The organism is Microbacterium testaceum (assembly GCF_001476285.1).
In the GTDB taxonomy this organism is placed as follows: domain Bacteria; phylum Actinomycetota; class Actinomycetes; order Actinomycetales; family Microbacteriaceae; genus Microbacterium; species Microbacterium testaceum_B.
This window is the reverse complement of sequence record NZ_LDRU01000002.1, coordinates 1-42,366: the sequence shown is the minus strand read 5'-3', so window position 1 is coordinate 42,366 and position 42,366 is coordinate 1. Positions and strand designations below refer to the sequence as shown.

Annotated in this window: 47 protein-coding genes; 20 read left to right on the top strand and 27 right to left on the bottom strand. The window is 71.0% G+C overall.

Annotated elements, in window-relative coordinates:
- Positions 1 to 362 (top strand): hypothetical protein (locus NS283_RS18795; RefSeq protein ID WP_058594995.1); only part of this gene is annotated, 362 nt, incomplete at its 5' end.
- 41 nt (positions 363 to 403) lie between these two features.
- Positions 404 to 817: a GNAT family N-acetyltransferase gene (locus NS283_RS00875; RefSeq protein ID WP_058594994.1), complete on the top strand. Its 414-nt coding sequence runs from the start codon at positions 404 to 406 to the stop codon at positions 815 to 817.
- On the opposite strand, the gene NS283_RS00870 is transcribed toward NS283_RS00875, so the two are convergent.
- The 3 genes from NS283_RS00870 to NS283_RS00860 all read right to left on the bottom strand — a co-directional run bounded on the left by NS283_RS00870 (position 768) and on the right by NS283_RS00860 (position 4,133).
- Complete coding sequence (locus tag NS283_RS00870) at positions 768 to 2,213, bottom strand: PepSY-associated TM helix domain-containing protein (RefSeq protein WP_440589439.1); 1,446 nt, start codon at positions 2,211 to 2,213, stop codon at positions 768 to 770. The two genes, NS283_RS00875 and NS283_RS00870, sit on opposite strands and share 50 nt — an antisense overlap.
- A 474-nt stretch (positions 2,214 to 2,687) precedes the next feature.
- Complete coding sequence (locus NS283_RS00865) at positions 2,688 to 3,299, bottom strand: hypothetical protein (RefSeq protein WP_058595000.1); 612 nt, start codon at positions 3,297 to 3,299, stop codon at positions 2,688 to 2,690.
- Positions 3,300 to 3,341: 42 nt separating this feature from the next.
- On the bottom strand, positions 3,342 to 4,133 hold the full coding sequence (locus NS283_RS00860) for a hypothetical protein (RefSeq protein WP_058594992.1): 792 nt from the start codon (positions 4,131 to 4,133) through the stop codon (positions 3,342 to 3,344).
- A gap of 69 nt (positions 4,134 to 4,202) precedes the next feature.
- Here NS283_RS00860 and NS283_RS00855 point away from each other — a divergent pair, with 69 nt between their 5' ends.
- Positions 4,203 to 5,207: an epimerase gene (locus tag NS283_RS00855; RefSeq protein WP_058594991.1), complete on the top strand. Its 1,005-nt coding sequence runs from the start codon at positions 4,203 to 4,205 to the stop codon at positions 5,205 to 5,207.
- Positions 5,208 to 5,249: 42 nt separating this feature from the next.
- On the opposite strand, the gene NS283_RS18790 is transcribed toward NS283_RS00855, so the two are convergent.
- Positions 5,250 to 5,408 carry a hypothetical protein gene (locus tag NS283_RS18790; RefSeq protein ID WP_193751287.1) on the bottom strand — a complete coding sequence of 53 codons (159 nt, stop codon included), beginning with the start codon at positions 5,406 to 5,408 and terminating at the stop codon, positions 5,250 to 5,252.
- A 135-nt stretch (positions 5,409 to 5,543) separates the two neighbouring features.
- Between NS283_RS18790 and NS283_RS00850 the strand changes: the two genes are divergently transcribed.
- Complete coding sequence (locus NS283_RS00850; protein ID WP_058594990.1) at positions 5,544 to 5,804, top strand: hypothetical protein; 261 nt, start codon at positions 5,544 to 5,546, stop codon at positions 5,802 to 5,804.
- Between the two features lie 5 nt (positions 5,805 to 5,809).
- Here NS283_RS00850 and NS283_RS00845 read toward each other — a convergent pair whose 3' ends face one another.
- Positions 5,810 to 6,739 (bottom strand): helix-turn-helix domain-containing protein, encoded by a 930-nt coding sequence (locus NS283_RS00845; protein ID WP_058594989.1) that lies wholly within the window; start codon positions 6,737 to 6,739, stop codon positions 5,810 to 5,812.
- Positions 6,740 to 6,827: 88 nt separating this feature from the next.
- Between NS283_RS00845 and NS283_RS00840 the strand changes: the two genes are divergently transcribed.
- The gene (locus NS283_RS00840; RefSeq protein ID WP_058594988.1) at positions 6,828 to 7,289 is read left to right on the top strand and encodes a GNAT family N-acetyltransferase; all 462 of its coding nucleotides are present in this window, start codon (positions 6,828 to 6,830) and stop codon (positions 7,287 to 7,289) included.
- A gap of 122 nt (positions 7,290 to 7,411) precedes the next feature.
- Here the strand turns inward: NS283_RS00840 and NS283_RS00835 are convergent, their stop codons facing one another.
- Positions 7,412 to 8,305, bottom strand: a complete 894-nt coding sequence (locus tag NS283_RS00835) for an SDR family oxidoreductase (RefSeq protein WP_058594987.1) — start codon at positions 8,303 to 8,305, stop codon at positions 7,412 to 7,414.
- A gap of 52 nt (positions 8,306 to 8,357) precedes the next feature.
- Entirely contained in the window at positions 8,358 to 10,166 is a 1,809-nt protein-coding gene (locus NS283_RS00830) for a glycoside hydrolase family 15 protein (RefSeq protein ID WP_058594986.1), read from the bottom strand.
- 250 nt (positions 10,167 to 10,416) lie between these two features.
- On the opposite strand from NS283_RS00830, the gene NS283_RS00825 reads away from it, so the two are divergent.
- Positions 10,417 to 10,977, top strand: coding sequence for a Dps family protein (locus tag NS283_RS00825; protein ID WP_058594985.1), 561 nt, complete (start codon positions 10,417 to 10,419; stop codon positions 10,975 to 10,977).
- Positions 10,978 to 11,091: 114 nt separating this feature from the next.
- Here the strand turns inward: NS283_RS00825 and NS283_RS00820 are convergent, their stop codons facing one another.
- From NS283_RS00820 to NS283_RS00810, 3 genes are all read right to left on the bottom strand, one after another.
- On the bottom strand, positions 11,092 to 11,460 hold the full coding sequence (locus NS283_RS00820; protein ID WP_153001362.1) for a response regulator: 369 nt from the start codon (positions 11,458 to 11,460) through the stop codon (positions 11,092 to 11,094).
- A gap of 115 nt (positions 11,461 to 11,575) precedes the next feature.
- The gene (locus NS283_RS00815; protein WP_058594983.1) at positions 11,576 to 14,107 is read right to left on the bottom strand and encodes a DEAD/DEAH box helicase; all 2,532 of its coding nucleotides are present in this window, start codon (positions 14,105 to 14,107) and stop codon (positions 11,576 to 11,578) included.
- A 147-nt stretch (positions 14,108 to 14,254) separates the two neighbouring features.
- Positions 14,255 to 15,004: a hypothetical protein gene (locus tag NS283_RS00810; RefSeq protein WP_058594982.1), complete on the bottom strand. Its 750-nt coding sequence runs from the start codon at positions 15,002 to 15,004 to the stop codon at positions 14,255 to 14,257.
- A 67-nt stretch (positions 15,005 to 15,071) separates the two neighbouring features.
- On the opposite strand from NS283_RS00810, the gene NS283_RS00805 reads away from it, so the two are divergent.
- Positions 15,072 to 16,112, top strand: a complete 1,041-nt coding sequence (locus tag NS283_RS00805; protein WP_058594981.1) for an LLM class flavin-dependent oxidoreductase — start codon at positions 15,072 to 15,074, stop codon at positions 16,110 to 16,112.
- An 83-nt stretch (positions 16,113 to 16,195) separates the two neighbouring features.
- Entirely contained in the window at positions 16,196 to 17,095 is a 900-nt protein-coding gene (locus NS283_RS19385) for a GNAT family N-acetyltransferase (protein WP_081317180.1), read from the top strand.
- 9 nt (positions 17,096 to 17,104) lie between these two features.
- Here the strand turns inward: NS283_RS19385 and NS283_RS00795 are convergent, their stop codons facing one another.
- Positions 17,105 to 17,386 (bottom strand): hypothetical protein, encoded by a 282-nt coding sequence (locus NS283_RS00795; RefSeq protein WP_058594980.1) that lies wholly within the window; start codon positions 17,384 to 17,386, stop codon positions 17,105 to 17,107.
- A gap of 196 nt (positions 17,387 to 17,582) precedes the next feature.
- Here NS283_RS00795 and NS283_RS00790 point away from each other — a divergent pair, with 196 nt between their 5' ends.
- Both NS283_RS00790 and NS283_RS00785 read left to right on the top strand, forming a co-directional pair.
- Positions 17,583 to 18,617, top strand: coding sequence for an ECF transporter S component (locus NS283_RS00790; RefSeq protein WP_058594979.1), 1,035 nt, complete (start codon positions 17,583 to 17,585; stop codon positions 18,615 to 18,617).
- 143 nt (positions 18,618 to 18,760) lie between these two features.
- The gene (locus NS283_RS00785; protein ID WP_058594978.1) at positions 18,761 to 20,179 is read left to right on the top strand and encodes a hypothetical protein; all 1,419 of its coding nucleotides are present in this window, start codon (positions 18,761 to 18,763) and stop codon (positions 20,177 to 20,179) included.
- Between the two features lie 227 nt (positions 20,180 to 20,406).
- Here NS283_RS00785 and NS283_RS00780 read toward each other — a convergent pair whose 3' ends face one another.
- From NS283_RS00780 to NS283_RS00765, 4 genes are all read right to left on the bottom strand, one after another.
- Complete coding sequence (locus NS283_RS00780; RefSeq protein ID WP_058594977.1) at positions 20,407 to 20,970, bottom strand: ribonuclease H family protein; 564 nt, start codon at positions 20,968 to 20,970, stop codon at positions 20,407 to 20,409.
- A 64-nt stretch (positions 20,971 to 21,034) separates the two neighbouring features.
- A complete protein-coding gene (gnd, locus tag NS283_RS00775; protein ID WP_058594976.1) occupies positions 21,035 to 22,096 on the bottom strand; it encodes a phosphogluconate dehydrogenase (NAD(+)-dependent, decarboxylating) in 1,062 nt (353 codons plus the stop codon).
- Positions 22,097 to 22,216: 120 nt separating this feature from the next.
- Positions 22,217 to 22,837, bottom strand: a complete 621-nt coding sequence (locus NS283_RS00770) for a response regulator (protein WP_058594975.1) — start codon at positions 22,835 to 22,837, stop codon at positions 22,217 to 22,219.
- The gene (locus NS283_RS00765; RefSeq protein ID WP_058594974.1) at positions 22,834 to 24,000 is read right to left on the bottom strand and encodes a sensor histidine kinase; all 1,167 of its coding nucleotides are present in this window, start codon (positions 23,998 to 24,000) and stop codon (positions 22,834 to 22,836) included. Before NS283_RS00765 ends, NS283_RS00770 begins: the two co-directional genes overlap by 4 nt.
- Positions 24,001 to 24,147: 147 nt before the next feature.
- Here NS283_RS00765 and NS283_RS00760 point away from each other — a divergent pair, with 147 nt between their 5' ends.
- Together NS283_RS00760 and NS283_RS00755 are read left to right on the top strand one after the other, a co-directional pair.
- Positions 24,148 to 25,209, top strand: coding sequence for an ABC transporter permease (locus NS283_RS00760; protein WP_058594973.1), 1,062 nt, complete (start codon positions 24,148 to 24,150; stop codon positions 25,207 to 25,209).
- Positions 25,206 to 25,901 (top strand): ABC transporter ATP-binding protein, encoded by a 696-nt coding sequence (locus NS283_RS00755; RefSeq protein WP_058594972.1) that lies wholly within the window; start codon positions 25,206 to 25,208, stop codon positions 25,899 to 25,901. Before NS283_RS00760 ends, NS283_RS00755 begins: the two co-directional genes overlap by 4 nt.
- On the opposite strand, the gene NS283_RS00750 is transcribed toward NS283_RS00755, so the two are convergent.
- Positions 25,882 to 26,244, bottom strand: coding sequence for a hypothetical protein (locus tag NS283_RS00750; RefSeq protein ID WP_241490555.1), 363 nt, complete (start codon positions 26,242 to 26,244; stop codon positions 25,882 to 25,884). The genes NS283_RS00755 and NS283_RS00750 overlap by 20 nt on opposite strands.
- A 239-nt stretch (positions 26,245 to 26,483) precedes the next feature.
- Between NS283_RS00750 and NS283_RS00745 the strand changes: the two genes are divergently transcribed.
- Positions 26,484 to 26,765, top strand: coding sequence for a metal-sensitive transcriptional regulator (locus NS283_RS00745; protein ID WP_058594971.1), 282 nt, complete (start codon positions 26,484 to 26,486; stop codon positions 26,763 to 26,765).
- A gap of 11 nt (positions 26,766 to 26,776) precedes the next feature.
- Positions 26,777 to 27,118, top strand: coding sequence for a heavy-metal-associated domain-containing protein (locus tag NS283_RS00740; RefSeq protein WP_081317179.1), 342 nt, complete (start codon positions 26,777 to 26,779; stop codon positions 27,116 to 27,118).
- Positions 27,119 to 27,122: 4 nt separating this feature from the next.
- On the opposite strand, the gene NS283_RS00735 is transcribed toward NS283_RS00740, so the two are convergent.
- Together NS283_RS00735 and NS283_RS00730 are read right to left on the bottom strand one after the other, a co-directional pair.
- A complete protein-coding gene (locus NS283_RS00735; protein ID WP_058594970.1) occupies positions 27,123 to 27,398 on the bottom strand; it encodes a hypothetical protein in 276 nt (91 codons plus the stop codon).
- A gap of 99 nt (positions 27,399 to 27,497) precedes the next feature.
- The gene (locus tag NS283_RS00730) at positions 27,498 to 28,049 is read right to left on the bottom strand and encodes a PadR family transcriptional regulator (protein WP_058594969.1); all 552 of its coding nucleotides are present in this window, start codon (positions 28,047 to 28,049) and stop codon (positions 27,498 to 27,500) included.
- Between the two features lie 133 nt (positions 28,050 to 28,182).
- Between NS283_RS00730 and NS283_RS00725 the strand changes: the two genes are divergently transcribed.
- The 4 genes from NS283_RS00725 to cydC all read left to right on the top strand — a co-directional run bounded on the left by NS283_RS00725 (position 28,183) and on the right by cydC (position 34,132).
- A complete protein-coding gene (locus NS283_RS00725) occupies positions 28,183 to 29,625 on the top strand; it encodes a cytochrome ubiquinol oxidase subunit I (RefSeq protein ID WP_058594968.1) in 1,443 nt (480 codons plus the stop codon).
- A gap of 10 nt (positions 29,626 to 29,635) precedes the next feature.
- A complete protein-coding gene (cydB, locus tag NS283_RS00720; RefSeq protein ID WP_058594967.1) occupies positions 29,636 to 30,667 on the top strand; it encodes a cytochrome d ubiquinol oxidase subunit II in 1,032 nt (343 codons plus the stop codon).
- A 70-nt stretch (positions 30,668 to 30,737) separates the two neighbouring features.
- Positions 30,738 to 32,450, top strand: coding sequence for a thiol reductant ABC exporter subunit CydD (cydD, locus tag NS283_RS00715; RefSeq protein WP_241492163.1), 1,713 nt, complete (start codon positions 30,738 to 30,740; stop codon positions 32,448 to 32,450).
- Complete coding sequence (cydC, locus tag NS283_RS00710; RefSeq protein WP_275934950.1) at positions 32,447 to 34,132, top strand: thiol reductant ABC exporter subunit CydC; 1,686 nt, start codon at positions 32,447 to 32,449, stop codon at positions 34,130 to 34,132. Before cydD ends, cydC begins: the two co-directional genes overlap by 4 nt.
- 194 nt (positions 34,133 to 34,326) lie before the next feature.
- On the opposite strand, the gene NS283_RS00705 is transcribed toward cydC, so the two are convergent.
- The 9 genes from NS283_RS00705 to NS283_RS00670 form a co-directional block, all read right to left on the bottom strand.
- Positions 34,327 to 34,680, bottom strand: coding sequence for a VOC family protein (locus NS283_RS00705; protein WP_058594966.1), 354 nt, complete (start codon positions 34,678 to 34,680; stop codon positions 34,327 to 34,329).
- Between the two features lie 76 nt (positions 34,681 to 34,756).
- The gene (locus tag NS283_RS00700) at positions 34,757 to 35,602 is read right to left on the bottom strand and encodes a MerR family transcriptional regulator (protein WP_058594965.1); all 846 of its coding nucleotides are present in this window, start codon (positions 35,600 to 35,602) and stop codon (positions 34,757 to 34,759) included.
- 106 nt (positions 35,603 to 35,708) lie between these two features.
- A complete protein-coding gene (locus NS283_RS18510) occupies positions 35,709 to 35,864 on the bottom strand; it encodes a hypothetical protein (protein WP_193752605.1) in 156 nt (51 codons plus the stop codon).
- A 318-nt stretch (positions 35,865 to 36,182) separates the two neighbouring features.
- Complete coding sequence (locus tag NS283_RS18505) at positions 36,183 to 36,380, bottom strand: hypothetical protein (protein WP_153003237.1); 198 nt, start codon at positions 36,378 to 36,380, stop codon at positions 36,183 to 36,185.
- Positions 36,367 to 36,735, bottom strand: coding sequence for a hypothetical protein (locus tag NS283_RS00690; protein WP_058594963.1), 369 nt, complete (start codon positions 36,733 to 36,735; stop codon positions 36,367 to 36,369). Before NS283_RS00690 ends, NS283_RS18505 begins: the two co-directional genes overlap by 14 nt.
- A 228-nt stretch (positions 36,736 to 36,963) precedes the next feature.
- The gene (locus NS283_RS00685) at positions 36,964 to 38,040 is read right to left on the bottom strand and encodes a sulfate/molybdate ABC transporter ATP-binding protein (RefSeq protein ID WP_058594996.1); all 1,077 of its coding nucleotides are present in this window, start codon (positions 38,038 to 38,040) and stop codon (positions 36,964 to 36,966) included.
- Positions 38,037 to 38,816, bottom strand: coding sequence for a molybdate ABC transporter permease subunit (modB, locus tag NS283_RS00680; RefSeq protein WP_058594962.1), 780 nt, complete (start codon positions 38,814 to 38,816; stop codon positions 38,037 to 38,039). Before modB ends, NS283_RS00685 begins: the two co-directional genes overlap by 4 nt.
- A complete protein-coding gene (modA, locus tag NS283_RS00675) occupies positions 38,813 to 39,571 on the bottom strand; it encodes a molybdate ABC transporter substrate-binding protein (protein WP_058594961.1) in 759 nt (252 codons plus the stop codon). The genes modB and modA overlap by 4 nt, the downstream gene beginning before the upstream one ends.
- 237 nt (positions 39,572 to 39,808) lie before the next feature.
- A complete protein-coding gene (locus tag NS283_RS00670; RefSeq protein WP_058594960.1) occupies positions 39,809 to 40,204 on the bottom strand; it encodes a TOBE domain-containing protein in 396 nt (131 codons plus the stop codon).
- 68 nt (positions 40,205 to 40,272) lie between these two features.
- Here NS283_RS00670 and moaA point away from each other — a divergent pair, with 68 nt between their 5' ends.
- Both moaA and NS283_RS00660 read left to right on the top strand, forming a co-directional pair.
- Positions 40,273 to 41,472 (top strand): GTP 3',8-cyclase MoaA, encoded by a 1,200-nt coding sequence (gene moaA / locus NS283_RS00665; RefSeq protein WP_058594959.1) that lies wholly within the window; start codon positions 40,273 to 40,275, stop codon positions 41,470 to 41,472.
- Positions 41,469 to 42,239: a HesA/MoeB/ThiF family protein gene (locus tag NS283_RS00660; RefSeq protein ID WP_058594958.1), complete on the top strand. Its 771-nt coding sequence runs from the start codon at positions 41,469 to 41,471 to the stop codon at positions 42,237 to 42,239. The genes moaA and NS283_RS00660 overlap by 4 nt, the downstream gene beginning before the upstream one ends.
- Positions 42,240 to 42,366 lie beyond the last annotated feature (127 nt).

Genomic DNA, 42,366 nt, shown 5'->3' with positions numbered 1-42,366 from the left:
TCGCCGCCGACGTCCCCGCGGGCGGCGCGGGAGCCGACAGCGGCGCTGTCGCCGCGACCGAGATCGATACCGACGACGATGCGCGCGTGCAGAACGTGTCGAGCCAGAACGACCTGCCCGGGGTCGGAACGCGCGCGGCCGACGGCGGCATGGAGCGCGGCACCGATGATGCCCGGGGCGGCAGCGACTCGACCTCGCGCCACCACGAGGACACGACGGCCGAGGAGCCCGTGAACGGCACGGAGCCGGAGCCGCACGTCGACGGCGACGACCCGATCGCCAAGTATCAGCCCGGCGTGGGTCGCGACTCCGCCGCCTCGAGCCGCGTCGCCCAGAACCTCCCCGACCCCGACGACGCCTGAGCCGCGCCAGCCCCGCATCCGACGCGTGCCAGGCTGGTCCGATGGACGACCTCCGCCTCGAACCCCTCGCCCCGACGCTCGACGACTATCTCGAGCTGCGCCGCGCCTCCGGGCTGACTCCGAAGCGCCCCGATCAGGGCGCACCGGCCCTGGCGAACAGCTGGGCGTGGCGACGGATCGTGGATGCCGACGGCCGGTCGGTCGCGATGGGCCGGGTCGTCGGTGACGGCGGGTGGTACTTCCTCGTCGCCGACGTGGCGACGCTCCCCGCCTACCAGCGCCGCGGACTCGGACGCCGCATCCTCGAGGACCTTCTCGCGGAGATCCGTGAGAAGGTCCCCGAGGGTGCTTATGTGACACTCCTCGCCGACCCGCCGGGCCAGGCGCTCTACCGCAGCCTCGGCTTCACCGAGCCGACGAGCGGCTCCGTGACGATGCACCAGGTCCTGAGCTGAGCCCAGCGCCCGTTACCCGTCGGACCGCCGCGCGTCGCCCCCACCACCCGAGCAGAACGTCGAGCACCACGAAGGCGGCGAGCGGATAGCCGACCATCGGCAGAACCGATCCGATGAGCACCGCCACCACGAGCACGGTCCCGACGCCCCACCACGGAGCCCCACGAAGGGCTCCGCGGGCAGGGGCGGCCGCGAATCCCCGCGTCGGGCGCCGCTTCCACCACATCGCGTAGCCGAGCACCACGAGAGCGGCGATCCCGACCGCCAGAGCGAACAGAGCGACCTGGTTCGGCAGACCGAACATCGAGCCCATGTGCAGGTCGATGCCCCAGCGCGAGAGCTTCGCGAGGAGCGGGAAGGTCGCGAAGTCCACGCGGTCGACGACCTCCATCGTCGCACCGTCGATCGCGACGGCGTCCACCTCCGTCGGGAAGCTCCGGTGGATCTCCTGCACGACCCAGGCGGTGCCGGGAGCGGCCGGCGGGCGGATCTCGACGTCGCCGCTGTCGACGTTGATGCGCTTCGCGATCGCGAGCACCGCGTCGAAGGTCGGCGGATTCGCCGCCCCCGCGGGCGCGGAGGGCGAACCGCCCAGATGCTCGGCATGGTCTCCCCCGTGGGCGGCGGCGCCCTCGAGCGAGGTGTCGAGCGAGGGCGTGCCCCCGCCGATCGCCGCGCGCAGGTCCGTCACGTTCGCGCCCGCGAACGTCGACCACGTGATCCCGGTGGCCGAGAGGAAGAGCGCCCCCAGGACGACCCAGATCCCGACCGCCGAGTGCCAGCCCGACAGGCGACGGTAACCGCGGTGCGACCGGTTGGGGCGGAGCAGATCGCGGCGCCCGCGGCGGCTGCGCACGAAGCGCCCGATCCAGAGTCCGAGTCCCGCGAGCGCGACGATTCCGAGCCAGGATGCCGCGAGCTCGCTGTACCACCGGCCCAGGGCGCCGAGGTGGAGCGAACGGTGCAGATCGCTGATCCAGTGCCGGACCGGCAGTGCTCCGCTCGTGCCGTAGACGGGGAGATCTCCGCGGACCTCGGTCGTGGCGGGGTCGACGAAGATCGCTCGCGTGGTGCTCTCGGGCAGCGTGTCGTCGGCGAACATCACGCGTGTGGTCGCGCCGGGTTCGGGCGCGGGCCGCACGGCGACGGGCGTGGCACCGGAATCGACGTAGGCCTCGGCGGCTTCGATCTGGTCGGCCAACGGCATCCCGGGCAGGCTCGAGGTCGCCGTCAGCTCGTGCGAGTAGACGACTCTCTCGATGACCGGGGTGAGGGCGTAAAGTCCGCCGCTCACCGCCGCGACGAGGATGAACGGTCCCACGAGGAGCCCCGCGAGGAAGTGCACCCGCCGCAGGAACGCGGTGAACCACCCTCTGCGGCCGGCACCGGATGCCACGCCTTCGGCACCGCGACCGGGTCGAGTGTCCAGAACACCCGGACTCCCGGCCCCGGCGTTCCGGGTTTCTTGGACACTCGACGGGGATGTGGAGGCATCTGACACGGATGCGCCGCCCGAGGCGGAGAGACCACCGAGTCGGTCAGTCGTCATGACCGGACCCCCTCTCCGGGTGAACGGGACGACAACTGGTCGTGAGCGGGTGGCGGGACGAAGCGACGGCGCGGAGGCGGATCATGGGGTTCTCTCTTTCGGCGATGCCGAGCGCGCCGCAACGGCGCGGATTCAGCGCACAGCGCTGCCCACGCACGCAGGCGACGGCACGGCACGACGGACACGGGCGTCTCGGAGGACGCGAATCCCCGCCGTGCGTGTGCACGACGGGCCGGTCGCGGCGGGTGCCGAGCACTGAGGAGCGTCAGGCACCGGATGCCGACGACCGAACGCCCCGCGACGGATCACGCGGGGCGGGCGTCAGTGTGCGCCGAGAGGTGGGCCGCGCCGTCGAGCGGTCGCCGCCAGCAGGACCGAGACGGCTCGCACCTCGGCGACGATCTCGGCGAGGACGCGACGCGCGGGGGTCGGCCCGGGCGCGTCGGTGAGGATACGGACCCGCGCGCGCAGCCAGGCGCCGAGCCGGACGGCGAGTTCGCGCAGGTGCGCGACGGTCCGCTCACCGCGGTGCAGGGCGGCGGTGGTGAGCGCGGCGGCGATGACGTGCCAGCCCCACATCGTGGCATCCGGGAGCATCGTCATCGTCACGGAGTCCGCGTCGAGTGCGGGCACCGCCCCCGCGCCGCCATGGACGTGACCGGCGGCGACACCCGGCCGGTAGCTGCCCAAGACGAAGAGGGTGTGGAACAGCAGCTGGCTGAGGCCGACCGCGAGCCCCAGGCGCAGAGCCGACAGGCGGCGACCGGCGAGCGCGGTGCACGCGACGAACGACAGCGCGAGCGGGACGAGGATGCCCACCGCGCCCGGCATCGCTCCCCCGGCGGTCACGTGCGAGAGCAGAGCGACGAATGTCGCCACGGCGGCGGCCACGGCTCCGCGCGCGACGCGCGTTCCCCGTTCGTACCGTCGCATGAGACCCATTGTGTCAGGCGTGTGCGGCGGGGACCGCCGCCGTCACCGCGCGAACAGCGCGATCCCGACGCCGAGGATCGCCACGACGGCGGCCACGGAGCCGTAGAGCACGAGAGCCCTCCGGCCCCCGCCCTTCCACGGCCGGTCCTTCATCGGGAGCACCTGAGGAGCCCCGGATGCCATGGCATCGGTGCCGTCGGTCTCTTCGATGGCCTCGCGGACGGCTGCCACGACGCCGAGCGCCCGCCGCCACACGCGCGGGTCTCCCACGGCGAGCTGCCGCGGGCTGTAGAGGAAGAGCCACCCCTCGACGATCTCGAGATCGAACGGCAGCTCGGCGTCGTCGAGGAGGTCGAGGACGTCGGAACGCAGGATGCCACGAGCCCAGTCCGCCGCCCGAGCATCGACGTGAACCTCGGTACCGTTCCCGAGCGTGAGCGTCTCCGCGGCGGTCGGTGTCGACGGCAGGAGCCGGATCGCTCGCGCGCTCGCGGTCTCGACGAGAAGGGCAGGCGCGGGGCGCGACAGGCGGACAGCCGCGTACCCCCACGCCGAGCTCATGACGTTGAGCTCGATCGCGTACTGGAAGGCGGAGTTGGCGATCTCGATCTCGGGGTCCCCGGGGAACCGCACGATCCGGCCCGCGCCCTGCATCTGGCGCGGGCGGCCGGCGGGGTCGCGGAAGACCACACCCGGCAGGGGCTGGTCGAGGACGAGGGGCCAGAACTGCGCGCCGTTCGCCTCGGCGAACAGGCGTACGGCCTCCGTCTCCTCGCTGTCGTCGTATCCGTCACGCAATTGCAGGAGCGGGGCCACGTCGAGCGGTTTCGCCATGCCTCTCATTCTGTCGACAGCGGGCGCGGGCGGCGCGCCCCTAGGCTGAGTCCGACCCAGGAGGATGCCGTGCCCCGACCCCGTGTCGTCATCGCCGGAGCGAGTGGTTTCGTCGGCCAAGCTCTGGCATCCGCGTTCCGCGACGAGGGATACGACCTCGACACGATCGGCCGGAGGGGCACCGCGACCTGGGAAGACCAACCGGCCATCGAGCGTCTCGTCGAGGGCGCGGACGTGCTCGTCAACCTCGCGGGCAAGATCGTGTCGTGCCGGTACACCGACGCGGCACGAGACGAGATCCTGCGTTCACGGGTCGAGACGACGAGGGCGTTGCACCGCGCGGTGCGCACGGCAGTCCGTCCGCCCCGCGTGTGGTTCAACGCGTCCACCGCCACGATCTACCGCCACGAGACGGAGCGGGGGAACGACGAACGCGACGGGGTCATCGGCGACGGATTCTCGGTCGACGTGGCGACCTCGTGGGAGCGGGCGTTCTTCGACGGCGACCTCCCCGAGACCCGCCGCATCGCGCTGCGCATGGCGATCGTCATCGGCGACGGACCGGCGACACGCATGCTCCTCGCGCTCGGGCGTCTCGGACTCGGTGGAGCGCAGATCGACAGCTGGTGGTTCCCGCACCGCCGCTACCGCGGGATCGGCGCGCATCCGACCGGGCCGGTCTGGTCGAGCTGGCACCGGACGTCGGGCCGCCAGCGCTTCAGCTGGATCCACATCGACGACGTGGTGGCATCCGTCCTGTTCCTCCGCGATCGCGCCGATCTCGAGGGACCGGTCAACCTCGCGGCGCCCGGCGTCAGCGACAACCGCACGCTCATGCGCGAGGTCCGGCGCGTCGCGGGGAGGAGGCTCGGCCTTCCCGCCTACCGGTGGATGCTCGACCCCGCGATGGCGGTGCTGCGCAACGAACCCGAGCTGGTGTTGAAGAGCCGGTGGGCCGTGCCGCGCGTACTCTCCGAGGCCGGCTTCCGCTTCCGGCATGCGGAGCTGGGTCCGGCTCTGGATGCCGTGGCCTCGGTGCGTCGCCCGCGCGCACGCGACCTCTTCTCGGCATGACGAACCGCCCGCCCGAGCAGATCGGGCGGGCGGGAGAGTCGGTCAGGCGTTTCGACGGATGAACCGCATGAGGGCCGCGATCACACCCACGATGAGGATGATGATCCCGATCCACAGGAGGAACTTCACGGCCTCGACGAAGACGCCGAGGAACAGCAGGACGAGTCCGACGATGATGAGGATGATGGCGAGAGCTGGCATGTGTTCACTCTGTCCCGCCGACCTCCTCGGGCGACCACCCTTGACACGAGCCCGATAGGCCGTCGTGTCAAGGCCGGGCGGCCTCGCGGAGTCGGGTCTACGGTCGAGGACATCACGAGGGCGGGAGACCCAACGATGAGCGAACGCGACACCACAGGCCGCGGAACCGGACCCGACGAAGGCGAGTACACCGACGTGCAACTCCCCGACGGCGAGCGGGACCACGGCAGTTCCGATCTGCCCGGCGAATACGTCGATCGGGAGAACTCGGACGGCACCGAATCGCGGCCCCGTTCCGATGAAGCCGGCGCCTATACCGATGTCGAACTGCCGTCGGGGCAAGAGGACCGCGAGGACCTCGAGCACCCCGGCGAGTACACCGACCGCGACCGCTGAACGATTCAGCGATCGAGGACCACCTGTGGATCCACGCGGTAGGCAACGCGGTACGCCTGGGCGAAGCGTCCTGGAGCGGTGAAGCCCCAACGGGCCGCGACCTGGGCGACCGTGGTGACCGCGGCGTCGGCCGCGACGAGATCGGCATGGGCGGCGCTGATTCGCGCCGCGGCGAGGTACGCCTCGGGGGTCAGCGCCAGCTGGCCATTCGCCGCGAAGGCGCGCCGCAGCCCCTCGGTCGAAGCGCCCACCGCGGCGGCGGCGTCATCGATCGTGATGGGCAGCGAAGCGTGATCGTCCAGCCACGCGGTCGCCGAGGCGTAGATCGCCGCCTGCTCAATCGCCGACGCGCGGCGCTCACGCGGATCGCCCACGAGAGCGAACGTCTCAAGCGTGGCGGCGGCGAGCGAGCGGTAGACCTGGGCCCGCACGAGCGGTTCCGACATGACCGGCTCCTGGGTCAGCGACCAGCGCAGTGTGGCGAGCCAGTACTCGCGCATCCGGCGCGAGACGGGTGCCGTCCCCTCGAACCGGACGGTGAGCGTCTCATCGCCGTAGATCATGCGCGCCGTCTCGGTGAGCCGGGCAGCATCGAAGGCGGCGAGCTGCAGCCTCGTCGATTGCGGGCGGCCGATCAACTCCTGGCCCGGTTGCACGATTCCCGGCTCGACGCTGTACTCCCCGGCATCCGATCCGATGCTCCATGCGTATCCGGGCGTGGAGGTAGCCACGAAGAAGCGATCGGCCTCGTAGATGACTTCAGCACGGCAGTCCCAGTCGAGGTGGCGCAACGAGAACGCCCCATCCCCGATCGCGTGCTCGGCGAACGACGCGTCATCGGCCTGGACGTCGACGTGCCCGTACTGAGCCTGCAGCCACGCCAGCGTGTCGGTGACGTCGTCGGTGCGGACGCGGGTATCGAAGAATTCGTTCATGGCTGTCCACGATCATCGTAGTTAACCTCGCGGTCTCGGACCGCCGTCATCTCGGCCCTTTTTGTTCACCTCTTCCTGGAAAGCGATCATGACCGGCAGCCCCCGTGTACGCCCCATCACCCCCGACGACGCCGGAGAGGTGCTCACGATCCAGCGCGCGGCCTTCGCGAGCGAGGCGCTCATCTACGGCGACCCCGACATGCCGCCGCTGACCCAGACCCTGGAGGAGCTGCGCGCGGAACTCGTCGAGAACCTCGGTTGCGTCGCCGTGTCGGATCACCGCATCGTCGGTGCCGTACGCGCGCGGCGGGACGGCGACCTGCTCCTGATCGGGCGTCTCGCGATCGCGCCCGACCAGCAGGGCGAGGGACTCGGGACGCTCCTGCTCGGTGCCGTCGAGGAACGCGGGCGTGAGGCCGGCGCGAGTGAGGCCGAGCTCTTCACGGGCGGCCTCAGCGAGGCGAACCAGCGCCTGTACGAGCGCGAGGGGTACCACCGCACCGAGGAGACGGCCGACGGCGAGATCTTCTACCGGAAGCGGCTCATCTGACCGGAGGCTTCGACGAGCTCCGGCCCCTCCGCGCTGCCAGGTCCCCGAGCTCGTCGAAGGGACCGGCACACGCAGAAGGGCCGCCGCCCGCACCCGGACGACGGCCCCTCCCGGCGCAGCGCTTACGGCGTCGGCATGCCGCCGTTGACGTTGAGCGTCTCACCGATCACGTAGCTCGACTCCGCCGAGGCGAGGTAGACGTACGCGGGCGCGAGCTCGGCCGGCTGGCCCATGCGTCCGAGCGGGGTCTCCTCGCCGAACTCGTCGACCTTCTCGTTCGGCTGGCCGTCGGTGACCTGCAGCGGCGTCCAGATCGGTCCCGGGGCCACTGCGTTCACGCGAATGCCCTTCGGGGCGAGCTGCTGGCCGAGCGCCTTGGTGAAGGTGTTGATGGTCGCCTTCGTCGACGCGTAGTCGACGAGGATCGGCGCCGGCGAGTACGCCTGGATCGACGTGGTGTTGATGATCGTCGAACCGGGCTTCAGGTGAGGCACCGCCTCTTTGCAGATCCAGAACATCGCGTACACGTTGGTCTTGAACGTGTCGTCGAACTGCTCATCGGAGAGGGTCGTGACGTCTTCGTTGAAGATCTGCTTGCCGCCGTTGTTGACGACGATGTCGAGGCCGCCGAGGCCCTCGACCGCCTCCTTCACGAGGCTCGTGGCGTACTCGCGCTCGCGCAGGTCGCCGGGGATCTGCACGACGGTCGCGCCGGCCTCGCGCAGGATGCCGGCGATGCGGTCGGCATCCACCTGTTCCTCGGGCAGGTACGACATCGCCACCGAGGCGCCCTCGCGGGCGAAAGCGATCGCGGTGGCCGCGCCGATACCCGAGTCGGCGCCGGTGATGAGGGCCTTGCGTCCCGCAAGTCGCTCGCTGCCGACGTAGGTGTCCGCGCCGAGAGCGGCCTTCGGGGTCAGCTTCGCGTCGAGCCCGGGTTCGGGCTGGTCCTGCGCCTGCGGTTCGATGTCGGCGTAGAGCTTCGTGGGGTCGGTGAAGGTGTACTGCGTGCTCATGACACGTCCTTTCAATGGGGGATGGATGCCGGGTGTCACATACCCGGCCGGTTCAACGGCCGCCGAGCTCGTCGGCATCCACGACATCGCGGATGACGAGAGCGGCGTTGATGAGGGCGAGGTGGCTCAATGCCTGCGGGAGATTGCCCCAAAACGCCCCGTCGGACTCGGCGATCATCTCGGAGTAGACGCCCACGTCGTTCGCTTGAGCGACGAGGGCGTCCATCGCCTCGATGGCCTCGGCGTGCCGACCGACACAGGCCAGCGCGGTGGCCCGCCAGAACGCACACGCGACGAAGGTCTGCTCCTCCTGGTCCATGCCGGTGTAGCGGTAGACCAGGTGGTTCTCGGTGCCGAGGCGTTCGGTGAGGGCGTCGAGGGTCTTCGACATCCGCTCACCGCGGTCGAAACCCGTGGGAGCGTGCAGAAGCACCGAGGCGTCGAGATCCTCGGTGCCGGGTGCCATCGTGTACGCCTCGAGCTTCTCTGACCAGCAGTGCTCCTCGACCCACGCGTGGATGCGGTCGCGCTCGGCGCGCCAGCGGTCTCCGTTGTCGGGGATGTGGCCGCCGTCGGCGAGCCACTGCGCGTCGTCGAGGGCTTTCCAGCACCCCATCTTCGACGAGGTGTAGTGGCGGAGCTCCGGGAGCTCCCACATGCCCGAGTCCTCGCGACGCCACAGGTCGCAGGTCCGGTCGGCGACGTCGGCGAGGAGACGGCCGGTCTGGATGTCGAGGCGGTTGCCGGCCTCGACATAGGTGCGGCACAGGGCGATGAGGTCGCCGTAGACACCGAGCTGCAGTTGGCCCTGCGCGGGATTGCCGGTGACCACCGGCTGATTGCCGTTCCAGCCGGGGACCTCGTGCTTCTCGAGCCCGATCTCGGCGTCACCGTCGAGGGTGTACATGACCTGCACCTCGGGACCGTTCTTGCGGATCGTGCGCAGCAGCCACGAGATCGCCGCGTGCGTCTCCTCGCGCAGCCCGAATCCCACCCACGCGTGCGCCGTGTAGGCGAGGTCGCGCACCCACGCGTAGCGGTAGTCCCAGTTCTTCCCGCCGCGCGGGTTCTCCGGGAGCGATGTCGTCGCCGCGGCGGCGATCGCGCCGGTGGGGCTGAAGAGCAGCAGTTTCAGAGCGAGTGCGCTTCGCTGCACGTCATCGGCCCACGGCCCGTCGTAGGAGAACTCGTCCGACCAGGTCGACCAGCCGTCCACGGTGCGATCGATACCCCGATCGACGTTCTGCGCGTCCGGGATCCGCAGCGGCTCGCCCTCGGTCGCCGCGATCACGAGGAGATGACGCGATCCCTTCGCGGTGGTGAAGCCGCCCTCGATGCTCTCGTTCCCGGCATCCGGTTCTCCCCGGATGCCGTGCTCGTGACCGACCACGGCGAGCGAGACGTGGCCGATGCGCATGACCGAGAAGCCGTCGATGCGCTCCGTCCAGGGCGCGGCCGAGCGCAGCATGGTGCCGGGCTGGACGCACCAGGCGAACTCCACCTCGCCCTTCACCCCGTCGACGCGGCGCGCGAGCTCGGCCCACGGCAGGCGGCCGGCGATGCCGGTGACCATGGCGTCGGTGAGCGTCGCCACGCCGGTCGCGGTCGTGAACGTGGTCTCGAGCACGTTGGTGCGCGGGATGTAGCGACGGGTCACCTCGTACTCCCCCACCGGAGCGAGTTCGATGCACCCGCCGGCGGACTCGTCCACGAGCCGGGCGAAGACCGGACGCGAGTGGATGTTCGGCAGCGGCAGCCAATCGATCGATCCGTCGCGGCCGATCAGCGCGACCGTTCGCCCGTCGCCGATCGCGGCGTAGTCGCGGAGCGGCCGGGAGGGCGGAGGCGGGGTCGAGAGCACGTCCCCACGCTAAGAACGCTCCCGTCTCGGTACGCCGGGGTTGTCCATCTGGCGGGGAGCGGCTACGGGAGTGTCGTGTCGACGGCACCGGCGGGATCCGCGACAACGGCACGTTCGCGGCCACGGTGCGCTCGACGACGATCCGCGCCGTCCGCTTCCGGTTACCGCGACACCCGAGGACGCACAACCCCCGCCCTCCGGTCGGCCGGCACCTCTAATGTCGCTGACACCGCGAGTGAAAGGAACGTGCATGTCCACGACCACCAAGGACACCCCGACCAAGAACCGTCGCCGCCCCGCGCGCGGCGGCAGCGGCCCCGAGACGACCGACGAGCAGAACGCCGAGAAGGGCTTCCAGGCGTCGGAGAAACTCACCGACAGCCTCCAGGCCGTGCTGGTCGACCTCATCGAGCTCTCGATCCAGGGCAAGCAGGCGCACTGGAACGTCGTCGGGAAGAACTTCCGCGACACCCACCTGCAGCTCGACGAGATCATCGACGCCGCGCGCGAGTTCAGCGACGAGGTCGCCGAACGCATGCGCGCCCTGCACGCGCTGCCCGACGGGCGCAGCGACACGATCGCCGAGACGACCACCCTGCCCGAGTTCCCGCAGGGAGAGGTCGACACGTCCGAGGTCATCGACCTCATCACCGAGCGCCTCGACGCGACCGTCGGCACGGTCCGCGAGGTGCACGACGACGTCGATGACGAAGACCCCACGAGCGCCGACATCCTGCACGGCGTGCTCGAGCGCCTCGAGCAGCTCTCGTGGATGGTCAGCGCCGAGAACCGCGTCGCCCGCAAGTCGTGAGCACGGACGAAGACACCGGATGCCGGGGCCTCAGGGCCTCGGCATCCGTCGTTCGTGCGGCGGGTCGGCCCCTCGACCGGTTGTGCCGTGTCGGCAGACCACAGCGTGAGAGGGTCAGCCTCGGGCGATGAGAAACGGAGGGTGCGGACCCTCGAGTCGGGCGACGCCGAGTTTCAGGTCCACGAGAGACGCTCCCACCTCTGCCAAGCGGCGATCCACTTCCGCGAAGCGGCCGTCCACTTCGGCGAAGCGGCGGTCCACCTCCGCGAAGCGGCGGTCCACTTCGGCGAAGCGCGCGTCGGTGCGGGCTTCCAGGCGGTCGAAGCGCGCGTCTACACGGTCGAAGCGGGCATCCATCCCCGCGAACCGGGCGTCGGAACGGTGCTCGACGCGACCGAGCATCCATTTCGTCCCGCCGAGGATCGCGACAGACAAGGTCACGACCGAACCGACTGCCGTCGAGAGCAAAGGGAGAGTTTCCATCGGGCGGTCCTTTCGCGATCGGATGCCCCGACTGTAGACCACCGTCGTCTTGCGGAGCGCGGGTCATCGTCGTGCCGTGCAGAACTTCACCCGCCTGCCTGATGTGGACGATATGTCAGAGCCGCAGCACCTCGGTGACGCGGACGACGGCCGTCCCCTCCTCCTCGGAGGCGGCGAGATCCACCTCGGCGCGGATGCGCCAGTCGTGGTCGCCCGCGGGATCGTCGATCGTCTGCTCGACCCGCCACAGGCCCTCGGTAGCGGCCGACTCGTCGATGTCGACGTACGCCGACGACCGCGCGGCACCGCCCGTGCCGATCGTGTCGTGCTCGTCGAAGTAGGCGTCGAGTGCCGCCGACCAGTCGACGTCCGGGTCGAGCTCGGCGAGTTCGTCGTCTCGCTGGAGCGCGGCGAGCTGCACGCGGCGGAACATCTCGTTGCGCACGAGCACGACGAACGCGCGGCGGTTGGTGAGGATCGACGGCGGCGCGGGCGGCACCACCGGGGCGGTGGGGTCGTCGGCCGGGTTGATGAGCTGCTCCCACTCGTCGACCAGGCTCGAGTCGACCTGCCGCACGAGTTCGCCGAGCCACGCGATGAGGTCGAGCAGATCGGGCGTCTGCGCGTCGACCGGCACGGTCTGGCGGATCGCGCGGTACGCATCGCTGAGGTACCGCAGCACCAGCCCCTCGCTCCGGGCCAGCTGGTACAGCGAGACGTACTCGCCGAACGAGCACGCCCGCTCGAACATGTCGCGCACGACCGACTTGGGCGACAGCTCGAAGTCGCGGATCCACGGCTGGCTCGACGCGAACACCTCGTACGCCTGCGCGAGCAGCTCGTCGAGGGGCTTGGGCCACGTGATCTCCTCGAGCAGCTCCATGCGCTCGTCGTACTCGATGCCCTCGCGCTTCATCGCCGCGACCGCCTCGCCGCGCGCCCGGAACTGCTGCTGCGACAGGATCGGACGCGGGTCGTCGAGCGTCGCCTCGATGACGCTGACGACGTCGAGCGCGTAGTGCCCGGTGCCGACCGACGACGTCGGGGGCGTGGCATCCGGTCCCCGCCCGAGCTCGACCTCGGGGTCGAGCATCTCGATCGCGGCGAGCGCGAACGGCGACAGCGGCTGATTGAGCGCGAAGTTCGGCTGCAGGTCGACGGTGAGCCGGATGCCGTCGGCCCCCGCCTCGACCACGCCGGCCTGCACGAGCGTGCGGAAGATGGCGATCGCTCGGCGGGCGAGCTCGTACTGCCGTGCGCGCGGCTCGTGGTTGTCGAAGACGAGCGACCGGACGTTGGCGAAGACGTCGCCGCCGCGGGCGATGACGTTGATGAGCATCGCCGCGGTGAGCTTCATCTGCGGCACGAGCGGTTCGGGCTCGGCCGCGACGAGACGGTCGTAGCTCTGCTCGGTCCAGTTGACGAAGCCCTGCGGCGCCTTCTTCCGGACGATCTTCTTCTGCTTCTTGAGGTCGTCGCCGGCCTTGAGGATTTGAGCGGCGTTCTCGATCTCGTGATCGGGCGCCATGACGACGACAGTGCCGGCGGTGTCGTACCCGGCACGACCCGCGCGACCGGCGATCTGGTGGAACTCTCGCGCCGAGAGCTGACGCATGCGCGTGCCGTCGTACTTCGTCAGCGCCGTCAGGAGCACCGTGCGGATGGGCACGTTGATACCCACCCCGAGCGTGTCGGTGCCGCAGATGACGCGCAGGAGCCCCCGCTGCGCGAGCGTCTCCACCAGCCGCCGGTAGCGCGGCAGCATGCCGGCGTGGTGCACGCCGATGCCCGCGCGGACGTATCGCGAGAGCGTCTTGCCGAAACCGGTGGTGAAGCGGAAGCCGCCGATCGCTTCGGCGATCTCGTCGCGCTGCTCGCGCCCGATGATGCGGATCGACGACAGCGCCTGCGCCCGCTCCATCGCCGCGGCCTGCGAGAAGTGCACGACGTAGATGGGCGCCTGCTTCGTGTCGAGCAGCTCCTGCACCGTCTCGTGGACCGGGGTGCGCGCGTACTCGAAGTGCAGCGGCACGGGGCGATCGACGCCGGTGACCCGCGCGGTGGGGCGCCCCGTGCGGCGCGAGAGGTCGTCGGCGATGTCCTCGACGTCGCCGAGGGTGGCCGACATGAGGATGAACTGCGCGCGGTTCAGCAGCAGCAGCGGTACCTGCCACGCCCAGCCGCGGTCGGCCTCGCCGTAGTAGTGGAACTCGTCCATCACGACCTGGTCGACGTCGGCGTCGGCGCCCTGGCGCAGGGCGAGGTTCGCGAGGATCTCCGCGGTGCAGCACACGATCGGGGCATCGGCGTTCACCGACGAGTCGCCCGTGACCATCCCGACGTTCTCCGCCCCGAAGATGTCGACGAGCGCGAAGAACTTCTCGCTCACGAGCGCCTTGATCGGTGCGGTGTAGTAGCTGCGGCCGCCCCGGGACAGGGATGCCGCGTGCGCCGCGACCGCGACCAGCGATTTGCCCGTACCGGTCGGGGTCGACAGGATCACGTTCGCTCCCGAGACGATCTCGATGATCGCCTCGTCCTGCGCGGGATAGAGCGAGAGGCCGCGCGACGCCGCCCACTCGACGAAGCCGAGGTACACGGCATCCGGATCGCTGCCGGCGGGCACGTGCTCGAGGAGGGGGGTCACGGTTCCACCCTCTCATCCGCCGGGGTCTCGCCCGATGGGGGCGTGGCTCATCTGCATGATCCGAGGGGCGGGAGTGCTCTCGCGGAGGTCCGGGCGCCCCACCCGCCCCACCGGTCATGCAGACGAGCCACGCCCCCGCTCGTCGACTCAACCGTCGGCGCTGAAGACCCCGACGTTGCCGTCGTCGAGCACGAACTGCATCGCCGTTCCCACGGGATAGCGGGCGCGGAACGGCTCGGGGAACGACGACGTCACGATGAACTCGACGCTGGCCGGGAAAGGACCGGCGCCGCAGCCCCCGACCCGGATCCCCCGGGGCGCGGAGCGCGGGGAGTCCGCTTCGCGCACCTCGCTGGTGTCGAGCGCGATGAGGCATTCCGCCTGATTGCCCTCGGAGTCGATCTGCGAGACGCCCGAGAACACCGTCAGCCCGTAGTAGTCGGCGAATCCCCGGGTCTGTTCGGGATCGAATCCCAGGTAGCCGGCCGAGCCGAGCTGCGCGTCGGGATCGGCCGTGAGGGTGTCCGTCTGCGCGATCCCCGCGGTGCGGTCCACCGCGGTGACACTGACTCCGGCCGCAGTCGCCGCGCTCGTGAGTGCCACGACTCCCGCCACCGCCACTGCCGCGACCCACACGCGCCGACGTGAGCGGAGGAGGGGGCGCCGCGGGGCGGGCTCCGCCTCCTCCGGTTCCGGGTCCGGCTGGGGCACGTCGGCGTCGTCGCCCGGATCCGCCTCGGTCTCGGCCTCGGCCTCGAGCGGGGCGGCGCGCATCCGCTCGAGGTCTTCGAGTTCACGCAGACGCGCGACGGCAGCGGGGTCGCCCTCGATGTCGGCGTTCGGACCGTACGCCCGCGCGCGAAGACGCTCGAGCTCGCTGCCGTGATCCGCGTCCATCCTGTGCATCGTGTCACGGCAAGTTCATGCGTGGGAATAGATTGACGGATGCCGCGTTGCACCGTACATGCGCTCCTTCGGCACACTCTCCTTCGGCCACTACGGCCCCCTCGGCGGCGGTCGCCAGCTCACCGCCGGCGACTCGATGCTCCAGGCCATTGACCTGGCCCAGGGTATGGACGACCTCGGGGTCAACGGCGTTTCGTTCCGCGTGCACCACTTCGCGCGCCAGCAGGCGGCGCCCATGCCCCTCCTCGCGGCGATCGCGGCCCGCACCTCGCGCATCGAGGTCGGCACCGGCGTCATCGACATGCGCTACGAGAACCCGCTCATGCTCGCCGAGGAGGCGGCATCCGTCGACCTGATCAGCGGCAACCGCCTCGCGCTCGGTGTGAGCCGTGGGTCACCCGAGACGGTCGTGCGCGGCTATGAGGCTTTCGGCTACACGGGTTCGCAGGACCCGCGCGGCGGCGACATCGCCCGCGAGCACTTCGACCTGTTCCTGCGCGCGATCGACGGCGAGGGTCTCGCGGAGCGCGACCCGATGAGCCCGTTCGGCGGCGGCACCGGTCTGCAGCGCATCGAGCCGCACTCCCCCGGGCTCCGGAAGCGCATCTGGTGGGGCGCCGGCACGACGGCGACCGCCGAGTGGGCGGGCCGCGTCGGCGTCAACCTCATGTCGTCGACGCTCCTCACCGAGGCGGACGGCACGCCGTTCGACCTCCTGCAGGCGCAGCAGCTCGACGCGTTCCGCGCCGCCTGGCGCGAGGCAGGGCACGAGGGCGAGCCGCGCACCTCGGTCAGCCGTAGCATCTTCCCGATCGTCACCGCCGAAGACGAGATGTACTTCGGCGGCTCGGCCGGCAGCGACCAGATCGGCGTGATCGACGGCATGCGCTCGACCTTCGGCAAGACCTACGCCGCGACCCCCGACGTGCTCGTCGAGCAGCTGCAGAACGACGCCGCCGTGATGAGCGCCGACACCCTGATGCTCACGATCCCGTCGCAGATGGGCGTCGAGTTCAACCTCCGACTCGTCGAGAACTTCGCGCGCCACGTCGCCCCGGCCCTCGGCTGGGTCCCGACCACCACGTCGGTCACGGCCTGACCGATCTCCCGCAGGGCCCGGATGCCACCCGCTCGGCGTCCGGGCCCTCGGCGTCGGTGCGTGCGGGTGTTTACGGTGGGGGAATGTCCCTGTCGCTCACCCCCATGGATCCGTCGAGGCGGGACCGCGCGGAGCTCATCGCTTTCCTCACGACGAACGTCTTCCCCTTCCACGTGCGAGCGCGCCTGACGGCTCCAGACGTGGAGCGGGCGATCGATGACGGCGTGTGGCACGGCGACGACATCGAGGCCCACTGGCTCAACGGCGACCGCGGCCGGGTCGGGCTCGTCCGGCTCGACGACCTCGGGGACGCCACGGCCATGATCGACCTCCGCCTCGCCGAGGTCTGGCGCGGGCACGGCTTCGGGACGACGGCCCTCGCGCTGGCGCGTGATCGCGTGTTCTCGACCCGGGCGAATGTCCTCCGGCTCGAGGGACAGACACGTGAGGACAACCTCGCGATGCGCCGCGCGTTCGAGCGCGGAGGGTGGGTGTGCGAGGCGTACTACCGCGACGGGTGGCCGGTCGAGGGCGCTGAGCCCGTGGCATCCGTCGCCTACAGCGTGCTGCGCCGCGACCACCTCTCCGGGCGCACGACCCCTGTGCCGAGCACCCTTACACGGTTCCGCGTCGGGGACACCGATGCGCTGGTCGCGACAGCCTGGGCCGCGGAGGAACGTCTGCTCGACCCGGCCGTCCGCCGCGTCCCTGCCGATGTCGACCGACTGCTCGACGACGCCTTCGTCGAGATCGGCCAGTCCGGACGCCGCTGGACCAAGAGAGCGATCATCGAAGCACTGAGCGACGAGCCGGGCGAGGCGCCGGGGACGATCACGGAACGTGCGGCCCGGACGATCGCGTCCGACATCGTGCTGCTCGAGTACGTGCTGTGTTTCGACGGTCGCGTGAGCCGCCGGTCGTCACTGTGGACCGTCTCGCCCGACCCGCGGTGCCTCTTCCATCAGGGCACGACCGTCGCGTAGCGGGAAGGCTCAGCGGGCCGTCGTTCCCCGCGACCGCGCGATCGTCTGCGACACGAGGTACTCGCCCCACGCCACGATGTACGCGCCGAGCGCAGCCCAGACCCACCCGTTCGGCAGGACGCCCAGCGCCCCGAGGACACCGGCGACCGTCAGCGCCACCACGACGATGAGCACCGGCACCAGAGCACGGGATGCCACGGCCCCGGCCGGTGTGCGCAAGACCACCAGCAGCGCGCCGGCGGTGGCGATCAGGAGGATGAGCGGTGTCCACCACGAACCGAGGGTGCTCATGGTGGCGGAGGCACCGAGGCCCGCGATGACGAGGGACGCGGTGCGAAGGGCACGGATACGGGACTCGGGAATGAGGTGCTCCTTTTTCGAGCGCGACGCGGAGCGTCGACATCACAGGGGTGACTCCAGCGTAACGAGGAGGGATCGCGCGGATAGGGTGAGCAGCGCACCATCGTGATCGACAGAAGGGGCTTCCGTGGTCCTCTCCGCCTCACCGCAGGATCAACCCGATTCCCTGGACTGCATCGCGCGCGACCTCGTGGCCTTCAAAGACGCCCGCGGCCCCCTCTCGTACGGCGAACTGGCGCGTCGCGTCGGTGAGCTCCGGATCGAGCGCGGAATTCCCGCCGCATCGGCGTATCCGGCACGCACGACCGTCTACGATGTCTTCCGCCCGGGACGATCGCGCATGGATCCGGTTCTCGTGCACGACATCGTCCGTGCCCTGGGAGCGAATGACACGGAAGCCGACACCTGGGTCGAGCGCTACCACCGCGTGCGACGCCTCACCGAGCCCTCCGCTCGTCAACGGCCCACCCCGGCCGTCGACGCTCCGGCACCGATCGACCGACCCAGCCTGCTGCCCGCAGCACCCACCCGTCGCCGCTTCGCGCCGCTGACGCTCGTCGGGTGCCTCCTGCTGAACGTCGTGGGACTCGTCGTGGTGCAGCATCTCCATCTGCCCCTCTACCTCGACATGGTCGGCACCGCCGTCGCGGCGATCGTGTTCGGGCCCTGGTACGGCGTGGCCATGGGTCTGCTGACGAACCTGTGCGGCGTCGTCGTCGGGATCCCCGGGGCCGCGCCCTTCGCGCTCGTGAACGCGGTCGGCGCGCTCGTCTGGGGCTACGGGGTCCGCCGCTTCGGGATGGGCGGCGACATCGTGCGGTACTTCCAGCTGAACCTGCTGGTGGCCCTCGCGTGCTCGCTGGTCGGAGCACCCCTCAACGTGCTGCTCTTCGCCGGCTTCTCCGGGCACGGATCGGACACCGTCACGCTGTCGCTCGAGACCATGGGGCTGCCGATGGTCGCCGCGGCCTTCTCGACAAACCTGTTCACCTCGGTGATCGACAAACTCCTCACCGGCTTCATCGCGCTCATCGTGCTCGTCTGGCTGCGCGGCGCGACCGGGGTGCCCACGCCCCACGTACCCCTGATCGATCATCTGCGTGCGCCCCTCGCCCCACGATGGGTACTCGACCCGGGTCGGCGGCGACTCACGCTGGTCTGACCGCGCTCGACCGAGAGAAGCCCCTGAAATGCCGACGATTCGGCCTCGTGGGGCACGCCGTTCATCCGCGCGCCCTACGCTGATCCGGCGGGAGAGCACGAGTTCTTCTCGGTCGACGAAGCCATCGCATCGGGAGGGGTTTGATGGAGCTGTCACGGCGGAGCATGATCGTCGGCGCCCTGGGCGTCCTCGGTCTCGGCGTCGGAAGCGTCGCCGCCGCCACCGTGATGACCCACGGCGCCCCCGAGAAGCCCATGTCCGCGCCGAGCGCGCGGGCGAGTTCTGCCACCCCGACGCCGCGCTCCAGCCCGTCGCCCACCGACGGCCCCGAAGACCTTCGCCTCTCCGCGTGGGACAGCGTCGTCCGCCGGATCTCGGATGCCGCCGACGTCACCCTCGCGCTCACGTCGGGGACCCTGCCCGCGGGCGTGAGCATCGCCGCCGGGAGCCTCGTCGGACGCCCGACCGAGGAGGGTGCCTACCGCTTCTCCCTCGAGGTCGCCGAGGGGAAGAAGCGATCGACCCGCACCTTCGCCGGGAAGGTCGCACCGCTCAAGCGCGACCTGAGCATCTCGCTGAGTCTCGACCAGCGCACGCCGATGTCGGTCACGGCGAAAGAACTGGACCGGATTGCCCGCCTCGGGGCGAACGCGACGCTCGTCATCTACTGCTTCATCTCCGATCCGACCTCCACGACCTTCACCCGCGTCACCGACGATCGGATCGACAAGGTCTTCCAGCAGGCTCGCGAACGCGGCGTCCGCATCACGCTCGTGAAGCCGCACATCGTCACGAACGACCAGGGCGACGGGTTCTACCGCGGCAACTACACCCCGGCATCCCTCGATGAGTTCTTCGCGAACTGGGAGGACCAGCTTCTCTTCTTCGCGGATCTCTGCGCCCGCAATGACGTCGAGTACCTCTCGCTCGTGTGCGAGCAGCCGCATCAGACGGATGCCGCCACCTACGACCGCTGGGTGCCGTTGATCCAGAAGCTCCGCGACGCGGAGCCGGCGCTCAAACTCACCGCGGCCTTCACGACGCTCGAGCTCTTCCTGCTGTACACCTTCTGGGTCCCGCAGTCGACGCCGCACATGGCACGGCTGCTCGACGTGTTCGGCATCAATTCGTGGGTCGTTCTGACCGACAAGGTCTACACGCCGGACACGCCGAACATCGGCGTCGACGAGCTCGTCGCGGGATGGCGGGGCGGCGGGGGGAAGACCGACGACCACCTCGGCAAGCTGGAGACCGTCTGCGACGCCCTGCGCATCCCGTTCCTGATCACGGAGGTCGGTGTGCAACCCCGCGTCGACGGTCTCGCCAAGCAGGACAACAGCTCTCCGCCCACGGGCGTCGAGAACTTCGACGTCCAGGGGCTGCTGTACCAGTCGGTCCTGCAAGCACCGCTGCAGTCGCGCTGGTGCACGGGCGTCTCGATCTGGCACATGCGCGCGCCGTTCGCGTTCGGGAGCCTCAAGGGCACGCGCCTGTACCCCGGCGAGAGCGTCCTCAAGAGCGCGCTGCTGCGCACCCCCGCGCTCGCGAGCAAGGACTTCTGAGCGAGTCGTCCGGGTCAGCCCCGCGCCGCAGCCCCGCGCCGCAGCCGCGTCGGGATGCCGCATAAACGCCATCCACTCACATAAACGCGCTGCGCACGTGTTTATGTGAGTGGAGGGCGTTTATGGCCGTGCCCCACTGCCGCGGAGAGCGTTTATGGCCGCGCCTCGGCGGCGCGAACGCCGCCCGCGGGGCGCCGGCCCCGGGATCGCCCCCGCCGAGCCGCGCCTCAACGCCCGTTGCGGTCGGCCGCGGAACGCGGCGGCGCCGACGCAACGTCGAGCCGCTCGAGACCGCGCAACGACGTCCAGACCAGCTCCTCGCCCTTGGCCGCGTGCTGCGATGCGCGCACGGCCCGCTCGTCGGCCCACGAGTTCAGCACGTGCCCGCTGTGCCCGCGGACGTGCTCCAGCACGACGTCGGGGAGCCCCGCAGCACGACGGGCATCGCGCGCGGCGATCAACGCTTCGAGGATGCCGCGATTGGCGACCGGTTTCTTGGCGCTCGTGACCCAGCCCCGACGACGGTGCCCGTCCATCCACGACGAGTACGTGTCGATCGCGTACTTCGAATCCGCCTGCACGACCAGCTCGCGCACGTCGGCGTGATCGGTGATCGCGTGCAGGAGGCCGAGGAGCTCGCCGATGTTGTTGGTGCCCTCGGGGATGGAGCCGGCCGCCCAGTGGCCGTCCTCGCCCACCCACGCCCACCCCGCGGGTCCGGGGTTGCCCTTGCAGGCGCCGTCGGTGGCGACGACGTAACGATCGGCGGAGGCGGGCGCAGGCGTGCTCATCCCTCCAGTCTCGCTGCTTTCCGGCGCCCGCCGTGCACGCGGCACGGCGGGCACCGTCCGAGGGTCAGCTCTTCCCGCTGTCCGCCTTCTTCGATCCCGCCTCGAGAACATCGCCGGCCGGCAGCTCCTGGTGCCCACCGAACTGCAGACGCATCGCCGACAGCACCTGATTGGCGAAGTGGTCCTCACCGCGCGAGGCGAAACGCTCGAACAGGGAGGCCGCGAGCACCGGGACCGGAACGCCCGTGTCGACCGCCGCCTTGACGGTCCAGCGGCCCTCGCCCGAGTCCGAGACGCGCCCGGCGAGACCGTCGAGCGTGGGGTTCTGCTCGAGGGCGGCCGCGGTGAGATCGAGCAGCCACGACGAGATGACCGAGCCTCGGCGCCACAGTTCGGTCACGCGCGCGGTGTCGATGTCGAACTGGTAGAACTCGGGCTCCTCGAGCGGCGCGACCTCGGCGGAGTGCTCGCCCTGGTGCAGACCCGCGTCGGCGTTGTTGAGCACGTTGAGGCCCTCGGCGAGCGCCGCCATGATGCCGTACTCGATGCCGTTGTGCACCATCTTCACGAAGTGACCCGCCCCCGAGGGGCCGCAGTGCAGGTATCCACGCTCCTCGGTCGAGTACTCCCCGGTGCGACCGGGCGTGCGTTCGACGTCGCCCGGCCCGGGCGCGATCGTGCGGAGCACCGGCTCGAGGTGGGCGACGGCCTCGTCGTGGCCGCCGACCATCAGGCAGTACCCGCGCTCGAGACCGAAGACGCCGCCGCTCGTTCCCACGTCGACGTAGTGGATGCCGGAGTCGTTGAGCTTCGCCGCGCGACGCACGTCGTCGCGGTAGTTCGAGTTGCCGCCGTCGATGATGATGTCGCCGGGTTCGAAGACCTCGGCGACCTGGTCGACGACGGTGCCGGTCAAGCCCGCGGGGATCATCAGCCACACGGCGCGGGGCTTGGTCAGCTTCGAGGCGAGGTCGGCGATGCTGGTCGCACCGGTCGCGCCTTCCGCGACGAGGGCGGCCACGGCATCCTGATTCACGTCGAAGACGACGCAGTCGTGACCGTCCTTCATGAGCCTGCGGACGATGTTGGCGCCCATTCGTCCGAGACCGACCATGGCGAGTTGCATTGGATCCCCGTTCATCGTGGATGGTTCATCGTGCGTCGAGGCCGCGAGAGGCCCCTTCCGCGAGTCTAGGAGCGCGAGACCGCGGGGGGCCCGCCTTGCGAACGCGTGGCCGGGCGGTTCTCATCTCAGGATGCCGAGCGAGCGGGCCGCCGACACGGCAGCCGTGCGCGAGGTGACGCCGAGCTTCGAGAACACGTGCGCGAGATGGGACTTCACGGTGGCGTCGGTGATGTGCAGGCGGGCCGCGACCTCGGCGTTCGAGGCGCCGCGCGCCACGAGCCGCAGCACCTCGATCTCGCGCGCCGAGAGGCTGATGCGGGGCTCGCGCAGGCGAGCCATGAGGCGGCCCGCGATCGCCGGGGCGAGGGCGCTGTGGCCCGCGGCGGCGGCGCGGACGCCCGCGAGCAGTTCGTGCGGCGGCGCGTCCTTGAGGAGGTAGCCGCTCGCGCCGGCCTCGACGGCACCGAGGATGTCGCCGTCGGTGTCGTAGTTGGTGAGGATCAGGACGTACGGCGGCGCGGCGAGCTCGCGGACGCGTCTCGTCGCCTCGGCCCCGGCGGCGCGATCGCCGAACTGCAGGTCCATCAGGACGAGCTCGGGCGAGAGGCGGCCGGCGAGGTCGACCGCCTCGTCGGGCGTCGCCGCCTCCCCGACAACGTCGATGTCGGATTCGGCATCGAGCAGTGCGCGCACGCCCGCACGGACGACGGGGTGATCGTCGGCGATCACGACGCGGATCATCGGGTTCCCCTTCTCGGCAACGTGACGGCGACGGTCGTTCCTCTCGCGGGTGCGCTCGTCACCTCGATCGTGCCGTCGAGCTGGTCGACGCGCTCGCGCATCGCGCGAAGGCCGAAGGAGTCGGTTCCCCCGTCCTGCGCCGCGTCCGAGGCCGGGTCGAAGCCGCGACCGTCGTCGGACACCGTCAGACGGACCGCGCCTTCCGAGGTGCTGAGGCTCACGCGCACGTGCGTCGCGGAGGCGTGCTGAGCGACGTTGGCGAGGGCTCCCTGCGCGATGCGTAGAAGAGCCGTCTGGGCATCCATCGGCAGGATCACCTCGTCGGGGACGTCGACGTCGACCGCGACCCCCGCGTGCTCTCCCCACCCGCGCGCGAGGCGCTCCAGCGCGGGTCCGAGACCGTGCGTGAGGCTGGGCGGCGCGAGTTCGCGGATGAACCGCCGCGTCTCGGCGAGACCGTCCGCGGCGGTCTGTCGTGCGAGACGGATGTGGTCGATGCCGGGGCCGGTGGCATCCGCCCGCTCCGCCGCGTACAGCAGCATCTGGATGCTCGACAGCCCCTGGGCGACCGTGTCGTGGATCTCGCGCGCGAGGCGCCCGCGCTCGGCGAGCGTGCCCTGTTCGCGTTCCGCGGCGGCCAGGCGATCGCGCGTCGCGAGCAACTCGGCCATCAGCTCTTCGCGTTCGGCGGCTCGACGCTCGAGGGCCGCGTATCCGAGTCCGATCAGCAGGGCGACGCCGGCACCCACGACGGGGCCGACCACTCCGCCCACGGTGAGGCCGCCGTGCAGCGCGAAGGCGGCGATGGTGAGCGCCGTGGTCGCCACCACCGCGAGCGGTCCGGCCGCGCCCGGCAGCACGTGCAGGTAGAGGAAGAAGAGGGGGAAGACGAGGTACGCCGCCTCGGGCACCAGCCACACCAGCGCTGCCCACACCACCGTGAGGGCGAGCACCCAGATCACCCCCGCCGCGGAGCGTCCGCCGCGCGCGATCCAGGCACCCGCGCCGTAGATCGCGCCGAGCACCACGGCGAGGACGATCGGCGTCGCGCCCGCGCCCGTGAGCACGACGCGCACGACGACGAGCGCCAGCAGGCCCGCGAAGAGCGCGTGCAGCCCGATGCGCAGGCCCGCGAACACCGGGGCGAGGGGTCGATGAGACATGTCGCGATCCAGGCTACGGATGCCGAGCCCCCGGCGGATCATCCGAAAGGTGGAACGAGAGTTCGCCCGGGACGGCGATGACCCGGCGGCATCCGGTGACGAGGGTGGAAGGACGTCGACGAGACCCGTCGGCCGGAAGGAGGCGGCGTGTACGTCGCATGGCGCGATCTGCGCTTCGCTCGCGGGCGATTCGCCCTCATCGGGGCGGTCGTCGCCCTCATCACCCTGCTCGTCGGATTCCTCTCCGGCCTCACCGGTGGCCTCGCCGCCCAGAACGTCTCGGCGGTGCTCGCGCTCCCCGCCGATCGGCTCGTGCTGCAGCCGGCGGGCGACGCCGCGGCGACGTTCGCCGACTCCTCGATCGGTCAGGACACCGTCGACGCGTGGCGCGAGGCCGCGGGCGTCGACGCCGTGACCCCCGTCGGCATCGCGCAGACGCGGGCCGAGGGACCCGGAGCCTCCACCGCGGTGGCCCTGTTCGGCCTCGACACCGGCACGACGTTCGCCGCTCCCCGCCACGACGACGAGATCGACCTGTCGACGGGAGCGGCGAAGAACCTCGGCGCCGCGGTCGGAGACGAGGTCACGATCGCGGGTTCCTCCTATCGGGTCACGGCGATCGGGGGCGACGACTGGTACAGCCACACGCCGGTTGTCACGCTCACGTCGACCGCGTGGGCAGCCCTCGACCAGCGTCTGGGCGGAACGGGAGAGCCGACCGTGCTCGCGGTCTCGGGCTCACCCGCGTGGGACACGGTCGCCGCCGACACCGGCACCACGGCATCCTCTCCCCTGTCGAGCCTCACCGCCCTATCGACGTTCCGCTCCGAGATCGGCTCGCTCGCGCTGATGATCGCGATGCTCTTCGGCGTCTCGGCGCTCGTCGTCGGCGCGTTCTTCACCGTGTGGACCATGCAGCGCTCGGCCGACATCGCCGTGCTCAAGGCCCTCGGGGGGAGCACTCCCTCCCTCGTTCGCGACGCTCTCGGTCAGGCCCTGGTGGTCCTCGCGGTCGGGGTGGGGGTCGGCATCGGCCTCACGGCACTGCTCGGCACGCTGGCCGGCGGGGCTCTGCCCTTCGTCCTGAGCCCCCTGACGACCCTCGCCCCCGCCGCGATCATGATCGCGCTCGGCCTGCTCGGCGCGGCCGTCTCGCTGCGCACCGTCACCTCGTCCGACCCCCTCACCGCACTCGGGAGCACTCGATGATCCTTCTCGACGACGTCACCCTCACCTACCCCGACGGAGACACCCGCGTCACCGCCGTCGATCGCGCCACGGTCGAAGGCCGGCCGGGAGTGGTCACCGGCATCACCGGCCCCTCGGGTTCGGGCAAGTCGAGCCTGCTGGCGCTCGCGGCGACCCTGATCCGCCCGGACTCCGGCCGGGTGATCGTCGACGGGGTGGACGCCACCGGTCTGAGTGCGGCGGAACGAACGGCGCTGCGACGAGAGCGGATCGGTATCGTCTTCCAGCAGCCTCAGCTGCTTCCCTCGCTCACCGCGCGCGAGCAGTTGCGCGTGATGGCGGAGCTCGGCGGGCGAGGGCGCGGTGAACGTCGCACCGCTGTGCGGTCCCGGGTGGACGAGCTCCTGGATGCCGTCGGCCTCGGCGGGTTCGGCGATCGCCGCCCCGCGCAGCTGTCGGGCGGTCAGCGACAGCGTGTGGCGATCGCCCGCGCTCTCGTGCACGAGCCGCGCGTGCTGCTGGTGGACGAGCCCACGAGCGCCCTGGACAGCGCACGCGGTGCGGAGATCATGGCGCTGCTGTCACGCCTGACGCGAGAGAGGGAGACGGCCACGCTGCTCGTCACGCACGATCTCGTGCACCGCGACGCGCTCGACGAGACGGTCGAGGTCGTCGACGGACGCGCGGCCCTCGTCACCACCCGTACGCGTTGAACCACTCGCGACGGCGGTCGGCCTCGCCGCGGGACTCGTCTCCCCGCCACGAGTCGTGGGGCTCGATCAGGCCGTCGCCGTCGCGGTCGACGAAGGCCCAGCAGACCGGGCAGACGGCGCGGCCTCCGGGAAAGCCGTCCGCGAGGAGGGGTGCGGGATCGGCCGGTGTTCCCGCCGCGGGGCAGGCGGGTGGGTCGGCCTGCAGGTCGCTCCACAGGAGTCGTCCCCCCGTGCGATGGTGGAGGCCGCGATGGCCGTCTTCACGCGTGCAGATCTCCCCGTTCCTCCGGCTCAGGCAGAGCCTGCGTGCGGCGCCCGGGAGCGCGGCCAGCGTTCGCGTCATCCTTCGATTCTCGACGCTGCGCGCGGGTCTGGCGCAGCGGCGGCAGGTGCGGAATCCGCACGGGGCGATGGGGACCGGTGGGGAAGGGGTCGGCGGTCATCGCTGACCACCACCGGTGCGACGAGAGAACATGTCGACCTCCTGATGTCTCGACCATCCGTCGGCGAGCTCGGAATTCCGAGGGGGTTGACAGGCCGGAAGTCGGTGCTAGGTATACCCCATGGGGGTATCATCGACGCATGCACGGATACGTGGGCCACAAGGACGACCTGCTGAAGCGTCTGCGTCGCGCGGAGGGCCAGGTGCGCGGCATCGCGCGCATGGTCGATGACGACCAGTACTGCATCGACATCCTGACCCAGGTCTCCGCCGTAACGAAGGCGCTCGAGACCGTCGCCCTCTCCCTCCTCGACGATCACCTGTCGCACTGCGTGGCCGAGGCGGCGGCACAGGGCGGTCCCGTCGCCGAAGAGAAGCTCAAGGAAGCCAACCAGGCGATCGCCCGCCTGGTCCGTTCGTGAAGGAGACCCCCATGGCCACGCAGCGCATCGAACTCGGACTGACCGCCTCGACGCCCTCCGGCGGAGGATGCGGCGACGGTTGCGGGTGCGGCCACACCACCGCGGCTGCCACCCCCACCCCCTCGGTGAGCGAGGGCCTCTACGACAGCGAGCTCCGCGTCGAAGGCATGACGTGCGCGCACTGCGTCCGCGCGGTGACCGAAGAGCTGGACGCTCTCGACGGTGTCGAGGTCGCGGGCATCGACCTGAACGTCGGGGGTGTGTCCATCGTCCGCATCCGGTCGAACGGCACCGCCGGCGACGACGAGCTGGCGGCGGCGATCGACGAAGCCGGTTACGCGCTCGTGCGCTGACCGCTCACGCGGAGCGACGCAGGACCGCGTCGACGGCGGCGTGGAACGTCAGGTGCTGCGCGACCTCGACCGCGCGGTCGTAGCGCGTTCCGCCGAGCGCCACGAAGACCGAGCCGACGACCTCCACGTAACCGACGATGTACCCGTCGCGCGCGACCTCGTAGAGGTCCATGTCGATGCGCGTCCAGGGGATCTCGACCGGGGCCACGGGTGCCGACGACGGGGCCGCCGTAGCGGCGACGACGCGACCCGGGCGGCTGAGCGGTGCTTCCATGACCATGTGTGACTCCTTCGGTCGTCCGGGTGTGCTCTCACCCTGCTCTCCGAGGTTCTGATCCGCGCCGCCCTTGACGAAACCCCTACGCGCGGCTAACTACTCTCACAGCACAGCCCGCGCCGGGCGGCCCCGTCGGGGACGTTCGTCCGAGATCGCGAGTCCGGTCGCCCCGGCCGCGAGCACCTCCACCTCGTCCAGCCAGCGCAGTTCAGCCTCGAGACGAGCGCGCCGGGCCGCGGCGACGATCGCCGTGCCAGTGGCATCCGTTCCGTCGTTCCGAGTCGCCTCATCCGCGAGGGCGGCCCGCACGCCGGCGCGCTGCGCGGCCAGGATGCCGGAGACGTCGACGCCCGGAAGGGTGACCGCCAGCGCGATTCGCAGGGCCACCTCGTCGCGGCCGTCGGCCACGGTCGCCGCACTCAGCCACGCGCGCGCTTCCGCGCGACCCGCCGGCGTGACGCTCCAAAGGATCCGCCCGTCGTCGTCGACTCCGCGGTTGTCGACCAGGCCGTCGCGCTCGAGCCGCTCGAGCGTCGTGTAGACCTGACCGACGTTCACCGCCGCCCCGGTACGACGGGTGTACTCGGCGCGCAGCTGGGAGCCGTAACAGGCGCCCTGATCGAGGATCGCTAGCAGGCTCTGACGCACCGACATGGACTCTCCGAACACGCTCGAGAAATAACTTTCCGAGTATATGGTTCGATGCCGAATCAACCCGGAATGGCGCCGTGCGGCGCGGCGTAGCATGTGGTCTGACCACATAGCACAGCTTGATCGGAGGCTCCTCGTGGAGTGGCTCGACCCCCTCGCTCTCGCCCGCTGGCAGTTCGGGTTGACGACCCTGTACCACTTCCTCTTCGTGCCTCTGACGCTGGGAATGTCGCTCGTCGTCGCGATCTTCCAGACCGTCTGGTACCGCACCGGAGACGTGAAGTGGCTGCACCTCACCCGGTTCTTCGGGAAGATCTTCCTCATCAACTTCGCCATGGGCGTCGTCACCGGCATCGTCCAGGAGTTCCAGTTCGGCATGAACTGGTCGGCGTACTCTCGCTTCGTCGGCGATGTCTTCGGCGCACCGCTCGCTTTCGAGGGACTCCTCGCCTTCTTCCTCGAGGCCACCTTCATCGGGCTGTGGATCTTCGGCTGGGACAAGCTCCCCCGCCTCGCGCACCTCGCGAGCATCTGGATGGCGACCCTCGGAGCGACGTTCTCGGCGTACTTCATCATCGCCGCCAACGCGTTCATGCAGAACCCGGTCGGCTATCAGATGGCCGCCGACGGCCACCGCGCCGAACTCGTCGACTTCTGGGCGATGCTCACCAACCCGGTGGCGCTCGCGGCCTTCCCGCACACCATCTTCTCGGGCTGGATGTTCGCGGCGATGATCGTGGCCTCGATCTCAGCCTGGCACCTCGCTCGCGGTCGCAACGTCGAGATGATGCGCACGACCCTCCGCTTCGGCCTGTGGTCGGCGATCGTGTCCTTCGTGCTCGTGGCTGTCGCCGGTGACCAGCTGAGCCTGGTGATGGTGGCGACCCAGCCGATGAAGATGGCCGCGGCGGAGGCGACGTTCAACACCGTCTGCGGACAGGATGCCTCGTTCTCGATCTTCACGCTCGGCACCCCCGACGGCACAAGCGAGCTGTTCTCGATTCGCGTGCCCTTCCTCCTCAGCATCCTGTCGACGCACTCCCTCGACGGCTGCGTCGAAGGCATCAACGACCTGAACACGCTGTACAGCCAGCAGATGTTCCCGCAGTTCGCCGACCAGGTGGATGGGAACTTCGCCCCCGTGCTGTGGGTCACGTACTGGGCCTTCCGCTGGATGATCGCGCTCGGCGGCCTCACCGCCCTCATCAGCGCGGTCGGCCTGTGGGTCACGCGCAAGAAGGCGACCCGCCCCGTGAAGCAGTGGATGTGGCGCGTCGCGATCTGGGCCGCTCCCCTGCCGATGATCGCGAGCCTCGTCGGGTGGGTCTTCACCGAAATGGGCCGCCAGCCGTGGATCGTCTTCGGCCTCATGCTCACGCAGGACGGCGTCTCCCCCAGCGTCCCGGGTTGGAGCGTGCTCGTCTCGCTCGTCGCCTTCACCCTCACCTACGCGAGCCTCGCGGTGGTCGAGTTCGGGCTCATCAAGAAGTACGCGCAGAAGGGACCGGACCCGCTGCCGGATCCGAACGCGCCGCGGGAGCCGGACACCGTCGAGAACACCCCGACAACCGTCTACTAGGAGCACAGTCATGGACCTCGCATACCTCTGGTTCTGGATCGTCGGATTCCTCTTCATCGGCTACTTCGTGCTCGACGGGTTCGACTTCGGCGTCGGGATGTCGCTGCCGTTCCTCGGCAAGGACGACATCGCCCGCCGGCAGATCATCAACACCATCGGCCCCGTGTGGGACCTCAACGAGACGTGGGTCATCGTCGCGGGAGCGGCCCTGTTCGCCTCGTTCCCCGAGTGGTACGCCACGCTCTTCAGCGGCTTCTACCTGCCGCTCCTGCTGATCCTGCTGGCGCTCATCGCCCGGGGCGTCTCGTTCGAGTACCGCCACCAGCGGGACTCGGCGAAGTGGAAGCGCGGGTTCGACCGCATGATCGTCATCGGCTCCGCCGTCCCCGCCTTCCTCTGGGGGGTCGCGTTCGCCAACATCGTGCAGGGCGTGCCGCTGGATGCCGATCACGAGTACGTCGGCACCCTGTTCACGCTGCTCAACCCCTACGGCATCCTGGGTGGCCTGGTGACCCTGCTGCTCTTCTTCACCCACGGCGTGTACTTCGTGGCGCTGAAGACGGACGGGCAGGTGCGGACGGATGCGCGGAAGCTCGCCCGGACCTCGGGCCTCGCGACAATCGTCGCCGCCGCACTGTTCCTGGTCTGGACGATCGTCCAGGCGGCGAGCAATCAGGCACCTCTCCTGCTGGGGGTCGTCGCCCTCTCGGGCATCGCTGCGCTCGCCCTGATCGGATCGTGGGTGGCCAACCTCCGCGACCGCGAGGGCACCGCCTTCACGCTCGGCGCGATCACGATCGTCACGGCGGTGGCGGCCCTGTTCTTCGCGCTCTTCCCGAACGTGATGCCCTCGACGCTCGAGGCGGGCTCGGGTCTGACGATCGAGAACGCGTCCAGCACCGACTACACGCTGACGATCATGAGCTGGGCGGCGCTCATCTTCCTGCCGCTGGTGCTCGCGTATCAGGGATGGACGTACTGGGTTTTCCGCAAGCGCGTCACCCGCGCCCGCATCGAGAAGGCCGCCCTCGTCGCGCACTGACGCCGGTCGCCCCGCTCTCCCGCACCACCCCCGGGGAGAGCGGGGCGACCCGTCTGGAAGGATCGTTGTCGTGAGCGACGTGGGAGCAGAGAAGGTGCGTCCCGTAGACCCGCGGCTCGTGCGATACGCCACGGCCGCCCGCGGGTTCCTCGTCATCACCGCCGCCATCGTGCTGGCGCAGACCGGCGTGATCGTCGGTTTCGCGTGGGCGGTGACCTCAGCGCTCGTCGGCGCGATCGGCGGGCGACCGCCGGCGGAACTGTGGGGGTACGTGGGGGTGGCGGCATCCCTGGTCCTCCTGCGCGGGTTCCTGATCGTCGCGTCGGAGCGCGTGTCGGCGCGCGGAGCGGCGGTCGCCTCCCTGCAGCTGCGCGAGAAGCTCGTCGCCGCGGTCGCCCGGCTCGGCCCCCGGTGGCTGGCCGGGCGCAACACCGCGTCGCTCGCGACCACCGCGGGGCACGGACTCGAGGCGCTCGACGCCTACTTCGGGCGTTATCTTCCTCAGCTCGTCGCGACCGCGATCACGATGCCGATCCTCATCGGCACGATCGCCCTGGCCGATCCGCTCTCCGGCCTCATCGTGGTCCTCACGATCCCGCTCATCCCGATCTTCATGGTGCTGATCGGACTGGCGACGCGCGCCGTGCAGCAGAAGCAGTACCGCACGCTCGGAAGGCTCGCCGCCCGCTTCGCCGACACGGTCGAGGGCCTCGGCACGCTCAAGGCATTCGGTCGGCAGCATCGCGCGGCCGACACGATCGAGACCGTCACGCGCGACTACAAGCGCGAGACGATGACGGTGCTGCGCGTGTCGTTCCTCTCCGGCTTCGCGCTCGAGTTCTTGGCATCCATCTCCGTCGCGATCATCGCCGTGACGATCGGCTTCCGGCTCCTCGCGGGCGACCTCTCGCTGCTGGTGGGGCTGTTCGTGCTGCTGCTCGCGCCCGAGGCCTACCTTCCCCTGCGCCAGGTCGGCGTGCAGTTCCACGCGGCGTCGGAGGGGGTCGCGGCAACGGGCGAGATCTTCGACGCCCTCGATGCCGCCCGGAAGACCTCCGACCCGGATGCCGAGACCCCCGCGACCGGGTCGACCGTGGCGCTGCACGAGGTGCGCGTGCATCGCGGAGTGCACCGGATGCCGACGGCGTCGCTGTCGGTGGGACCGGGTGAGATCGTGCTCATGACCGGCCCGAGCGGCGTCGGAAAGTCGTCGCTGATCGCCGCTCTGCTCGGATACGCCGAGCACGACGGCGAGGTGCGTGTCGACGGCGTGGCCGTGCCCCACGCGCGCGCCGCCGTCGCGTGGGCGGGGCAACGGCCCGGACTCGTCTCGGGAACGGTCGGCGAGAACGTCGCGCTCGGGTCGACCCTCGATCCCGTCGCCGTAGCGCGAGCGCTGGACGACGCGGGCGCCGCCGACATCGACCCCGCGACCCCGCTCGGCGCGGGAGGGTCGGGCCTCTCGGGCGGGCAGGCGCAGCGGGTCGCCGTGGCGCGAGCGCTGTATCGCGCCCGTGTCGCGAGAGCTCCCGTGCTCGTGCTCGACGAACCCTCGAGCGCCCTGGATGCCGCGACCGAAGCGCACCTGTGGGCGACCCTGCGTCGCGAGGCCGACGCCGGCCGCGGGGTGCTGCTGGTGTCGCACCGCCCGTCCGCGCGGTCGATCGCGGATCGCGTGATCGGGCTCCACCCCGCGGGTGAATTGCCGGAGATCGTCGCCACAGCCGACCTCGAAGCGTCGAATCGCGGCAACTCACTGCGCAGCGAAGGGGTGCAGGAGTGAACGCCCGGGTGCGCGGCATCCTGAGCTCGGCGATGCCCTCGCGTCGTCGGTTCGCGCCCGCGGTGCTGTCGGGCTTCGGCACCGCGCTGAGCGCGGTGGCGCTGCTCGCGGCGAGCGCGTGGCTCATCGCGCGGGCGGCGGAGCAGCCGCTCGTGATGTACCTATCGGCCGCCGTCGTCGGGGTGCGCGCGTTCGCGCTGTCGCGCGGGGTGTTCCGCTACCTCGAGCGGCTGACGAGCCACGATGCGGCCCTGCATCAGCTGGCGGGCGTGCGCGCCGATCTCGTGCGCGAGCTGGTGCCCCTGGCGCCGGACGGGCTCGGGCGCGCGCACCGCGGAGGACTCCTGTCGAGCGTCGTCGACGACGTCGAGGAGCTGCAGAACCTTCCGCTGCGGGTCGTCCTGCCCCTGTCGGCCGCCGCCCTGACCTCTCTCGCCGCGGTCCTCTTCACGGCGTTCATCTCATGGCCGGCCGCGCTCGTGCTGCTCGCCTGCCTCGTCGTGGCCTTCGGGGTCGCCGTGGCCGTCGGGTGGGCGGCGGGCTCCCGCGCGGAGCGCTCGGTGGCGCCGCTTCGCACCGCCGTCGCCGACGCGGTGCACGACCTCCTGACGAACCTCGACGTGCTGACCGCCTACGGGGCTCTGGATGCCGCGCGCGAGCGCGTCCGCTCCGCCGACGCCGCTCTGCGCCGGGCGCTGGTCCGCCGGGGCGTGGCGCAGGGGCTCACCTCCGGTACGGTCTCGGTGCTCGCCGGCGCCGCCTCGCTGCTCGCCCTCGCGGTCGCGGCCCCGGGCGTCACCGGCGGGACCCTCTCGGGGCCGGGGCTCGCGGTCGTCGTGCTGCTGCCGATGGCCGTGTTCGAGGTGTTCGGACCGGTTCCTCTCGCCCTCGCGTCCTGGCGGCAGGTGCGGGCTGCGGCCGAGCGGATCGCCGAAGCGGTGCCCGAGACCATCCCCGACGGCCTGCCGCAGACGGAGCCCGCGGCCACCGGCACCGGCCCCGCACTGGGCGAGGGTCTCGTGCTCCGCGGGGTGGCGGCGCACTGGCCGGCCCGCAGCGACTCCGACGGCGACGCCGGGCGGCTCGACGACGTCGACCTGCGCGTGGGCCCCGGGGAGCGTGTCCTCGTCTCGGGCCCGAGCGGCGCGGGCAAGACGACGCTCGCCCACGTTCTCGTGCGCTTCCTCGACTACGCGGGGTCGTACACCGTGGGCGGCATCGAGGCGCGCGACCTCTCCGGCGACGACCTGCGCCGGACGGTCGGGCTGATCGAGCAGGCGCCGTTCCTGTTCGACGAGTCGGTGCGCCAGAACCTGGTCTTCGCTCGCGACACGGCGAGCGACGCCGACCTGTGGGCCGTCCTCGCACGCGTGGGGCTCGACGGCTGGGTCCGCGAGCGCGGCGGCCTCGACACCCGCGTCGGCGACCGGGGCGTCCTCGTCTCGGGCGGGCAGGCGCAACGACTGGCTCTGGCACGGGCGCTCCTGCGCGGGTTCCCGGTGCTCGTGCTCGACGAGCCGACCGCGGGCGTGGACCCCGCGGCATCCGAGGCCCTGCTGCACGACCTTCTCGGCGCGGTCGATCGCGACCGTGCCGTGCTGCTCGTGTCGCACGTCGAGGTGCCCGCCGGACTGGTGGACCGCGAGGTGCGGATTGAGGACGGGCGGGTCGTCTCCGGCTGACCCGTCCGCCCGGGCGCTGATCACGTCCCGTCGCCGCGCCGTAGGCCCAGCCGGCGGGCTGAGTGTCCAGAACACCCGGAAACCTCGCAAAAGTTTCCGGGTGTTTTGGACACTCAGTGGGAGTCCCGTGCGGCACGGACTCGGCGTCCGGGTGCCGTGGACGCCCACCGACGGCGCAGCCCCTCCGCGACGCGTCAGGCGGTGAGCTTGCGCTGCCACACGCCGAACCGGTTGCCGGCCGGATCGGCGAGGTGGGCGAAGAGGATCGTCCCGTTGTCGACGAGCGGCCGCACCGTCTCGGCGCCCTGCTCGATCGCCGTCTGCAGCGTCGCGCGGATGTCGGCGACCTCGACGTAGAACACCGCCCACGCTTCACCGCCGATCTGCGACGTGTCCCAGAGCCCGCCGGCGTTCTCGTTCACGGCGGCGTAGCCGCCGGGGTTGGCGGCCGCGAACCGCCAGCCGAACAGCTGCCCGTAGAAGGCGCGAGCGGCCTCCGGGTCGGGAGTGCCGATCTCGAAGTAGTTCACGGTGTTCGTGTCGCTCATGGGTGTGACCTCTCTCTCGTCTCAGGCGGCTCGTCCGCCCTCTGCATCGAGAGTGCGACCTGCCACAGTGAGAGGGTCAAGCGATCGGCACGTTGACCTCGGTGACCCACTTCGCGGGGTCGCTCTCGCGCCCGGGCCCCACGACGTAGACGTTGAAGAGGGCACCCGCCCGCGCGAACCCGTGTTCGGCGATCCAGGTGCCGAGGATCTCGGTCGCGCGCCCGATGGTGTCGAAGTCTCCCCTGTGGGTGGTCCAGGCGACGCGCTGCGCGGGGAGTTCAGCGATGTCGAACCCGTCCCGCGGCGAAAACGGCCCGCTGTAGTCGCGCCAGATCGCCATCTCGACGTCGTCGTCGCGGAACTCCTCGTCGAAGTAGGTGGCGCCGACCAGCTCACCGAAGCGCGCCGGGTCAGCGCCGTCCGGGCGGGCGATCAGGTCGCGAAGGTCGGCCCAGAGCTCACCCTCCGCCGGATAGCAGGCCACCGTGCGCCGCAGCCGAAGCGTCCGCACGGCGGGGAAGACCCGCTCACCGACCACGGCCGACGACGTGTCGAGCGCGTCGGCCAACGACAGCGTCAGACGCTGCTGAGCGTGAAGCTCGGCGGCCGCGGTCTCGAGCGAGGCCGCGTGCTGAGCGAGGCGCGCCCGCAGCACGTGGGGGGTGGCGAAGAGCGGGAGGAGCTCCGCGATGAGCGAGATGCCGCAACCGGCGTCGCGCAGGGTGCGGATGCGGCCCGCCACGCGCAGCTGATCGGGCGTGTACCGCCGGTACGACGTGAATGCGTCGACCGATGCGGGCGTGAGGAGTCCGCGCTCGTCGTAGTGGCGCAGCATCCGCACACTGATGCCGACGTATCGCGAGAACTCGCCGATGCTCAGCAGGCGCGCACCCGCTGCTCGGGTGACGGTCGATTCGCTCATAGGCCGATTGTCGCCCACGGGTCCGACATCGCCACTGCGAGCCGTGGCCACGCCGGGCGCGCTCCCACCGGCGGGCGCTCCGCGCGATATCGGCGAGGCGCGAGCGTCAGGATGCCGCGACGAACCGCACCCGATCGGGCGCCACGCTCACGCGCACGGCGTCTCCCGCACCGAGCCCCGCGGCCTCACCCGGCGCCACCTCGGCAGCCCCGCGGTCGGTGACGACGCGCACGCCCGACGGCGTCGGCTCGAGGTGCGACACGATCGCGGGGAATCCTTCTCCCAGCCGCAGGTCGGACGCGCGAACCGGGACCCGCCGGAGCCGTCACGTCAAGAGTAAGAGCAGCGACACGCTACTGCCCACGACGCCGCCCACGACCCCGACGATCCACGCCGCGGGGCGCGGGCGCCCCCCCGGGCCGAAGAACCATCATGAGCAGACTCGCCGTCAGTGCACCGCCGCACACCCAGAGCCACGTCGCCAGGACCTCGGTCAGGGCGAAGATCTTGCGCGCCGCACCCGGACCCCGCGACTCGTACCGCACGCATCTCACGAGTCCGAGCCGGTCGAGCCGACGCATCATCCGGTGGAGGTCTGCGCGTCGGGCTGCATGGCGCCGCGCGACATCTCGCGCACGCTCTCCTGCACGTCACCGACCCACTGCGGCCGGCTGCTCAGGGCGAGCATCGCGAACACAGCCAAGCTGGCTTTGACATGCCCGTCCGCCCACGTCTTGCACGCGTACTCGACGAGACGGTGCTCCTCAGAGGTCAGCATCCGCAAACCCGTTGCGCGCAACCGAGGCGAACGCGTGGACGAGGAGCCCCACGCTCCACAGGCCGATCATCCACCCGAGCCCACCCCCGCGCGCACCCGCCCAGTCCGCCACGAAGGCATGCAGAGAGGTGGAGCCCGCGACGATCACATAACTCACGACATGGAAGACGAAGAAGGCGTAGGGCGCACGCGTCAGCGGCTTCCGCAGGATGACAGCCGCGACGGCGATCGTCACCGCCGCGAGCGCCAGCACGATCAGCGCCGCGAGATCGATGCCCCTCGCCCCGGCGGCCACGATATGGAACCCCGCCATCACCACGCTAAGGACAAGGCCGTAGATCAGGAAAGCGCGCACGCGTGGAGTTGCCGTAGCCATCACTATGCCCCCTCACAGCGGTGTGCGCCGTCATCCGTCGAACAGGGACAGCCAACCAGGAAGGCATGTATGCATGCCACCTGACGGTGTGTTTTACATGCGGCGGGTGAGTGCCGCCGCATGCGTGCGTCACCCGCGCCACGACCGGTGTCGAGCCCCGGGGTAAGGGTCCTGCCGTCGATCGCCGCCCCGACAGGGCGCACAGAGTCAGGGTGCCGCGACGAACCGCACCCGATCGGGCGCCACGCTCACCCGCACGGCGTCTCCCGCACCGAGCCCCGCGGCCTCACCCGGCGCCACCTCGGCAGCCCCGCGGTCGGTGACGACGCGCACGCCCGACGGCGTCGGCTCGAGGTGCGACACGATCGCGGGGAATCCTTCTCCCAGCCGCAGGTCGGACGCGCGGAAGACGGCAGCCAGCGCGACCCCGTCGCTCCCGACGAGAGCGCGAGAGGCGGCATCCGTCGACTCCAGGCGCATTCCGGCCCCCTCCCAACCGCCCGCGCGCGCCACACCGACGAGCCGTTCGAGCCCCGCGATCTTCGCGGCGACCTCGGTCGTCGGGGCGGACAGCACCTCGCGCACCGACCCTTCCTGGGTCACCCGTCCTCGCTCGACGATCACGAGTCGGTCGGCCAGCGCGGCCGCGTCGACCGCATCGTGGGTGACGGCGACGGACGTGACCCCGGCGAGGCACTCGCGAAGCATCGCGCGGATCTCCGACGCGGTCACGGCATCCAGGGCCACCAGCGGCTCGTCGAGCAACACGACCCGGGGCTCCGCGGCGAGCGCACGGGCCACCGCGACGCGCTGCTGCTCACCGCCCGAGAGCTGTGCATGACGGCGATCCCCCGCACCGGGGAGTCCCACTCGCGCCAGCCATTCGTCGGCCGACGAACGGGCGAGGGATGCTGGGACCCCGGCCGCCCGCGGACCAAAGGCGACGTTCTCGCGGGCGCTCAGGTGCGGGAAGAGGCGCGCGTCCTGCCCGAGCAGCACGATCCCGCGGTGCATCGGGGCGGTGCGCACGCGCGGAGCGCGGTCGAGGACTCGTCCGTCGAGCACGATCTCTCCCCCGTCGAGCGGGACGAGTCCGGCGAGGGCTCCGAGGAGCGTCGACTTGCCGGCGCCGCTGCGACCCATGACCGCGACGGTGTCGCCGGGCGCGACGTCGAGGGCGATGTCGACGGCGAAGTCTCGACGGCGCACCACGACGTGGGCGCGGAGGGCTGCGGCATCCGGGATCAAGGGGACCGCCGGATCGGCGGGTTCGCGCCCGCTCATCGACCCACCCCCGGCCGCCACCCGCGCACGAGCAGCAGCACCGCGACGGCCGTGACGAGCAGCAGGAGCGACAGGGCGACGGCGGTTCCCTGCGAGACGCCGGCGCCGTTGAATGCGGTGTAGATCGCGAGCGGCATGGTCTGCGTCACGCCGGGACGGTTGCCGGCGAACAGGGCGGTCGCCCCGAACTCCCCGATCGCGCGCGCGAAGCACAGCACGACCCCGGCGACGATCCCGGGCGCGGCGAGGGGCAGCGTCACTCGCCGAAGGATGGTCGCGCGCGATGCGCCGAGCGACGCAGCCGTGCGCTCGAACTCGACCCCCGTACTGCGCAGCGCGCCCTCGACCGCGAGCACGAGGAACGGCAGCGCGACGAACACCTGCGCGAGCACGACCGCGGGGGTGGTGAACGGCAGCCCGAGCGCGCCGAACCAGCCGTTGCGGCCGAAGAGGTAGAGGAGCGCGACACCGCCGACCATCGGCGGCAGGACGAGCGGCACGGTCACGAGTGCCCGCAGCAGAGCGGCGGTCCGCGCGGGACTCCGGGCGATCACCAGCGCGAGAGGGATGCCCACGACCGCGCACACCAGCGTGGCAATGGCCCCCGTCGACAGCGACAGGCCGAGCGCCGACAGCGCGGCATCCGACGTCACATCGCCGACAAGAGTGCCCCACTCGACCCGTGCGATCAGCGCGGTCAGCGGCACGAGGAGGAAGAGCAGGCCCGCGACGGCCGGCAGGATCAGCCAGCGGGGGACGTATCCCACAGCCCTCACGGTGCGCGGAACCCGGCGTCGGCGAGGATGCGCTGGCCGTCGTCCGACAGCACGAAGGCGACGAAGGCGGCCGCCGCCTCGGGATTCGGCGCATCGGTCAGGGCCGCGATGGGGTACCGGTTCACCACCTTGTCGGCCCCCTCGGGCACGATCGCCTCGATGTCGGCGCGCCCGACGACGTCGGTGGCGTAGACGAGTCCGGCGTCGGCCTCGCCGGCGGCAACCTTCGTCAACACGGCCGTGACGTTCTGCTCCGCGCTCGCGGGGCTCACCGTCACCCCGGCGTTCGACAGCAGCGTCTGGGATGCCGCACCGCAGGGAACCTCCGGGGCGCACAGGACCGTCGTCACGCGCGAAAGGTCTTCGAGCGTCTCGACGCCGCCGGGGTTGCCGGCGGGCACCGCGATGACGAGGGTGTTGGCCGCGAAGATCTGCGGGGCGGGCGCCTGCGCGGCGACCTTCGACATGTTCTTCTCGTCGGCCGAGGCGAACACGTCAGCCGGCGCCCCCTCGCCGATCTGGGTGGCGAGCGTGCTCGATCCGTCGTACACGGGCGACACGGTGACACCGGGGTGCGCGGCCTCGAACGCCGTCGCGATCTCGTCGAAGGAGCGCTGCAGAGACGCCGCCGCGTAGACCTCGAGCGTCCCGCCCAGCTGATCCCCGGATGCCGCGGGCTGAGGCGGCGGGCTGGCGCACGCGGCGAGCAGGGCGGCGACGGCGAGGACACCGGCGAGACGGAGGGGGCGGCGCATGGGAGTTCCTTTCCCGGCGCCACGCGCCTCGACATGAATCCGCATTTGCGGATATTCAGGTCGAATATATCCGCTCTCCGCCCGCTCGGGCCGCTGATGCCCGATCCCTCGTGGCGCGACCGCGGTCACCAGCGGGCCAAACTCCTGAGAAACCATCAGGAAGGGGTACCCACCACGCCCCACAGCGCGGCGCGACGGCGAAAGTCAGGAGTTTCGCTCGCATCGAGTCCGAGCCGATCAGCCGCGCGGCGCCTCCACCGTCACGACCGTCGCCTTCACCGACGCCACCGCGAGCGAGCCCGGCTCGAGCGCGAGCTCCTCGGCCGCTTCCGCCGACATGAGCGACACCACCCGGTGCGGCCCGCACTGCAGGTCGACCTGCGCCATCACGCCGTCGATGCGCACGCGCGTGACGATGCCGACGAAGCGGTTGCGCGCGCTCGAGGCGATCCCGGTGGGGTCGTCGGGCTCGTCGGCGAGCGCGACCGCCCGCTCGGCGAGGGCCGCGCCCGGGATCTCCACCGGCGACGCCCCCGTCGTCGGCAGCACGCCCTGGTCGATCCAGCGCCGCACGGTGTCGTCGCTGACTCCGAGCAGGCGCGCCGCGGTGGCGATACGGAAGGCGTTCGGCATGCGACGACCGTATCGCGCGGTTCTCGAGCGACGCCCTCACCCCCTTCCCGCTGACCTAGGCTCGACCCATGGATGCCGAGCACGCGAGCGCGACGCGTGGTCCGGTCGCCGTCCCCTTCGGCGCGACCGTGACCGCGAACGGCGCGGCGAGCGGGCTCGGCGCGGTCCGCACGACCGGCGGGGTCCGCCCCGCGACGGCAAATCCTGAGCGCCCCGCGCACGAACCTGTCGCCGGCGCTCCGCGGAGCGGCGGTCTCCTCGACCGTTTCGGCCGGGTCGCGACCGACCTGCGCGTCTCGGTGATCGACAAGTGCAACCTCCGCTGCACGTACTGCATGCCGGCCGACGGGATGCCGTGGCTCCCGCAGTCGCAGCTGATGAGCGCCGACGAGATCCGGCGCATCGTCCGCGTCGCTGTGCACTCCCTGGGCGCGGAAGAACTGCGGATCACCGGCGGCGAGCCCCTCGTGCGCAAGGATCTCGAGCACATCATCGCCGGCATCCGTGCCGACAATCCCGACCTGCCGATCTCGCTGACGACGAACGCTGTCGGCCTCGACCGCCGCGCCCAGCCCCTGAAGGACGCGGGCCTCAACCGGATCAACGTCTCGCTCGACACCCTCCACCCCGAAACGTTCGCCGAGCTCACGCGCCGCCCACACCTGGACAAGGTGCTCTCGGGACTTCAGGCCGCGCGCGCCGCGGGCCTCGGCCCCATCAAGATCAACGCGGTGCTCCTCCGGGGCGTCAACGACACCGAGGTCGTCCCCCTGGTCGACTGGGCGGTGTCGAACGGCTTCGAGATGCGCTTCATCGAGGACATGCCCCTCGACGGCGACCGGTCGTGGAGCGCGACCAACGTCATCCCGGCCCGCGACATCCGCGCCGCGATCGAGGAGGCCTTCACCCTCACCGCCGACCCCCGCGGCCGGGGCGCAGCCCCCGCCGAACGCTGGGAGGTGCGCCGCCTCGGCGAGACCGCCCTCGCCGGGCACGTCGGCATCATCTCGTCGGTCACCGAACCGTTCTGCTCCGCCTGTTCGCGCACGCGCGTCACCGCCGACGGCCGGATCCGGTCGTGTCTGTTCTCGCACGAAGAGACCGACCTGCTCACGGCCCTCCGCGACGGCGCCGACGACGAGGGTCTCGCGCAGATCTGGCGGGATGCCATGTGGCTCAAGCCCCGCGCCCACGGCTCCGATCGCGTGGGGCTCGCGCGTGCCGACTTCGTCCAGCCCGAGCGCACGATGAGCGCGATCGGCGGATGAGTCCGCTCGTCGAGCCGGTGGCATCCCTCGCCCCCGAAGAACTCATCCGCACGGCTCGTCACGCCGTGCTCGCCGGGATCGGTGAGGAGGGGCAGCGGCGGATCGCGGCCGCGCGCATCGCGGTGATCGGAGCCGGCGGCCTCGGGTCTCCGGTGCTGCTCGCCCTCGCGGCGGCGGGCGTCGGTGAGCTCGTGATCATCGACGACGACACGGTCGAACGCACCAACCTGCAGCGCCAGCTCGCTCACCGGGTCGACGACATCGGCACGGCGAAGACGACCTCCGCCGCCCGGGCCGTCCAGGCCCTCTCGCCGCTCACCGTCGTCCATGAACGCACGGTACGCCTGACCTCCGACAACGCCCGCGAGCTGCTCGACGGCGCCCACCTCGTGATCGACGGCAGCGACACCTTCGACACGCGCGAGGCGGTCGCCGCCGCGGCCGAGGCCCTCGGCGTCCCCCTCGTCTGGGGAGCCGTCCAGGAGTGGGCCGCCCAGGTGACCGTGTTCTGGTCGGCCCCGCCCGAGGGGCACGCACCCGTCGTGCTCGGTGACCTGTTTCCGCCCGGATCGGCGGGCGAACCGCCGACGTGCGCTCAGGTCGGCGTGCTCGGCTCGCTCTGCGTGCAGGTGGGTGGACTCCTCGCGACCGAGGCGATCAAGCTCGTCACCGGCGCCGGCGAACCGTTGCTCGGGCGCGTGGTCGTCATCGACGCGCTGCGCGCCCGCCACGACGTCATCCCCCTGAGTCCCGCGAGGCGCCCGTGAGCGCCCCCTCCCCCTCCCCCGGTGAGTTGCGCGAAATGCACGCGGCGGCGCACTCGCCCCGGACGAACGGCGCACCTCAGCGCCATCCGCTGGCGGCAGGCAACGCATCCGACGCCGCATCGGTTCG

Excerpts from the sequence above, each read along its gene's own strand:
- NS283_RS00660 (WP_058594958.1), top strand. The coding sequence starts at position 41,469 with ATGAGTCCGCTCGTCGAGCCGGTGGCATCCCTCGCCCCCGAAGAACTC.
- NS283_RS00805 (WP_058594981.1), top strand. The coding sequence starts at position 15,072 with ATGCGCTCCTTCGGCACACTCTCCTTCGGCCACTACGGCCCCCTCGGC.
- NS283_RS00865 (WP_058595000.1), bottom strand. The coding sequence starts at position 3,299 with ATGCGACGGTACGAACGGGGAACGCGCGTCGCGCGCGGAGCCGTGGCC.
- NS283_RS18790 (WP_193751287.1), bottom strand. The coding sequence starts at position 5,408 with ATGCCAGCTCTCGCCATCATCCTCATCATCGTCGGACTCGTCCTGCTG.
- NS283_RS00835 (WP_058594987.1), bottom strand. The coding sequence starts at position 8,305 with ATGAGCACGCAGTACACCTTCACCGACCCCACGAAGCTCTACGCCGAC.
- NS283_RS00785 (WP_058594978.1), top strand. The coding sequence starts at position 18,761 with ATGGAGCTGTCACGGCGGAGCATGATCGTCGGCGCCCTGGGCGTCCTC.
- NS283_RS00685 (WP_058594996.1), bottom strand. The coding sequence starts at position 38,040 with ATGAGCGGGCGCGAACCCGCCGATCCGGCGGTCCCCTTGATCCCGGAT.
- NS283_RS00780 (WP_058594977.1), bottom strand. The coding sequence starts at position 20,970 with ATGAGCACGCCTGCGCCCGCCTCCGCCGATCGTTACGTCGTCGCCACC.
- NS283_RS00770 (WP_058594975.1), bottom strand. The coding sequence starts at position 22,837 with ATGATCCGCGTCGTGATCGCCGACGATCACCCCGTCGTCCGTGCGGGC.
- NS283_RS00705 (WP_058594966.1), bottom strand. The coding sequence starts at position 34,680 with ATGAGCGACACGAACACCGTGAACTACTTCGAGATCGGCACTCCCGAC.
- NS283_RS19385 (WP_081317180.1), top strand. The coding sequence starts at position 16,196 with ATGTCCCTGTCGCTCACCCCCATGGATCCGTCGAGGCGGGACCGCGCG.
- NS283_RS00700 (WP_058594965.1), bottom strand. The coding sequence starts at position 35,602 with ATGAGCGAATCGACCGTCACCCGAGCAGCGGGTGCGCGCCTGCTGAGC.
- NS283_RS00765 (WP_058594974.1), bottom strand. The coding sequence starts at position 24,000 with ATGTCTCATCGACCCCTCGCCCCGGTGTTCGCGGGCCTGCGCATCGGG.
- NS283_RS00820 (WP_153001362.1), bottom strand. The coding sequence starts at position 11,460 with ATGGAAACTCTCCCTTTGCTCTCGACGGCAGTCGGTTCGGTCGTGACC.
- NS283_RS00750 (WP_241490555.1), bottom strand. The coding sequence starts at position 26,244 with ATGACGCGAACGCTGGCCGCGCTCCCGGGCGCCGCACGCAGGCTCTGC.
- NS283_RS00845 (WP_058594989.1), bottom strand. The coding sequence starts at position 6,739 with ATGAACGAATTCTTCGATACCCGCGTCCGCACCGACGACGTCACCGAC.
- NS283_RS00795 (WP_058594980.1), bottom strand. The coding sequence starts at position 17,386 with ATGAGCACCCTCGGTTCGTGGTGGACACCGCTCATCCTCCTGATCGCC.
- NS283_RS00730 (WP_058594969.1), bottom strand. The coding sequence starts at position 28,049 with ATGTCGGTGCGTCAGAGCCTGCTAGCGATCCTCGATCAGGGCGCCTGT.
- NS283_RS18505 (WP_153003237.1), bottom strand. The coding sequence starts at position 36,380 with ATGCTGACCTCTGAGGAGCACCGTCTCGTCGAGTACGCGTGCAAGACG.
- NS283_RS00670 (WP_058594960.1), bottom strand. The coding sequence starts at position 40,204 with ATGCCGAACGCCTTCCGTATCGCCACCGCGGCGCGCCTGCTCGGAGTC.
- NS283_RS00840 (WP_058594988.1), top strand. The coding sequence starts at position 6,828 with ATGACCGGCAGCCCCCGTGTACGCCCCATCACCCCCGACGACGCCGGA.
- NS283_RS00850 (WP_058594990.1), top strand. The coding sequence starts at position 5,544 with ATGAGCGAACGCGACACCACAGGCCGCGGAACCGGACCCGACGAAGGC.
- NS283_RS00745 (WP_058594971.1), top strand. The coding sequence starts at position 26,484 with ATGCACGGATACGTGGGCCACAAGGACGACCTGCTGAAGCGTCTGCGT.
- NS283_RS00810 (WP_058594982.1), bottom strand. The coding sequence starts at position 15,004 with ATGGACGCGGATCACGGCAGCGAGCTCGAGCGTCTTCGCGCGCGGGCG.
- gnd (WP_058594976.1), bottom strand. The coding sequence starts at position 22,096 with ATGCAACTCGCCATGGTCGGTCTCGGACGAATGGGCGCCAACATCGTC.
- NS283_RS00740 (WP_081317179.1), top strand. The coding sequence starts at position 26,777 with ATGGCCACGCAGCGCATCGAACTCGGACTGACCGCCTCGACGCCCTCC.
- NS283_RS00755 (WP_058594972.1), top strand. The coding sequence starts at position 25,206 with ATGATCCTTCTCGACGACGTCACCCTCACCTACCCCGACGGAGACACC.
- moaA (WP_058594959.1), top strand. The coding sequence starts at position 40,273 with ATGGATGCCGAGCACGCGAGCGCGACGCGTGGTCCGGTCGCCGTCCCC.
- modA (WP_058594961.1), bottom strand. The coding sequence starts at position 39,571 with ATGCGCCGCCCCCTCCGTCTCGCCGGTGTCCTCGCCGTCGCCGCCCTG.
- cydB (WP_058594967.1), top strand. The coding sequence starts at position 29,636 with ATGGACCTCGCATACCTCTGGTTCTGGATCGTCGGATTCCTCTTCATC.
- NS283_RS00735 (WP_058594970.1), bottom strand. The coding sequence starts at position 27,398 with ATGGTCATGGAAGCACCGCTCAGCCGCCCGGGTCGCGTCGTCGCCGCT.
- NS283_RS00875 (WP_058594994.1), top strand. The coding sequence starts at position 404 with ATGGACGACCTCCGCCTCGAACCCCTCGCCCCGACGCTCGACGACTAT.
- NS283_RS00860 (WP_058594992.1), bottom strand. The coding sequence starts at position 4,133 with ATGGCGAAACCGCTCGACGTGGCCCCGCTCCTGCAATTGCGTGACGGA.
- NS283_RS00825 (WP_058594985.1), top strand. The coding sequence starts at position 10,417 with ATGTCCACGACCACCAAGGACACCCCGACCAAGAACCGTCGCCGCCCC.